Genomic DNA, 54,711 nt, shown 5'->3' on the forward strand with positions numbered 1-54,711 from the left:
TGCATGACCAAGAAGATGCCGGTCACGATCTGGATCACCAGCACCAGCAGGGCCAGCGAACCAAAGAAATACCAGAAGTTGAAGTTCTTGGGGGCGTAGTACTCGGTGAGATGCCCCTTGATGGAAGACGTCAGCGGGAAGCGCTCGTCAACCCAGTCCAATACCGCTTGAGCTTTGCTGGTCATCGTTTATGCCTTTCCGTCTTCGCCGATCAGGATCTTGGTGTCGGCCAGGTACTTGTGCGGCGGAACTTCCAGATTGTCCGGCGCCGGCTTGTTCTTGTAGACGCGACCAGCCAGATCAAAGGTCGAACCGTGGCAGGGGCACAGGAAGCCACCCACCCAGTCGGCGCTCACGCCGCTCTCGGCACCGGTCTTGAACTTGTCTGAAGGAGAACAGCCCAAGTGGGTACAGATACCGACCGCAACCATGATCTCCGGCTTGATGGAGCGGGTTTCGTTCTTGGCATACTCAGGCTGCTGCGGCTTGTCGGACTTCGGGTCGCTGACAAGCTCATCCGTCTTTTTCAGGGAATCCAGCATGTCCTTGGTGCGGTTGATGATCCACACCGGTTTGCCGCGCCACTCGACGGTCATCATCTGACCCGGCTGCAGCTTGCTGATATCCACCTCAACCGGAGCACCGGCTGCCTTTGCTCGTTCGGACGGAGTCAGGCTACCGACGAACGGAACGGCGACGGCCACCGCGGCCACGCCCCCCGCAGCCGACGTTGCCAGCAACAACTGGCGTCGCCCACCGTCCATTTTTTGATCCACGCTCATGGCCCACTAACCTCAATAAAAGAGACTTCGAAGATCGCAATACGGAAAACTTGCGGAGTATAGCGAAAACCCTTACCCAAAAAAAGTCCCAATACGCTAAACCCGCGCCAGCATTGGAGAATATGGAATTCAAGGGCTCCTTATCCAGGCATGAAAGGCCTTTTTCAAGACCATCAAAAGCGCGCTTTTATTGCGGCGCGGCAGACAATTCGGAGACCGTGACGGCATAATCCCAACGCCCCTCCGACAGCCCCTCACCTTCGCCAACACCTTGAACGAGATTGCATCCCGCCTTGCACGCCGACTGATCTTGCTGTTGCCGCTAGTACTCGCAGGCCATGCCCATGGCGAGGAGTGGCCGGCGGCACTCGATGCCAGCCTCGCCAGTGCCGGCATCCCGCGCAGCGCAGTAGCTATCCTCGTGCAAGATGTTGCGGGCGGCCCCCCGCTGCTGGAGCATCGCAGCACCGAAGCCATGAACCCGGCCTCGGTGATGAAACTGGTCACCACTTTTGCGGCATTGGACCAACTCGGCCCAGCGTTCAGCTGGACAACCCGCGTTTCGAGCGGGACGGACGCAAAGCTGCAGGATGGCGTCCTGCACGGCGACCTGTACGTCACCGGCGGCGGCGACCCCCGCCTGTCGCGGGAGCGGCTATGGCTGCTGCTACGGGAGCTACGCGCGCAGGGCATCCGGCGCATTGCAGGCGACGTGATCACCGACCGCTCGCTATTCCGGCTACCGCCCCACGACCCTGGCGCCTTCGACCGGCGCCCACTCCGTCCCTACAACGTGGGACCGGACGCGCTGACGGTGGATTACGGCGCAGTGACCGTGCAGTTCCGCCCCTCAGGCGAGGGCGTCAGCGCCACCGTCGATCCCCTGCCCACCGGACTGGCGTTGGACATCCGCATCCGCCGGACAGGCAATGGCGGCTGCGGCGACCCGACAGCCCAACTCACCGCCACCACGACAGTGAACCCTGCCGGCGATGCCGTTCTACGCATCGACGGCAATCTCCCCCCCGCCTGCACGGACGCCTTCGACTGGAACTTTGCCCCCCTGCCCCCGGACCGGCTCTTCGCAGGCCTGTTCCGCAGCCTGTGGCGGGAGCTGGGCGGCGAGCTGGGCGGCCGTTTCCGGGACGGGGCAACACCACCCGGCGCACGCCTGCTGGCTGAGAGCCGTTCGCCCAGCCTCGCGGAAGTACTGCGTGACATGAACAAGTGGTCGAACAACGTGATTGCGCGCACCCTCCTCGCCACCCTGGGCGCAACCGCCGAGCCCGGCGAAGACGCCCCCTCGGCCGGCGCCCGCCGGGTCGCGCGCAGCCTCGCCGCCAACGGCATCGACACCGATCAACTGGTCATCGAGAACGGCGCAGGACTGTCACGCATCGAACGCATCAGCGCGCGCAGCCTGGGGCAACTGCTCATTGCTTCCTGGCACAGCAGGACGATGCCGGAATTGGTCGCCTCACTACCGATTGCGGGCGTCGATGGCACTGCCCGCAAGCGCGTCGCAGGCAGCCCCGCGCAAGGGGCTGCCCACGTCAAGACCGGCACCCTCGATGGCGTACGCAGCCTAGCCGGCTACGTTCAGGCCCGCAACGGACACCGTTACGCCGTGATCCTGTTGATCAATCACCCCAACGCCGGCGCCAGCCGCAACAGCCAGGATGCCGTACTGGAATGGGTGGAGAACCGCTGAATGGCCGGGTCTGCGTCAACCGGCCCATGGATCAGCCTTTATGCGCATGCGCGCGCAGCGCATCGAGAGGAATCAATTCAAGGGCCGCGATATGTGTCGCAGCCAGCACCACCGGCGGTGCATAGCCAGCCTCCCAGGCTTCAAGCCAGCGCATCGCACACAGGCACCAGCGGTCACCGGGTTTCAGGCCGGCAAAACGGAATTCCGGGCGTGGCGTGCTCAAGTCATTGCCACGCATCGCACTGAAGCGCAGGAACTCGGCCGTCACCTTCACACATACATGATGGCGGCCGAGGTCGTCCGGGCTGGAGTCGCAACAGCCACTCCGCTCCCAACCGGTCAGAGGATCGTAACTGCAGGCCAGCAACGGGCCGCCCAGCACGTTCAGGGCATTGCTGACAGGAAGGTCTTCGGTGCTCAATCGGGGTACCCTTGGGGATTGAAACTCTGCCAACGCCAGGCATCGGCGCACATCTGTTCAATGCCGCGGGTCGCCCGCCAGCCGAGTTCACGCTCGGCGAGACCGGGCTCCGCATAGCACTGAGCCACGTCGCCGGGGCGCCGCGCAACGATCTCGTAGGCAATCTTTCGACCGCTGGCATCTTCAAAAGCCTTCACGACCTCCAGCACGCTGTAGCCACGCCCCGTACCCAGATTGACCGTCAGCACGCCCGGACGTTCCGTGAGGCGCCGTACCGCCGCCACGTGGCCAACGGCCAGATCCACGACATGGATGTAGTCCCGCACACCGGTTCCGTCCGGGGTCGGATAGTCGCCACCGAAGACCCGCAGTTGCGGCAAACGCCCGACCGCCACCTGGCTGACGTAGGGCATCAGATTATTGGGCAGGCCGTTCGGGTCCTCGCCGATGCGGCCGGAAGGATGGGCGCCGACCGGATTGAAATAGCGCAACAAGGCCACCCGCCACTCCGGATCTGCCGCGGCCAGGTCGGACAGCACGAACTCCATCATCCACTTGGTGCGGCCATAGGGATTGGTCGGCCCAGTGGGGAAGTCCTCGCGGATCGGCACGCTGGCCGGATCGCCATAAACCGTCGCCGATGAACTGAACACGAGGGACTTGACGCCCGCTTCGGCCATCACCTCGGCCAGCGCCACGGTACCGGCGATGTTGTTCTCGTAGTACAGCAGCGGCTTGGCCACCGACTCGCCGACCGCCTTCAGGGCCGCGAAATGGATCACAGCATCGATGGCATGGGCGCGAAAGACCTCACGCATCGCCACCTTGTCACGAATGTCCAGGCGATGCACGGCCGCCAGCGCGCGCCCGGCGATTTCCTCGACACGACGCAGGGCTTCCGGCTTGCTGTTGCAGAAGTTATCCACGACGACCACGTCGTAGCCGGCGGCCAGCAATTCGACGCAGGTATGGGAGCCGATGTAACCGGCTCCGCCGGTGACGAGAATGGTGGACATGCGAGTTTCCGGAGGAAAGATAATGCCAGGATGATACCGCGAGACATCACCCCGTTCGCATCGGCAGGGCTCAGATCGCGCCCTGCTCCCGCAAACCGGCGATGGTCTCGTCCGCGTAGCCCATGCCACGCAGGATCTCGTCGGTGTGCTCGCCGAGGGCGGGCCCCAGCCATTCGGTCGAGCCGGGCGTGCCTGTAAGGCGTGGCACGATGCCCGGGATGCGCATTGGCGTGCCATCCGGGAGGCTTACCGATTCGAACATGCCGCGGGCGATGAACTGCGGGTCACGGAACATGTCCGCTACCGAAAACACTGAACTGGCCGGCACCTCGGCAGCCTCCATCGCCGCCAGCACGGCGTCGCCGTCGCGCTCCCCCACCCAGACATCGATCACCGCATAGATCTCGGCGGCGCGCCGATCGCGGCCGGCGTTGTCGGCGAGGTCCGGTGCCTCGGCCAGATCTGATCGGCCGATGGCATGCATCAGGCGCTTGAAGATCGCATCACCGTTGCCGCCGATGATGATGTGGCGGCCATCACGGGTCGTGTGGGTGTTCGACGGCGTGATACCGGGCATGATGTTTCCGGTCCGCTCACGCACGAAACCAGCCACGTCGAACTCCGGCACCATGCTCTCCATCATCGCGAAGACGGCCTCGTAGAGTGCCACATCGACCACCTGCCCCGCTCCGCCATTCACCTCCCGGTGGCGCAACGCCATCAGCGCACCGATGGCAGCCCACAGGGCCGCGATGGAGTCGCCGATGGAAATGCCAGTACGCACCGGCGGACGATCCGGAAAGCCGCTGATGTAACGCAACCCACCCATGGACTCACCGATCGCCCCGAAGCCCGGACGATCCTTGTACGGCCCTGTCTGGCCAAAACCCGACAGGCGCACCATCACCAGGCCGGGCTTGGCCGCCGACAGCACATCCCAGCCGAGCCCGAGTTTCTCGAGCACGCCAGGGCGGAAATTCTCGACGACGATATCCGCCTCCGCCGCAAGCCGGCGCACCACAGCCAGGCCTTCCGGGTGCTTCAGGTTCGCAGTCAGCGATTTCTTGTTGCGGGCCTGCACCGACCACCACAGGGACGTGCCCTCGTGGAGCTTGCGCCACTTGCGCAGCGGGTCGCCGCCATCCGGCGCCTCAACCTTGATGACCTCGGCGCCGAACTCGGCAAGGATGCGGGTACAGAAGGGCCCGGCGATCAGTGTGCCAAGCTCCAGCACCTTGACCCCGGCAAGGGGTTTCACTTCCTGGCTCATCGGCGGCCTCGCGGCGAAAGACGGGAGAAGGCTAAAGGGAACGGCGCTCGACCAGCGCCTGGGCGATAGTGCCTGTATCCGTATGCTCCAGTTCGCCGCCAACCGGGATGCCGCGGGCGATCCGGCTGACCTTGATGCCACGGCTGCGCAGGAGTTCGGAAATCATGTGGGCGGTCGCCTCGCCCTCATTGGTGAAGTTGGTGGCCAGGATGACCTCCTGCACCACGCCGTCGCAGGCGCGATGCAGGAATTTCTCCAGCCCCAACTCCCGGGGCCCGATGCCGTCCAGGGGTGACAAGCGCCCCATCAGGACGTAATACAGGCCGTGGTAACTGTGGGTCTGCTCCAGCATGGCCAAATCTGCCGGCATCTCGACGACGCACAACTGGGTTGCGTCCCGCTGGGGATTGGCGCAACGGCTGCAGACTTCTTCTTCACAGAAGGTGTTGCAGCGGGAGCAATGGCGCAGCACCTCGAGCGCGTGGCCGAGGGCCGTCGCCAGTCGCGCCGCGCCGCGCTGGTCGCGCTGCAGCAGATGAAAGGCCATCCTCTGGGCCGACTTCGGCCCCACGCCCGGCAGACAGCGCAGGGCTTCGATCAGAACGTCGAGACTGGACGGCGAACTCATCGAAGGCCCTGCATGCTGGAAGCTGTCATGCGATCAATCAGAACGGCAGCTTGAAGCCCGGGGGCAGGTTCAGCCCGGCGGTGAAGCCCGACATCTTCTCCTGGGTCGTCGTCTCGACACGGCGCACGGCGTCATTCACCGCCGCGGCGATCAGATCTTCCAGCATTTCCTTATCGTCAAGCACGGACGGGTCGATGTTAATGCGACGCACATCGTACTTGCAGGTCATCGTGACCTTGACCATGCCGGCGCCGGACTGGCCTTCGACCTCGATACCGCCGAGGCTGTCCTGCATTTTCTTCATGTTGTCCTGCATTTGCTGAGCCTGCTTCATCAGGCCGGCGATGCCGCCTTTCATCATGGTGATGTACTCCAGATAGGTTCAAAGGGGTTTGACCGAGGCCTCTTCCAGCCTCGCATCGAAACGTTGGATAAGTTCGCGAACGAAAGGGTCCTGCTCCAGGGACGCGACCGCCGCAGCATGACGCTCGGCCTTTTCGGCCTGGTTACGCTGGGCCGGCGTTTCGGTGGCAATCGCACCGATCTCGATACCGACGCGGACAGGCCTGCCCAGATGTGCGCTCAACGCCTCCTGCAGGCGCTCGGCGCCGCTGCGGTTGATCTGCAGCAGGTGCTGATGGGAATCGGACAGGCGCAACCTGAAACTGTCGCCCTCGACGCCCAGCAATTCACAGTTCTGGGCCAGCTGCAGATTCAGCGCGCCCAGCCCCAACTGGTTCAGCAATCCATGCCAGTCGTCGCCGGATGCCGGCAGCGCGCCAGACATGCCAGAGGGTTCGCTGGCCCTGACCGACACCGGCGCTGCAGCACGGGCAGGCTCGACCCGCTCAGCCTGGGCCGGAGGCGGCTCGGAATGGCGGACGGGAGCAAGTTCATGGGCCTCGGGCGGCAGATCTTCCCACGGCGGAACGCTGCTGCCGTAATCCGATGACGTCTCCCGCGGCGTCGCGGCTGCTGCACGCGGCGGCTCCATTGGCGGTGGAGTCTCGACGGGTTTCGGCGGGGTACGCACCTCATCGGGGCGGCGCACTGCCGCCTCCGGTTGCGTAACTGGAGGCCGGACGACCTGAGCAGGCGCTGTAGCTGCCGAAGGCGCAACACTGGCCACAGCACGCGGCACGGCAGGACGCGGTGCGGACTCCGGCAACGTGCGCCCCTGCCCTGCTCCGCCGCCTCCTGCCAGCACGCCGCCGAGCGCCGCCGGCTGCTCCGGCCGGAATGCGAACAGGCGCAGCAGGGTCATCGAGAAACCGGTGACCTCGTCCGGCGCCAGCGACAGCTCGTCCCGTCCATGCACGGCGATCTGGTAGGCCAGCTGCAGGAATTCCGCGTCGAAGGCCTCGATGTAGGGCGCCAACCGGCTTGCCTCACTCTCGTCGGCCAGCGCCGTCGGCGCCAGCTGGCCCAGCGCGATGCGGTGGATGAGGCCGGCCAGCGCTTGCAGCGCCGACTCGAAGGACAGGCTGCGCGCCTCCATGGCTTCGACTGTGCCCATCAGCGCCTGCACGTCATTGCTGCGCAGCGCGTCAAGGACGGCATAAAGATGATCGTCCCCCACCGTGCCGAGCATATCCTGCACGGCCAGCTCTTCCACCTTACCGGCACCATGGGCGATGGCCTGGTCGAGCAGCGACAGGGAATCCCGCATCGAGCCGTTGGCCGCCTTGGCGATGTGGCGCAGCGCGCCCGGCTCGAAAGGCACACCCTCGGCCTCCAGCAGGCGGGTCAGGTGGCCGATGATGTGCCCCGGCGGCATCTGCTTGAGGTTGAACTGCAGGCAACGGGACAGCACGGTGACCGGGATCTTCTGCGGATCGGTGGTCGCGATGATGAATTTGACGTGCTCGGGCGGCTCTTCCAGGGTCTTCAGCATCGCGTTGAAGGCATGCCCGGTCAGCATGTGCACTTCGTCGATCATGTACACCTTGTAGCGCCCCTGCACCGGCGCATAGACCGCCTGGTCGAGCAGCGCCGCCATGTCGTCCACCCCGCGGTTGGAGGCGGCATCCATTTCCACGTAGTCAGGGAAGCGATCAGCATCGATGGCGGTGCAGGCCGAACACTGATTGCACGGTGTCGCCGTCACACCCGTCTCGCAGTTGAGCGCCTTGGCCAGGATCCGCGAGATCGTCGTCTTGCCAACGCCCCGCGTGCCGGTAAACAGGTAGGCGTGGTGCAGGCGCCCCGTGGACAGCGCGTGAGTCAGCGCACGCACGACATGCTCCTGCCCGACGAGCGTCTCGAAACTGCGCGGGCGCCACTTGCGGGCAAGTACTTGGTAAGCCATGGCGGAATTCTAGCAGGCCGCCCGCCGGTCAGTCCGGCGGATACGGGCAACGGGATGCAGAAACACAAAACAAAAAGGGCGCCCCGTCGGGACGCCCTTTTTCTGAATTCGGGGTGGCGAGCCTGACCCCCGGCACTTGCAGGGAACGGCTGTGGCTGCTGCCTTCCGGCCCTGACCAGGTTCACCGCGCTGCAATGCGGGGAGACCCGCCACAACACATTCTAACAGCTTGCCCGCGCCGCGCCTAATCCTTTCGGAGATCCAGCGGCAGCGTGATCTCAACGAGCAGACCGCCCCCCTCACGGTTACTGGCAGTGATCTCCCCGCCATGCGCGGTCACCGCCCGCCGGGCAATGGCCAAGCCCAGCCCGAAGCCGCCGGCCGAGCTACCGTTCTGGGCCCGGTAGAATGGCTCGAAAATAGCTTCCAGGTCTCCTTCCGGCACGCCCGGCCCACGATCGGCGACCCGCAGCGCGAACTGCCCCTGCGCCCCCCGGGCCTCGACATCCACCCCGGTACCTTCGGCGGTGTATTTGACCGCATTGCGGATCACGTTTTCAAAAGCACGCTGGATCAGTTCGCCGCGGACTCGCAGTTCGGCCTCGCCTTGCCCGGAAAAATGCAGCTCCCTGCCCTTCGTCTGGGCTTCGAAACGTGCGTCGTCGGCAATCGCCGCAGCGAGATCCACCAGTTCGATGACATCCTCACGGCTGTCACGACTACCGGCATCCAGTCGCGCAATGGTCAACAATTGGCCGACCATTTCATCCAGCCTCACTGCCTCCCGCTCGATCCGGTCCAGGGTCGCCTCGAGTTTGGCAGGATCCTGCCGCGCCAATCCGATGGCGGCCTGCAGACGTGCCAGCGGCGAGCGCAGTTCGTGGGATACATCATGCAACAGCCGGCGTTGGGCGCCGATCAAAGCCTGGAGCTGCTGCGCCATGCGGTCGAAATCCTGGCCGAGATCGGCAATCTCGTCGCGCCGGGCGCCCATCAACGGCCTGACCCGGGTCTCCAGCCGGCCTTCGGCAACCGCACCTAGCGCCCAGCGCAGGTTGCGGATGGGCTTCGACAGGTACCAGGCAAGCAGCGCACTGAACGCAATGCTGGCCAGCAAACCGATCCCTACCGGCAACCACAGGCTCGGCTCGGCTGGTCGACGCTCGAAACCGGGACGGAACTCGCGCGGCGGCTCACCCGGACGCCCCGCCAGGCGGGCCAGAGGCGGCATCGGAGGACGCAACTCCGGCCCGCCCGCCGGCACGAACAACAGCCAGCTGCCACCGCCGGCAGGCAGTTCGACCACGCGCGCAGCCCGATGCCCCTCGCCCAGGGCGGCCTGTTGCCTGGCGGCGGCAACGGACTCGGGGACGGTCGGCCGCCCGAGCAGTTCGTCGCCACGGGCATCCACCACCAGCAGTTGCGGCCAGCGCTCTCGCGACAAGTCAGCAAGCAAGGCCTGCAAGGCCGACGGGCCACCGTGACGCAACACGGACTCCGCCACCGCCACCGCGGTCGTTGCCCGTGGCCCGCCGGCGACAAACGGATCCCGCTCGCGGGCCAGACGCTCGATTTCGCTCTGGTGATGCAACCACACCGCAGTTCCGACACCGGCACCGGCAAGCAGCAACGCCAACCAGAACGCAAAAAAGAACTTCCAGAACAGGCGCCCCAGTTTCATTCACGCACCAGCTGATAGCCCAGGCCGCGCACCGTCTCGATCCACGACCGCCCATCGGGACGCGCACCGAGCTTGTGGCGGATGCTGGAAAGATGAACATCGATGCTGCGGTCGAAGCGGGCCAGCGGCCTGCCCAAGCCCTGCTCCGATAACTCCGCCTTGCTCACCACGCGACCGGCATTGCGGGCGAGCACCTCCAGCAGGTTGTACTCAGTGCTGGTCAGCTCCAACGGGGCGCCTTGCCACTGGGCACGCCGCATCTGCGGCCACATGCAGAGTTCCCCGGCAACCAGCGGCCCGCCAGGGGCCGCCTCGGCAGGCGCTGCCGCCTGGGTCCGTCGGAGGATTGCCCGCAGGCGCGCAACAAGCTCGCGCGGGGTACAAGGCTTGGGCACGTAATCGTCGGCGCCCAGCTCCAACCCGACGATGCGGTCCACATCATCCCCTTTGGCGGTCAGCATCAGCACCGGCACCTTGCTCTGGGCGCGAATACGACGCAAGGCCTCGATCCCACCAACACGCGGCATCATCACATCAAGCACGACGATGTCGTAGCCGCCTGCCAGCGCGGCGGCCACACCAGCCTCCCCGTCATGCACGCACTCGGCAACGAAGCCTTCTTGGGCGATGTACTCGCTCAACATGGAGGACAGCTCCACGTCGTCGTCTACCAGCAACACCCTGCTCATTTCATCCATACCCTCTTGACCTCAGAGGAAATGATACGTGCGAGAGACACCTTCCCCACGCAGGAATCCAGGTGTTTTTACCCGCCTTTACATCCCTTTACATGCTGCGAACCGGGATTAACAGCCCCCTCCGCGAAGATTTCACTCATCGCCCGTTGCCTTTCCATTGTTGTCATGAAAAAGTGCTTTCGCCTGACAAGCCTCGCCATCGCCCTGCTTTTCGGTAGCCACGCAAGCGCCGTGCAGTTGCCGGATCTCGGCGAGGCATCGGCAAGCGTCGTCAGCCCGCAGATGGAACAGGCCCTTGGCGCCCAGAGCATGCAAGAGCTGCGCAACAGCGGCACTTGGCTCGATGACCCGGAAGTCAATGCCTATCTGGAAGGCCTCGGCCGCCGTCTACTGCAGGCCGATCCGGACACCGCCCGGGAGCCCTTCGAGTTCTTCGCAGTCCCCTCCCGGGAGCTCAATGCCTTCGCCCTTCCCGGCGGACATGTCGGCGTCAACACGGGCCTGATACTGGCCACGCAAAGCGAAAGCGAACTGGCCTCGGTGCTGGCCCATGAGATCAGCCACGTTTCCCAGCACCACATTGCCCGCCAGATCGCCGGCCAGGCGGGCAACCAGGCGCTCTCCATCGCCGCCATGCTCGGCGCCCTGATCGCAGCGGGCACCGGCAACGGCCAGGCAGCGATGGCGGCAATGACTGGCGTCGGTGCCGCCCAGATCCAGAGTCAGATCAACTACACTCGCGAGCACGAGCAGGAAGCGGATCGCATCGGCTTCCAGTTGCTGACCCAGGCCGGCTTCGACCCCCACGCCATGGCCAGCTTTTTCGAGCGCCTCCAGCAAGCCACCCGACTGGCCGATTCCGCCAGCATCCCCTCCTACCTGCGAACCCACCCGCTGACTCATGAACGAGTCGCCGAGGCGCAGGACCGGGCGTTCTCCAGCACCTACAAGCAGGTGCCCGACAGCCAGGAGTACAGGCTCGTGCGAGCCCTGCTGCGCAGCTATGAAGGACAGCCCCGGGAAGCCATCGCCAGCTTGACGACGGATCTGCAGGAGGGTCATTACCGGGATCGCAACGCGCTCCGCTACGGCCTGGCGGCTGCCTATTTGCGCGCACAGGACTTTGCCGCCGCCCGGCAGGAACTCGCCGGCCTAGAGCGAGACAAGGTCCAGCATCCGATGATCGAGGCTCTAAACGGCCAGGTTCTGAGCCAGTCCGGCCAGGACACCGCAGCACGGCAGCGCTACGAAGCTGCTCTGAAACGCTATCCCGAGCATCTTCAGCTGGTCTATGACTATCCCCGCCTGCTGATCAAGACACGGGATTTCAGCAGTGCACTTCAGTTTGCCGAGACACACCTCATCCAGCGCCCCCAGGATCCGGAGCTGCGCCAGATCGCCGCAGAAGCCGCCGCGGCCCAGGGCCTCACCCTGCAATCGCACCTGCATCAGGGCGAGTACTACGTCGCGGTCGGAGACACCCGCAGCGCCCTCGAACAGTTCGAACTGGCCCTCAAAAGCCCCGACGGCGACAAACGGGAGCGCCTCATCGTCGAAAGCCGGGTAGACGCGCTCCGCGCCCGCCAGAAGGATGAGCCGTTCGCCAGGAGGGCGTCGACCAAACACGCAGAAAGAATCTCTTTACCGGCATTTACGGGCAGATAACCGCCCTTTACCCCATAGACCCCGAGAATTTCGGTCATCAGGCGACCCCTGATGCAACCAATCCACTTCCGGAGACTGCAATGAAACTGCCAAGAAACCTCTTTTCCGTTCTGCTGCTGAGCATCGGCTTCGTTGGCCTGCCCTTTACCGCCCAGGCTGCCGGTGCTGGCGACCACTGCCATGGCCCTGCTCGGCAGGGCTTCTGGTCGGGGCCGGAATTCGGGATGCACGGTGACGGCACGCCGCCGCTTCCCTTCCTACGCGACCTGAACCTGAGTGAAGGGCAGCGGGACCAGATCTTCAAGATCTTCCATGAGCAGGCCCCCGTGCTACGGGAGAAAGCCAAGGAAATCCGCAAGAGCCACGAGGAGCTGCGCGCCCTCACCTTCTCGGCGCAGTACGACGAGGCCAGGATCAAAGCACTTGCCGAACAGGGCGCAAGAGCCGTCGCGGAAATGGCGGAGATCCGTGCAGCAGGCCTGAACAAGGTCTACCAAACCCTCACGCCGGAGCAGCGCAAGAAAGCGGACGAGCGCAAGGCTGAATTCGAAGCACGCGGCTTTCGGCATCCCCAGCTCCCGCCCACCGGGGAAAGGCGCGGCCCCGCGGCACGAGGCTGACCTGCCTCTCCCGTGGCCTGTCCAGCCAGGGCGTCATCGATGACACAGCCGGCGCGTCCCGCGAGGCGACGCTCCGGTCATCGCCCGTGCGGCGTCAACACACGCCATTCGTCGCTGCCGGCCTTTCCGGCGCCAACCTCATAAACCGCTTTTCAATCATTACAAGGAAACCATCCGATGCGTGAGCTTGACCCCATCGACCGAAATATCCTGGACCACCTGCAACAGGATGGCCGCATCACCATGACGGATCTGGCGGCACGCATCGGCCTGTCGGCCACCCCCTGTACCGAGCGTGTCCGTCGCCTGGAGCGCGAAGGCTTCATCACCGGCTACCACGCCCGCCTTAATCCCCACGCCCTTGGCCTCAAGCTGCTTGTCTTTGTCGAAATCCGCCTCAGCGCCAAGTGCGAGGAGATTTTCGACAAGGTCAAACAGGAACTGCTGAACATCCCGTCGGTGATGGAGTGCCACATGGTTTCAGGGGATTTCGACTATCTCGTGAAGGCCCGCCTCTCCGAGATGCACGACTATCGCAAGCTGCTGAGCAGCATTCTTCACAAGCTCCCACCCCATGCGGACTCCCGCAGCTACGTAGTCATGGAGGAACTGAAGGAGAGCCTGTACGTCACCCCCTGACGGCAGGCCGGCGCCCGAACTACGAATCCCGGGAGGAGCCTTAGCGCCGTGACTCCGGCGGACCGTCAGTCTGCAGCCGACACGGTGGCATCCAGCCCCAGCAACTCTTCCATCCGGCCCAGGACGGCCTCGTCTTTCACCACACTGCGCAACCATTCATGCAGCGGCATCCGCCCCCAGCGGGCAGCCTTGTCAGCCAGATAGGCCACAGGACTGTGCGGCTCTGTCTGTCGGAAGTAGGCGGCGATCAGCTCGAGTTGCCGGATGGCCTGCGTCCGCGAACGAATCCCTTGCACATGGAACTCTCCACCGGGAGGCAACGCATGCGCCTCGACCTCATCAGAAGCGGCCTCCACAGCGGCAGGCGCTTCGACCGCCCCGGCCTCGTCCCTCTGCCCCAGATACGGGCGGAGGCTTCTGGACAGATCATCGAGCACATCAAGGCTGGCACCGAAAGACGGACTTGATTCGCCCATCCGGGTATCGAGAAAAGCACGCAGCCTCTCTATACACACCGCGAGACGTTCCATTTCGCGCAGAGTGCTGAGGAGATGCGCCCTTGGAGAGTCACGCATCGCGGCATCCAGGGTGGCCATCAATTCGCCGTGGCCACTACCATCAGCGCCTTGTGCCGATGGCTCGCCGCCCACCGCGTGACTCCGTGCCTGCTCCCGGGCCAGCAGACTGAAAACCCCTTTGGGCGAATCTGACAGCGGCAGCTCCTTCAGCAGTCGTGCCGTCCGACCCAACCACCAATCCAGCACGCCAGCCCGTGGCTCAAAGCTTCCGTCCTCATCCGGCAGCGGATGCAAGTCGCTCCAGAAACGTTCGCACAGGCCAAGCAGGAGCTCATAGCCGTCGGCCAGACCTGCAAGGCCGTCGCGCTGGCAGCGGGCTTCCGCATACCAGGCGGTGACGCGCAGATCCTTGGTACTACGGGCCAGCAGATCCGAACTCAGACGCACAACGGCGGCCCAATCAGCCTCCTTTAGCTCCACCACCCAGTCGCCCTGGGCCAGCGTCGGGTCATCGAAACGGCGTGCCTCCTGCAAGGCATCGAAGTCCGCAGAAAACGACAGATCCTCACCACACGGACCGCCGGCATGTTCAAGCGGTTGTAGCAACTCCGCAAAATCCATCGAGGGCTCCCAAGAACACGATCTCAAAAGGCCACGATGATGCCCAACAAAAATTCATTTGTCATCACAACAAAGATGCTTCTGACCCCTGCCCGCCTCAAGAAACCAGAGCGCGGCTGCGGCGCATCAATGACAAGGGGCGCCGTAGCGCCCCCTCTTCAGATCATTCCGCTGCGGCCTCTATTCGGCTCTTGGTGACGAAGCGTGCGAGGAAGATGCCCAGTTCGTAGAGCAGGCACATCGGAATAGCGAGCATGAGCTGGGAAACGACATCCGGCGGCGTGACGACGGCCGCCACCACGAAGGCACCGACGATCACATAGGGCCGGGCTTCCTTGAGCTTGGCCACGTCGACCACGCCCATCTTGGTCAGAATGATGACGAAGACCGGCACCTCGAAGGTAATGCCGAAGGCAAGGAACATGGACATCACGAACGACAGGTACTGCTCAATGTCCGGTGCCGGCGTGATGCTCTTAGGTGCAAAAGTGGCAATGAACTTGAACACCGTGCCGAACACGAAGAAGTAGCAGAACGCCATGCCCGCCACAAACAGGACGGTACTGCCAATCACCAGCGGCAACGCCAAGCGCTTTTCATGGGCGTAAAGCCCCGGCGCGATGAAAGCCCACGCTTGGTACAACACGAAGGGCAAGGCGATAACGAATGCCACCATCAGGGTGACCTTCATCGGTACGAAGAAAGGCGTGACGACCCCCGTGGCGATCATGCGCGTGCCTTCGGGCAAGGCCTGCATCATCGGGTGGGCGAGTACATCGTAGATGTCGCCCGCCCAAGGCATCAGGCAAGCAAAAACCGCCACAAGCGCAATTACACAGCGCAGCAGGCGGTCACGCAGCTCAATGAGATGGGAGATGAAACTGTCTTCCTGAACACTCATGTCTTGGAACTCTTGGATTCAGGCGCGGGACGGTTGAAATCGGAGTCCACCTGGTGCTCGTCCTGCACCGGATCAGGCATGATCATGGTATCAGGCATCGCGTTGGCATCCAGCGGCAGGACCTCAGGAGCCGCCTGGGTGAGTTGCGCGGAAACAGACGACGACTCCCGCACGGCATCGGAGCTCGCCTTGAAGCTACTTTCCAGATCAGCAACGGCCGAAGAAGCCGACTGGATGGACGAGGCGACGCCGCCTTCGATGCTTGCGACTTCGCTCCGCACCGTAGACTCGAACTCCATCGCCGACTTGCGGGCCTCCTCCTGCAGGCGCTTCAGCTCGTCGAGCTGCATCTCCCGATTGATGTCCGACTTCACGTCGGACACATAGCGCTGCAACCGGCCGAGCAGGTGCCCGGTCGTGCGCGCCACCTTGGGCAGGCGCTCAGGCCCTAGCACCAGCAGGGCAACGATACCGATGACTACAAGTTCAGAAAAACCGATGTCGAACATTCGATCTGCCTAAGGAATGTGAGCGCTGATCACGGGTACGCCCTCCCAGAAACGGAAAGAGGGGCGTAATGCGCCCCTCCTCCGCGACTGACGCGGGAACGGGATCAGGACTTGTTCTTTTCCCGCGCTTCCGCGTCGATGGTTTGACCGCTACCAGACGCAATCTTCTGGTTCGCGTCGCCGGCGCCCTGGTCAGCATCACGCATGCCTTCCTTGAAGCCCTTTACCGCTCCACCGAGATCCTGCCCGATGTTGCGCAGCTTCTTGGTGCCGAACACGAGCATCACGATCACCAGAACGATCAGCCAGTGCCAAATGCTGAATGAACCCATTCAAAAATCTCCTTGAAACTACCGTTTAAGCATCGGCCCGACCGGCTCTTGCCCACCAACGATGTGCATGTGCACATGCATGACTTCCTGCCCGCCGACGCGACCGGTATTGATGATGGACCGGAAGCCATCCGGACTTCCTTGATCGACGGCAATCTGGTTGGCCACGAGTAGCATCTTGCCGAAGGTCGGGACGTCTTCAGGCGTGGCGTGCGCCAACGACGTGACATGCTTCTTCGGGATAACCAGCACATGGACCGGACGCTGGGGCTGGATGTCCTTGAAGGCCAGCACTTCGTCGTCCTCGTACACCTTCGCCGCCGGAATCTCGCCCCGGACGATACGGCAGAACAGACAGTCTTGCATCGCGAAAATTCCCTTACTTGGCGCTGCGGGACTTCTTCTCGTCGATGCCCGACACGCCTTCGCGGCGACGGAACTCGGCGAGCACGTCGTCCACCGACAGGCCGTAATGGGCCAGCAGGACCATAGTATGGAACCACAGGTCGGTGACTTCCCACACCACGTGCAGCAGATCCTTGTCCTTGGCCGCCATGATGGTCTCTGCGGCTTCCTCGGCAACCTTCTTGCAGATAGCGTCGGTGCCCTTGTGGAACAGACTGGAGACGTAGGAGGAATCAGGGCTGGCATCCTTGCGCTCGGCAAGCGTCTGGGCCACCCGGTGCAACACTTCGATATCGATCATTTGTATATGTCCTTCGGGTCTTTGAGAACCGGCTCCACGGCCTCCCAACGGCCGCCGGCAAAATACTTCTGGAAGAAGCAGCTACGCCGCCCGGTGTGACAGGCAATGCCGCCGACCTGCTCGATCTTCAGGAGCACCACGTCGCTGTCGCAGTCGACGCGGATCTCACGGATCTTCTGCGTATGGCCGGACTCCTCGCCCTTGTGCCACAAGCGTCCCCGCGAGCGCGAGAAATAGACGGCTTCACCGAGCTCGGCGGTCTTGGCCAAGGCCTCGCGGTTCATCCACGCGAACATCAACACGTCACCGGTTTCGGCATCCTGGGCGATGGCCGGGATCAGCCCGTCCTTGTCCCAAGCCAGTTCGTCCAACCAGGCAGCAGTGCTCACAGGCGCACCTCGATACCTCGGGCGCGCATCAGCTCTTTGGCCTCTCGCACGGTATGGTCGCCGAAGTGGAAGATGCTGGCAGCCAGCACTGCATCGGCACGGCCCTTGGTGACGCCGTCGGCCAGGTGATCGAGACTGCCGACGCCACCACTGGCGATGACCGGGATGGACACCGCGTCGGATACAGCGCGGGTCAGCTCCAGGTCAAAGCCGTTCTTGGTGCCGTCTCGGTCCATGCTGGTAAGCAGGATCTCGCCAGCACCGAGGGACTCGATACGACGCGCCCATTCGATGGCATCGAGACCGGTGCGGTTGCGGCCACCGTGGGTAAAAACCTCCCACTTGCCCGGGGAAACCTGCTTGGCATCGATGGCCACCACGATGCACTGACTACCGACCTTGCCGGACGCATCGGCCACCACTTGCGGGTTATTCACCGCAGCCGTGTTGATGCTGACCTTGTCGGCACCTGCATTGAGCAGACGGCGAACGTCATCGACGGTCCGCACGCCGCCACCGACGGTGAGCGGAATGAAGACCTGTTCGGCGACCTGTTCAACCACGTGCAGGATGATGTTGCGATCGTCGGAACTAGCGGTGATGTCGAGAAAGGTGATCTCATCGGCACCCTGCTCGTCGTAGCGACGGGCAACCTCAACCGGATCACCGGCATCGCGCAGTTCGACGAAGTTGACGCCCTTGACAACGCGACCTGCACTAACGTCGAGGCAGGGAATGATACGTTTGGCGAGCATGAATCAGTCCGCCGGGCTCAGCTCGTCGGCACGAGCCTGAGCGGCAGCGAAGTCAAGCGTGCCTTCGTAGATCGCACGGCCGGTGATGGCACCGGTGATGCCCTCCGGCTCAACCGCACACAAGGCCTCCACGTCAGCCAGCGCCGCAATACCGCCGCTGGCGATGACCGGAATGCGCAGGGCCTGGGCCAGCTTGACGGTGGCCTCGATATTCACGCCGGACAGCATGCCGTCACGGCCGATGTCGGTGTAGATGACGCCTTCGACACCGTAGTCCTCGAACTTCTTGGCGAGGTCCACGACGTCGTGGCCGGTCAGCTTGGACCAGCCATCCACCGCCACCTTGCCGTCCTTGGCATCCAGGCCGACGATGATGTGGCCGGGGAAAGCGCTGCATGCATCGTGCAGAAAACCGGGGTTCTTCACGGCAGCGGTGCCAATGATCACATAGGTGAGGCCGGCATCGAGGTAACGCTCGATGGTGTCCAGGTCGCGGATGCCACCACCCAGTTGAACCGGAATCTCGTCACCGACTTCCTGCAGGATGGACTTGATCGCCGCTTCATTCTTCGGCTTGCCGGCGAAGGCGCCGTTGAGGTCCACCAGATGCAGGCGCCGGGCGCCTTGGTCGACCCAGTGGCGGGCCATCGACCGGGGATCTTCGGAGAAGACCGTGGCAGCGTCCATTTCGCCTTGTTTCAGGCGCACGCAGTGACCGTCCTTGAGGTCAATAGCGGGAATCAGCAGCATAAGAGGAAAGACGGTAAGGAGTTGAAACGGGATGCGGGATGACGAAAAGCCGCGCCTAAGGGATCTCAGGGATTCCAGGTAACAAAGTTGGACAGCAGTTGCAGGCCCGCGTGCGCGCTCTTTTCCGGATGGAATTGAATGGCGAAGATATTAGCCTGCGCTACCGCCCCGGTAAAGGGGATGCCGTACTCCGTGGTGGCCGCCACGATGGCAGGATCCGCCGGATCCACGTAATAGCTGTGCACATAGTAAAAACGGGCACCATCCTCGATGCCGGTCCAAAGGGGGTGAGGCTGCTTCTGCCACACTTCATTCCAGCCCATGTGCGGCACTTTCAGGCGGGAACCATCAGCCGCCACCATCCTGTCGGCGGGAAAACGACGCACTTCGCCACGGAAAATGCCGAGCCCCGGCACGTTGCCTTCCTCACTGTGCTCGAAAAGCATCTGCTGGCCGATGCAGATACCCAGGAAAGGCTTGCTGCGGGCCGCCTCCAGCACCGCCGGACGCAGGCCGCGGGCATCCAGTTCACGCATGCAGTCGGGCATCGCGCCCTGCCCGGGGAAAACCACCCGCTCCGCCGACAGCACTTCGGCTGGATCGGCAGTGACGACGACTTCAATTCGATTGGAGACGTGCTCGATGGCCTTGGCCACCGAACGCAGGTTACCCATGCCGTAATCAATGATTGCGATCTTGCTCACAGGGCCCCCTTCGTAGAGGGCACCACACCAGCCTGACGGGGATCCGGCGTGACCGCCATGCGCAGCGCACGGCCGAAGGCCTTGAACACCGTTTCGCACTGGTGATGAGCATTGCGCCCCTTCAGATTGTCGATGTGCAGGCTGACACCGGCGTGGTTCACGAAGCCCTGGAAGAATTCATAAACCAGCTGGGTATCCAGGGCCCCGATCGCACCGGCGGTGAAGGGCACGTCGAACTCCAGGCCCGGACGGCCGGACAGGTCGACAACAACCCGCGACAGGGCTTCGTCGAGGGGCACATAGGCATGGCCGTAGCGGGTCAGCCCCTTCTTGTCACCCAGCGCCTTGGCAAAGGCCTGGCCGACGGTGATGCCAACGTCCTCAACGGTATGGTGGCCATCGATGTGCAGGTCGCCGGTGGCTTCGATATCCAGATCGAAGCAGCCATGACGGGCGATCTGATCGAGCATGTGGTCGAAGAAACCGATACCGGTATTGAGCTGGCTCTTGCCCGAGCCGTCCAGGTCGACCCTGACCCGGATCTGCGTCTCAAGGGTATTGCGGGATATTTCGGCTTGCCGCATTGCGCTTATTTCCAGAAAAACGGTGATGGACTGGGAACGAATGGGGCCATGATAGCATCTAGCGTTTTTACAGTCCCTTGCGGCACTTTAGGGTGCCACGCCGACCTGCCATGAGCCGTTTCTGGAGCCCCGTCGTCCACGACCTGACCCCCTACGTTCCCGGCGAGCAGCCCAAGCTTGCCAATCTGGTCAAGCTCAACACGAACGAGAACCCCTACCCGCCGAGCCCACGCGTACTCGAAGCCATCCGCTCCGAACTCGGCGCGGATGCGGACCGCCTGAAGCTCTACCCGGATCCGACCGGCACCCAGCTAAAGGCCGCTGTCGCCCGCCATTTCGACGTAGCGCCGGAATGGGTCTTCGTCGGCAATAGCTCGGACGAAGTCCTCGCCCACACCTTCCAGGCCCTGCTCAAGCACGACGCGCCGCTGCTGTTCCCGGACATCACCTACAGCTTCTATCCGGTGTATTGCGGGCTGTACGGCATCGATTTCGAAGCCGTCCCCCTCGACGAGCACTTCGCGATCCGTGTGGACGACTACCTGTCGCGCGGCGCCGACAAGGTCGGTGGTGTGATCTTCCCGAACCCGAACGCCCCCACCGGCCGCCTGCTGGCACTCGACGAGATCGCTCGCCTCGCGGAAGGCCTGCCGGACAGCCCGATCGTCATCGACGAGGCCTATGTGGATTTCGGCGGCCTCGACACCATCCCCACCGCCGTAGCGCTGGTGAAGCGCCACCCCAACGTGCTGGTCACCCAGACCCTGTCCAAGTCTCGCTCCCTAGCCGGCCTGCGCGTCGGCTTCGCGATTGGTCAACCGGAGCTTATCGAAGCCCTCACCCGCGTAAAGGACAGCTTCAACTCCTACCCGCTCGACCGCCTGGCCCTCGTAGGTGCCAGCGCTGCGCTGGACGACGAAGCCTACTTTGAGCAAACCCGCCGGCAGGTCATCGCCAGCCGTGAAACCCTGACCAGTGATCTCGCTGCACTGGGCTTCGAAGTGCTGCCATCAGCCGCCAATTTCGTATTCGCTCGCCATCCGGCCCACGACGCCGCAGCTTTGGCCGCAGCCCTGCGGGAGCGCAGCATCATCGTGCGTCACTTCAAGGCGGCGCGCATCGACCAGTTCCTGCGCATTACGGTAGGCACCGATGCGCAGTGCAGCCTGCTCATTCGGGCACTAAAAGAAATCCTGGCCTGATCTTCCAGATATCTGTGTCCACGAAAAAGCCGCACTCGAGAGTGCGGCTTTTTCACATTCACCCAGAGGCGCAAATCACCCCTTCAGACGCATTTCCGCCGAACGGGCGTGGGCCTGAAGGCCTTCACCGTGGGCCAGCACGGAGGCGATCCTGCCGAGGGTCTGGGCGCCCTGCTCCGAAATATCGATGAGGCTGGTGCGCTTCTGGAAGTCGTACACCCCCAGCGGACTGGAGAAGCGCGCGCTGCGCATCGTCGGCAGCACGTGGTTGGGGCCGGCGCAGTAGTCGCCGAGGGCCTCGACCGAGTAATGACCGATGAAGATCGCGCCGGCGTGGCGGATCTGGTCGATCCACTGGTACGGATCCGCCAGCGACAACTCCAGGTGTTCCGGCGCGATACGGTTGGCAACTTGGCAGGCTTCCGCCAGGTCACGCACCAATACCAAGGCACCGCGATTGGCCAGCGACGTGGCAATGGTGTCGCGGCGCGGCATTTCCGGCAGCAGCCGGGCAATGCTCGCCTCCACCTGGGCGATGAAGTCCTCGTCGGTACACAGCAGGATCGACTGGGCCAGTTCATCGTGCTCGGCCTGTGCAAAAAGATCCATCGCCACCCAGTCCGGATGGCCGGTACCGTCGGAGATGATCAGTACTTCGGACGGCCCTGCCACCATATCGATGCCGACGGTGCCGAAGACGCGGCGCTTGGCACTCGCCACGTACGCGTTGCCCGGACCGACGATCTTGTCCACCTGCGGGATCGTCTGCGTGCCATAGGCCAACGCCGCCACGGCCTGGGCTCCGCCGATCGTGAACACACGGTCCACACCGGTAATCGCCGCGGCAGCCAGCACCAGCTGGCTACGCTCGCCACGGGGCGTAGGCACCACCATGATCAATTCGCCGACACCCGCCACTTTGGCGGGAATCGCGTTCATCAGCACCGAGCTGGGATAGGACGCGCGACCACCCGGCACGTACAGGCCGACACGATCCAGCGGCGTGACCTTCTGCCCCAGACGGGTGCCGGCCATGCCTGCGGACTCGTCGTTGTAACGCCAGGATTCGAGCACCTGACGTTCGTGATAGGTGCGCACGCGCGCCGCGGCGGCTTCCAGCGCCTGGCGCTGCTCGTCGCGCAGCCCCGCCAACGCGGCCTCGAGTTCAGCCTTCGGCAGTTCCAGCGCGGCCATGTCGCTCACATCCAGATGATCGAAGCGGCGGGTGTACTCGACAACCGCTGCGTCACCATTCTTGCGCACGTTCGTCAGGATGTCGCCGACCGCCTGCTCGATGGCCGCATCGGTGCTGCCCTCGAAGGCCAGCAGCGCATCCAGCGTGGCGATGAAGTCGGGTTCGGCGGAAGACAGGCGACGGATCTGGGCGCTCATTTCTTGACTGCTCCTGCAAAGGCCTCCAGCACTGGCTGGATCAACTCGCGCTTGAGCTTGAGGGAGGCCTGATTGACGACGAGACGTGAGCTGATCGGCATGATGTCTTCCACCTCCACCAGGTTGTTGGCCTTCAGGGTGCTGCCGGTGGACACCAGATCGACGATCGCATCGGCCAGGCCGACCAGCGGCGCGAGCTCCATGGAGCCGTAAAGCTTGATCAGGTCCACGTGCATGCCCTTGGCCGCGAAGTGCTCCTTGGCCGCCTTCACGTACTTGGTCGCCACCCGGATGCGCGCACCGCGCTTGACCGCAGCGGCGTAATCGAAATCCTTCGGCACCGCCACGCACAGGCGGCACTTGGCGATGTTGAGGTCCAGCGGCTGGTACAAGCCGGCGCCGCCATGCTCCAGCAACACGTCCTTGCCGGCGATGCCCATATCCGCCGCGCCGTACTGCACATAGGTCGGCGTATCGGTGGCGCGCACGATGACCAACCGTACATCCGGCCGATTGGTGCCGATGATGAGCTTGCGCGAGGTCTCCGGGTTATCGGTCGGCGTGATCCCCGCGGCGGCGAGCAGCGGCAGGGTTTCCTCGAAGATTCGGCCCTTCGAGAGGGCAAGCGTAATGCCGTTCAAGATGATGCTCTGTGTGCGTAAAGCGCGATTCTATCCGATTCGGGGAGCCCATCGCGCCCGATGCGGCGGGACGTTTGCGCAGCGTCCCCTTTCTGCTAGCCTTGGGTGCGTGGCTGAACCGCTATCCGGCGGGATCGGCCATTTTCTTTTTTGATCGAAACGAAGGAGTTTCCAGTGAAACCTGAAATCATCGTGTCCACGCGCGACCTCGAACGCCTTGAAGCCCTGCTCTCCAAGCCGCCAACCCGCAACCGCAGTGACCTCGACGGCCTACGCGCCGAGCTCGAACGCGCCACGGTACTCGACGACGAAGAGATGCCGAATGACGTCATCAGCATGAACAGCCGCGCCCGCTTCCGCGAGGAAATGTCTGGACGCGAATACGATCTGACCCTCGCCTGGCCCCACGACGCTGGCAGCGGCGACGGTACGGTATCCATCTTTTCCCCAGCTGGCAGCGCCCTGCTGGGATTGTCAGTCGGCCAGATCATCGACTGGCACACCCCTGACGGCCACGCCATCCAGTTGAAGGTGCTGGCAGTCCAGCCCGGCGCCTGACGCAGGCTTTCAGCCATGGGCCGCCGCGGCGGCCCACCCCGATACGCAGCTCAGCGAATCCGCCGGACGCGGGCACCAAGCGCGGACAGTTTCTCCTCCAGACGCTCGTAACCACGATCCAGGTGGTAGATGCGATCCACCGTGGTTTCGCCTTCCGCCACCAGGCCAGCAATGATCAAGCTCGCGGAAGCCCGCAAGTCGGTGGCCATCACCGTCGCGCCCTGCAGGCGCTCGACGCCCTTCACGAAGGCCGTATTGCCATCGATGCGGACATCAGCGCCAAGACGCTGCAGTTCGACCGCATGCATGAAACGGTTTTCGAAGATCGTCTCGCGAATCACCGCCGTACCGTTGGCCACCGCATTGATCGCCATGAACTGGGCCTGCATGTCGGTCGGGAACGCTGGATAAGGCGCCGTACGCAGGCTGACGGACGTCAGCCGCTCGGGCGCCTTTAGACGGATCGCATCGCGCTCGCCGATCACTTCGCAGCCCGCATCCATCAGCTTGTCGACGACCGCGTCCAGGTAGCTGGTGGACGTGCCGGTCACGCGGACATCGCCGCCGGTGATGGCTGCCGCACACAGGTAGGTACCGGTCTCGATACGGTCCGGCATGATGCGGTGGGTTGCACCGTGCAGAGCCGGTACGCCCTTGATGCGGATCACGTCGCCGCCAGCGCCGGAGATCTGTGCGCCCATCGCCACCAGGCAGTTGGCCAGGTCGACGACTTCCGGTTCGCGGGCCGCGTTCTCGATGACGGTCTCGCCGTCGGCCAGACAGGCCGCCATCATCAGGTTCTCGGTGCCGGTCACGGTGACCATGTCAGTAAATAGGCGGGCGCCCTTTAGCTTGGGCACCTTGGCGTGAACATAACCATGCTCGACCTTGACCGCGGCACCCATCGCCTGCAGGCCCTTGATGTGCTGGTCCACCGGGCGCGCGCCAATCGCACAGCCGCCCGGCAGGCTCACCTGGGCCTCACCGAAGCGGGCGACGAGCGGGCCGAGTACCAGGATGGAGGCACGCATGGTCTTGACCATCTCGTAGGACGCGACCGGGTTGTTCACCCCGCTGGCATCCAACGTGACGGTGTCACCATCGCGGCTCACCTTGACACCCATCTGCTCAAGCAGGCGCAGCAGCGTGCCAATGTCGTTGAGACGCGGCACATTGGTGAAGGTCACCGGTTCGCTGGTCAGCAAGGCCGCACACAGGATCGGCAGCGCTGCGTTCTTGGCACCGGAAATGGCGATCTCGCCGGACAGGCGGACGCCGCCTTCAATCAGCAGTTTATCCATGCATCAATGGGCGATCAGCCCAGTTCCTTCTGCAATTCGGCCCACTGGGTGGGCGTAAAGGTCGACAACTGGAGGGCGTGGATCTCGTTGCCCATCAGCTTGCCCAGGGTGGCATATACCGCCTGGTGCTGGCGCACCCGCGGCTTGCCTTCAAATGCCGGGCTGACGACGATGCCCGTGAAATGGGTGCCGTCATCCCCTTCGATCTGGAGGAAATCACACTCGAGACCTGCAGCAATCAACCGCTCGATTTCGCTAGCCGGAAACATAATCACTCCTCAGGCCCGCAGCTTATAGCCCCTGGCAAGCATTTGCAGGGTAAGCGCCGCGAGCACGACAAAACAGACAGTCACGACCCCGAGGCTCGCCCACGGCGACACGTCGGAGACTCCAAAAAAGCCATACCTGAACCCGTCAATCATGAAGAAAAACGGGTTGAAATGCGACACCCCCTGCCAGAAGGCCGGTAGGGAATGGATCGAGTAGAACACGCCGGAGAGCATCGTAAGCGGCATGATCAGGAAGTTCTGGAACGCCGCCAGTTGGTCGAACTTGTCGGCCCAGATCCCCGCGATCACGCCAAGACTCGCAAGAAACGCGCCGCCGACCAGCGTAAAGGCAACGATCCACAGCGGTTCTGCGAAAGGCAGGTGCGCAAAGGGCAAGGCGGCCAGCAGCACGCCAATGCCACAAAGACTGCCACGCAAGACCGCCGCCAGCACATAGGCGGAATAGAACTCCCGATAGGAAATTGGCGGCAACAGCACAAACACGATGTTGCCGGTGATCTTGCTCTGGATCAGCGATGACGAGCTGTTCGCGAAGGCATTCTGCAACACCGTCATCATCACCAGGCCTGGCACCAGAAAAGCTGTGTAGTTGACGCCGGGAAAAGGCTGCACGTGATCCTCAAGCACATGACCGAAGATCAATAGATAGAGCACCGCATTGAGCACCGGCGACAACACCGTCTGGAAACCCACCTTCCAGAAGCGCAGGCACTCCTTGTACAACAGGGTCTTGAAACCTTCCATGCTGCCTCAGTTCTGATTCATCACGCCGACGAAGACCTGTTCCAGGTCAGGCTTGCCGAGGGCCATGTCGACGATCTCGGCACCGGCGGACTTGAGGCCGGCAAGCAAATGCCCGACCTCGTCAAAATTATCGAAACCCAACGTCCATTGCAGACCATCCCGGGACAGCACACAGGCTTCCAGGTCAGGCGAAACTGCAACGGCTTGCGCCAGACGTACTTGCAACGTGTGGCTGGCGAAACGCTGCAGCAGATTGGCCGTAGTGTCCAGCGCGACGATGCGCCCCGCCTTCAGCATGGCGATTCGCCCGCACAGGGACTCCGCCTCTTCCAGGTAATGGGTGGTCAGCACGATGGTGTGGCCATCCTGGTTCAGCTTGCGGATGAACTGCCACAGACCATGGCGCAGCTCCACGTCCACCCCGGCAGTTGGCTCGTCGAGGACGATGACCGGCGGCCGATGGACCAGCGCCTGGGCCACCAAGGCCCGCCGCTTCATACCACCCGACAACATGCGCATGTTGGAGTTGGCCTTCTCGGTGAGGTCCAGGTGATGCAGGATCTCGTCGATCCAGTCGTCGTTGTTGCGGATACCGAAGTAACCAGACTGGATGCGCAGCATCTCGCGCACATTGAAGAACGGATCGAAAACCAGTTCCTGGGGCACCACACCAAGGGCCATTCGCGCAGCGCGGTAGTCGCGAACCACGTCGTGGCCCATGACCTCCAGCGTGCCCGAGTCTGGTCGCGCCAGCCCCGCCAAGGAGGAAATCAAAGTGGTCTTGCCGGCCCCGTTGGGGCCAAGCAAGCCAAAGAACTCGCCCTGGGCCACCTCCAGGTCGACGCCGGCCAGGGCCTGCAGGGAACGGAAACGCTTGGTGACGCCGGCAATGCGGATCGCTGGACTCATAAAAACCGACAGGCTCAGCGAGCCAGAGAGAGAATGGAATCGACGTCGTAGAGCGACGCAAGACTGACCAACGCCGTCGGCGCATGGTCGATGGAAAGCTGCCGCCCGGCAGCGCGGGAAGCACGCAGCCAGCTAAGCAGCAGCGCCAAAGCCGCGGAATCCACCTGAGTGACGCCGGACAGATCGACAACCCGGTCGCCACCCGTAACCTGCTCGCGACCGGCCGCCGCCAGCGCCGCGACGGTGGCGATGGTCAGGGGGCCACTGAGGCTCAGGCGTGCGCCGTCGGCCTGGATCATTTTTTGGCTGCCGTCGTGGGGTCGAGCCGCGTGTTCTTGTCCTTGAGGGACTTGATCAACCCGTCGATACCACCAGCACGCACTTCCTGGCCGAACTCGTCGCGGTAGTTGGTAACGAGGCTCACGCCCGCCACCAGCACATCGTAGACCTTCCAGTTGTCGCCCTGCTTCTCAAGGTTGTAATCGATCTGCACCGGCTTGGCGCCCGCCTGGCGCACCTTGGTACGCACAATCACATCGCTATCTTCAGGCTTGGCCTTCAGCGGCTCGAAATCGATCTGCTGGTCACGGTACTTGGTCAACGCGTTGGAATAGGTGCGCACCAGCAGCGTCTTGAACTCGTGGGTCAGCACCGATTTCTGGTCAGCGGAGGCCTGCTTCCAGTCCTTGCCGACGGCCAGGCGGGTCATGTGGGCAAAGTCGAAGTAAGGCAACACCTTGGTCTCGACCAAGGTCACGGCCTTGCGGGTATCACCGGACTGGATCGCCTTGTCCTGACGGACGATGGAAATCACGTCGTCGCTGACGCTCTTGACCAACACGTCGGGCGCCACGGTATTGGCCGCGGCGCTGAACTGGATGCCGAGGCCCAGGACCAGCGCCGCAAACAGGGAAGTGAAGCGTTTCATTCGAGACTTTCCTTCTTGTTGGGGGAGGAGGATTTATCAGCAGCAGAACCGGCCGCATTGCCGTCGGTCGCCGCCTTATCGTTGTCATTTTCGGAGGAGTCGTCGTCGTCCGGATCCTTTTCGCGCGGCGGCTGGCCGTCGAAGATCTGGTTGCGGCGATACTGGATGTAGAAACTGCGCATATAGCCGTACTTGTCCAGCGCAGCCTCCTCGGCTGCCGTATCGGCACCCAGCAGCGCGGCCCGCTTGCTGACGAGGCGCAGGCCGCCCAGGCTGTTGCGGGCACCCACGTCCTCCAGTTGCATGAGCGGATCAACACGGAAATCGCCGATCAACGACACGCCATCCCGGACATTGCTGGACCCCAGCAAGGGCAGCACCAGATAGGGGCCATCACCGACGCCCCAGCGACCGAGGGTCTGCCCCAGATCTTCATCATGCTTTTCGAGACCGATCTCGGTAGCGACATCAAAGACCCCCAGCAGGCCTACCGTGGAGTTAAGCAGGAAGCGCCCGCCATCGGACAAGCCATCGACAAACTTGCCCTGCAGCAGGTTATTGACGCCAATCCAAACGTCAGCGATGTTGCCAAAGAAATTGGCAACGCCGGTCTTCACCGGCAGCGGCGCCAGGTCATAGACCTCGGCCGCAGGACGCATCACGTACTTGTCCGCCTTCTCGTTGAACTGGAAGGTCGCCCGGTTCATCGGCTCGAGCGGATCCTTGGGGTGCCCCCCCGGCCCGGCACAGGCGGCCAGCGTACAGGCCAATCCCAGCGCCATCAGGACACCACGCCCTGCCACCATCGATTCAGTCTTGCTGTTCGTCATTGTCTTTTTCGCTCGCAGCCACAACTGCGCTCTCTGTGCCAAACGCCCCGTCCGCACTTACTTCGCAGGGGCCTGATCTCCTTCTGCCGCCTTGTTGAACATGAACTGGCTGATCAGTTTCTCGAGAACAACGGCGGACTGGGTCTTTTTGATGACGTCGCCCGGCGCGAGGGTCTTTTCCTCACCGCCGGGATCGAGGCCGAGATACTGCTCGCCGAGCAGACCCGACGTCAGGATGTTGGCGAAGGTATCGGTCGGGAACTTGTAGCGGCCGTCCACGGAGAAGACAACTTCGGCCTGAAAGTGTTCATTGTCGTAGCGGATTTCGGTGACCCGCCCGACCAGGACGCCGGCACTCTTGACCGGTGCGCGCACCTTGAGCCCGCCGATATTGTCGAAACGGGCGCTGAGAGTATAGGGCGACTGGACGTCCGACCCGGAAATGCTGCCAACCTTGAGGGCCAGGAACAACAACGCGGCGATACCCATTGCCACGAAAACACCGACCCACAGGTCGAGCGTCGTGCGACTCATCATAGACCTCGGAACATGAAAGACGTCATTACAAAATCGAGCGCCAGGATGGCCAGCGCAGAACTCACCACGGTACGCGTGATCGCGCGGGACACCCCTTCGGCAGTCGGCACGCAGTCGTAGCCTTCGAACACGGCAATCAACGCCACGGCAACGCCAAACACAGTGCTCTTGAACACACCGTTGAGCACGTCATAGCGGAAATCGACGGCAGCCTGCATCTGGGACCAGAAGGCCCCGTCATCGACGCCTATGAAGACCACCCCGATCAACCAACCGCCGAAGATACCCATTGTCGAGAACAGCGCGGCCAGCAGCGGCATGGACACCACGCCCCCCCAGAAGCGGGGGGCAACCACCCGGGCGATCGGGTTGACTGCCATCATGTCCATCGCCTTTAGCTGCTCGGTGACCTTCATCAGGCCGATTTCCGCCGTCACCGCCGAGCCAGCCCGGCTGGCGAACAGCAGACCGGCCACGACCGGGCCGAGTTCCCGCAGCAAGGACAAAGCCACCATCGTGCCCATCGCCTCACTGGAACCATAGCGCTGCAGGATCTCGTAGCCTTGCAGGCCCAGCACCAGGCCGACGAACAGACCCGACACGAGGATGATCAGCAGCGACATCACGCCGCTGAAATACAGCTCGCGGATTGTCAGGTGCAGGCGCAGGAAGGACTGCCCCGAGTAGCGCAGGATCAGCACGAAAAAGCGGGCAATGAACCCGAGCTGCCACACCCCGCTTACCGCCAGGGATCCCAGTTTGCGCAACACGTCGCCCATCAGCCGGCCCCTCCAACCAGCGCCGTCGCGTAATCGCCGGCGGGGTAGTGGAAAGGCACGGGGCCGTCGGCCTCGGCGTGCACGAACTGATGCACGAAGGGATCGGAGGTATTGCGGATCTCGTCCGGCGTACCTTGAGCCACAACCCGCCCTTCGGAAATGAAATAGATGTAATCCACGATCTGCAGGGACTCCTGGATGTCGTGGGTGACGATCAGCGAGCTGGCGCCGAGCGCGTTGTTCAGACGGCGAATCAACTGCCCGATCACGCCGAGGGAAATCGGATCGAGGCCGGTAAAGGGCTCGTCGTACATCAGCAGCATTGGATCGAGGGCGATCGTCCGGGCCAGCGCGACGCGCCGCGCCATGCCACCTGAAAGCTCCCCCGGCCGCAGCTGAGCCGCACCGCGCAAGCCAACCGCATGCAGCTTCATCAGCACCAGATCATTGATCAGCTCGGGCGGCAGATCGGTGTGCTCACGCAGCGGGAAAGCCACATTGTCGAACACCGTCATGTCGGTGAACAGCGCACCGAATTGGAACAGCATGCCCATGCGCCGGCGCAAGGCGTACAGATCCTCGCGATCAAGCGTCCCTACATCCTGGCCGGCAACCAGCACGCGACCACCGACGGCACGCTCCTGCCCGCCGATCAGCCGCAGCAGCGTGGTCTTGCCGCAACCGCTGCCCCCCATGATGGCAACCACCTGCCCACGCGGAATGGATAGGGAAATGTCGCGCAGGATCATCCGCTCGCCATAGGCGAAGCGCACATTCTCAAGACGGACAAGGGGCTCGGACATAGGAAAATGCTGCGTTGCGGGAGCGCGATTGTAACAGACGCATTTGGCCATGACATGCACCGAGCCCGAACATGAAGGGGAAATATCTCGTGACATCAATGTCTTGAGCGCGCTCCAGCGGGCTTCACCGGACCGGTTTATAATGCGAGGTTTCGTTCCATCCGCGACTTTTCCGCCCATGCAGGACAAATACCTTCCCGCCGATATCGAACGCGCCGCCCAGCAGCACTGGGACAGCACCGAAGCCTTCCGCGTCGCGGCCGACGCGTCGAAGCCCAAGTATTACTGCCTGTCCATGTTCCCGTATCCGTCGGGCAAGCTGCACATGGGCCACGTGCGCAACTACACGATCGGCGACGTGCTGTCCCGCTTCCACAAGATGAAGGGCTACAACGTCCTGCAGCCGATGGGCTGGGACGCCTTCGGCCTGCCCGCCGAGAATGCCGCGATCAAGAACCAGGTGCCGCCAGCCAAGTGGACCTACGACAACATCGCTTACATGAAGCAGCAGCTCAAGTCGCTGGGTTTTGCCATCGACTGGAGCCGCGAGCTGGCCACCTGCACCCCTGAGTACTACAAGTGGAACCAGTGGCTGTTCCTGCGCATGCTCGAAAAGGGCATCGCTGAACGCAAGACCCAGGTCGTCAACTGGGATCCGGTTGACCAGACCGTGCTCGCTAACGAACAGGTCATCGACGGCCGCGGCTGGCGCACTGGCGCCCTCGTCGAAAGGCGCGAGATCCCCGGCTACTACCTGAAGATCACCGACTACGCCGACGAGCTGCTGTCCGATCTGGACACCCTCGAGGGCTGGCCCGAGCGCGTCAAGCTGATGCAGGCCAACTGGATCGGCAAGAGCACCGGCGTGCGCTTTGCCTTCAGCCACGACATCGCCGATGAAAACGGCCTGATCAACGATGGCAAGCTGTGGGTGTTCACCACCCGCGCCGACACCATCATGGGCGTCACTTTCTGCGCTGTGGCCGCCGAGCATCCGCTGGCCCTGCATGCCGCCCAGGACAACCCTGCACTGGCCGCCTTCATCGAAAAGTGCAAGCACGGCTCGGTAATGGAAGCCGACATGGCCACGATGGAGAAGGAAGGCCTGCCCACCGGCCTGTTCGTCACCCACCCGCTGACCGGCAAGCAGGTCGAGGTGTGGGTCGGCAACTACGTACTGATGAGCTACGGCGACGGTGCCGTGATGGGCGTCCCCGCCCACGACGAACGCGACTTCGCCTTTGCCAAGAAATACGACCTGCCCATCGAGCAGGTCGTGGCCGTCGGCGACAAGCCCTACTCCACCGACGCCTGGCAAGAGTGGTACGGCAGCAAGGACGGCGCCTGTGTCAATTCCGGCAAGTACGACGGCCTCGGCTATGAAGCCGCCGTCGACGCCATTGCCGCCGACCTGGCCGCCAAGAACGTCGGCGAAAAGAAAGTCCAGTGGCGCCTGCGCGACTGGGGCATCTCCCGCCAGCGCTACTGGGGTTGCCCGATCCCCATCATCCACTGTGACGACTGTGGCTCGGTGCCGGTGCCCGACGATCAGCTGCCGGTGGTGCTACCCGAGGACTGCGTGCCGGATGGCTCCGGCAATCCGCTGCACAAGCGCGCCGACTTCCTCGAGACCACCTGCCCGTGCTGCGGCAAACCGGCCCGTCGCGAGACCGACACCATGGACACCTTCGTGGACTCGTCCTGGTATTACGCCCGCTACGCGACCAAGTTCGGCGCCGACAAGATGGTGGACGACGAAACCAATTACTGGATGACCGTCGACCAGTACATCGGTGGCATCGAACATGCCATCTTGCACCTGCTCTACTCCCGCTTTTGGACCAAGGTGATGGGCGACCTGGGCCTTGTGACTTACCGCGAGCCCTTCGCCCACCTGCTGACCCAGGGCATGGTTCTCAACAACGCCTTCTTCCACAAGCCCGAAGGCGGCGGCAAGAACTACTTCTGGGAAAGCGAGATCGACGTCCAGAAGGACGCCAAGGGCCAGATCACCGGCGCGACGCTGAAGAAGGACGGCACCGTGCTCGAGCACGAGCTGACCACCATGTCCAAGTCGAAGAACAACGGCGTGGACCCACAGGCGCTCATCGAACAATACGGCGCAGACACCGCGCGCTTCTTCATGATGTTCGCCGCCCCGCCCGAGCAGACCCTTGAGTGGTCCGACGCCGGTGTCGAAGGCGCCTACCGCTTCCTGCGCCGGGTGTGGAGCTTCGGCCACCTGCTCGCTAGCGAGATCCGCCCGCAGATCGGCGCCGAGCGCAGCCTGAACGGCGCCAAGCTGCCCGAGGCGCTGGCCAGCTTCCGCCGCGAGATCCACCTGCTCCTCAAGCAGGCCAACTACGACCTCGGCAAGCAGCAGTTCAACACCGTGGCCTCCGCCACGATGAAGATGCTCAATGCCCTTGAAAAGGCCCCGCGTGAAGGCGCGCTGGCGGCCGAGGTGATCGAGGAGTGCTTTGGCATCCTGCTGCGCGTGCTGTCGCCGCTCACCCCGCATATCAGCCACGCCCTGTGGGCCGAACTCGGCTACGGCGAGGACATCCTCAAGGCCGCCTGGCCGGAGCCCCTCGACGCCGCGCTGGTGCAGGACGAGATCGAACTGATGCTGCAGGTCAATGGCAAGCTGCGCGGCGCGCTGCGCGTCCCGGCCGATGCGGCCAAGGACTCGATCGAAGCCGCGGCACTGACCCACGAGGCTGCCGTCAAGTTCATGGAAGGCAAGCCGGCGAAGAAGGTCGTGGTCGTCCCCGGCCGTCTCGTCAACATCGTCTGCTGACCCACGGAGGGACCCGCATCATGCGCACCGTCGCCAGTCTCCTGCTCGTTACCGTTCTCGCCGGCTGCACCACCGCCAACGAAAGACTGGTCTACGAAGGGATCCGACAGGAGAACGCCCGGCAGCAAGGCCAGCCGGGCCGCGACACCGCGCCCGATCCCGCGGGTCCCGACTTCGACGCTTACTCCAAGGAACGCCAGCGCCTGCAAAAGGAACCGCGCCCATGAGCCAGACCCCGTCACCTGCCCGCCGCCGGGCCCTTGCCGCGATCGGCGCCGTGCCGCTGCTGCTGGCCGGCTGCGGCTTCCAGTTGCGCGGGCCGCGACCGCTGCCCTTCGAGTCGATCTACCTCGGCATGTACCAGTATTCCGACCTAGCCGCAGCCATCCGCCGCCAGATCCGCGCCAGCAGCACCACGCGCATCGCCGACACCCCGGAAGAAGCCCAGGTCCGCCTGGAGGTGCTCGCCGACGCCAAGGAAAAGGCGATCCTGGCCCTTAATGCCCAGGGCCGTGTGCGCGAATACCAGTTGCGCCAGCGCTTCTATTTCCGCGTCGTGGACAAGGCGGGCCGGCAAGTGCTCGCACCCAACGAGATCTACCTGAAGCGCGACCTCGCCTTTGACGACTCCCAACTGCTCGCCAAAGAGCAGGAAGAGATCCTGCTCTACCGGGACATGCAGGGCGATCTGGTGCAGCAGCTGATGCGCCGCCTGGCTGCGGCGAAGATGCCGGAAGCCGAGCCCAAGCCGTGAACCTGCGCCCGGAACAGCTCGCAGCCCAACTCGACAAGCCCCTTTCCCCGCTCTACCTGCTGCACGGCAACGAGCCCCTGCTGGTGCTCGAAGCCGGCGACGCGATCCGAGCCGCCGCCCGCAAGCAGGGGTACGAGGAACGTGAAGTGCTGGTGGCAGGCCAGGGCTTCCGCTGGGAGTCCCTGCAAGCAGCCGCCGGCAACCTGTCCCTGTTCGGCGCCAGCAAGCTGGTGGACCTGCGCATCCCCAACGGCAAGCCCGGCCGCGACGGCGGCGAGGCGCTGCAGCGCTACGCACGCAATCTCGACGACGGCGTCGTCACCCTCATCACGCTGCCCGAGATGGACTGGGCAACCCGCAAATCCGCCTGGTTCGTCGCCCTAGCCGAGGCCGGCGTAGCGGTCGAGCTCAATGCACCCGAGCGGGAACGCCTTCCGGAATGGATCGCGCTGCGCCTCAACCGCCAGCAGCAGAAAGCAGATCCAGACGCGCTGAACTTCATTGCCGAACACGTGGAGGGCAACCTGCTCGCCGCCCACCAGGAAATCCTAAAACTGGGCCTGCTCCACCCTCCCGGGCAACTGAACCTGGAAACAGTGCGCGACGCGGTACTCAACGTGGCTCGCTACGACGTGGACAAACTGCGCCAGGCCCTTCTGGAGGGTGACGCCGGCCGGTGTGCTCGCCTGCTGGAAGGTCTCAAGGGCGAAGGCGAAGCACCGCCGCTGGTGCTATGGACGCTGGCCAACGAGATTCGCACCCTCGCCAACCTCCGCCTCGGCCTGGATGAAGGCCAGCCCCTACCGAACCTCCTGAAGGCCGAGCGCGTCTACGAAGAACGCCGCAAGCAGGCCATCCAGCGTGCCCTGCCGCGCTTGAACTCCGCCATTCTGCGCACGTCGATCTTGCACGCCGCCAAAATTGACAGGATGATCAAGGGTCTAGCCAGCGGCGACGTATGGGATGAATTCCTCCAGTTGTGCCTGCGCCTCACCCGCGCCACAGCCGCCCAACAAGCCCCGGCCCGGCGCTGAGCCCCGCGCCACCAACCGAGACGAGACGACGAAGATGGACATCAAGACCTACATGCAGACCGTCGGTCGCCAAGCCCGCGCTGCATCGCGCGGCGTGGCCGCCGCCTCCACCGATGCCAAGAACAAGGCCCTCCTCGCGATGGCCGCCGAGATCCGCGCACGCAAGGCAGAACTCGCTGCAGCCAACCGCCAGGACCTCGAAGAAGCCCGTGCCAACGGCCTCGAGCCGGCAATGATCGACCGCCTGACCTTGTCCGACAAAGGCATCGAAGCGATGGCCGTCGGCCTGGAGCAAGTTGCTGCGCTGCCTGACCCGGTCGGCGAGATGACAGATCTCAAGCGCCGCCCGTCCGGCATCACCGTCGGCAAGATGCGCGTGCCGCTGGGCGTCATCGGCATCATCTACGAAGCCCGCCCCAACGTCACCGCCGACGCTGCCGCCCTGTGCCTGAAGTCCGGCAACGCGGCAATCCTGCGCGGGGGCAAGGAAGCCCTGCACTCCAACCAGGCGATCGCCGCCTGCGTACGTGCCGGCCTCGCTGCCGCCGGCCTGCCGGAAGCAGCCATCCAGGTCGTCGAAACAACCGACCGCGCCGCGGTCGGTGAGCTCATCACGATGCCCGAGTTCGTGGACGTCATCGTGCCCCGCGGCGGCAAGGGCCTCATCGAACGCATCTCCAACGAAGCCCGCGTGCCGGTGATCAAGCACCTGGACGGCAACTGCCACGTATATGTGGACGAATTCGCCGATCCGGCCAAGGCCCTCGCCATCGTCGAAAATGCCAAGACCCAGCGCTACGGTACCTGCAACACCACCGAATCTCTGCTGGTGGACGCCAGCGTGGCCCGCGCCCAACTCCCCGCCATTGGCACCATGCTGGCCAGCAAGGGGGTCGAGTTGCGCGCCTGTCCGACCTCCCTCGCCATCCTGCGCGAAGCCGGCATTGCCGACACCCAGCTCAAGACTGCTTCGGAATCGGACTGGAGCGAGGAATTCCTCGCACCGATCATCGCCATCAAGGTCGTTGACGGACTAGACGAGGCTATTGCCCACATCAACACCCATTCGTCCCAGCACACCGAAGCCATCGTCACCGAGAACTACACCCGTGCAATGCGCTTCTTGCGAGAAGTGGACTCATCCTCGGTAATGATCAACGCCTCGACCCGCTTTGCCGACGGCTTCGAATATGGTCTCGGCGCGGAAATCGGCATTTCCACGGACAAGATCCACGCCCGCGGCCCAGTCGGCCTCGAAGGGCTGACCAGCCAGAAGTGGATCGTTTTCGGTGAGGGGCAAGTCCGCGCCTGATCCAGATAATACCCACCGGCGGCCCCCTCGGCCGGAAAGCAGAGCGCCCGTTCCAATCGCCCCGTGCATTGAACGGGCGTTTTCACATACAGGCAAAATTGCTCCACCCGCGCCCTTCTCAATCCCGCCCACCTGTCCCGCCGCCATTCCCTTCCAGCACCCAGAAATACACCGCTACACGCGGGAAATGGGCGTACTGACAGGTCTTTCCATAAAGCCCCTCCCTCGTCCGCAACGACAGTGATCCACTCCCGAATCGGCAAAGCCGGCCGGCAGATTCGCGCCCCCGTTTCCGGGAAACGGACTTGGCTAATCTACCCATACAAATGAACTATCGGAGCTGGACAAACTAGCCCCAGCCTGACATTCCCGCCCCACTTGCCGCAGCACAAAAGCCGGGCGCACAATCCGGGCATGCCTTTCCCTCTTTCACACAGCAGCGGGGCGCCAGTCCCGCAGCTTGCCGCCGTCATGCCAACACCATTCTCCAGGATCGGTGTCAGCACACTCGACGGATATATCAGCCATATCGCCTTCCTGCCAACCGATCATCCACTGCAATCCCCTCGCAATGCGCTGGCCGAAAAGTGCTGCACGCAAATCGAGCGCTATGCACAAGACCCCGACACCCGATTTGACCTGCCACTGCTCATTCAGGGGAGCCTGTATCGCCGCCGGATCTGGGCTGCCATCGTAGCCATTCCTCGCGGGCAGACACGCACCTATGGGGACATCGCAAAAGACATTCGGAGTATTCCACGCGCCGTCGGCCAAGCCTGCGGCGACAATCCCTTTCCCCTCGTCATTCCGTGCCACCGGGTTGTCACAACTGTCAGCATCGGTGGCTTTGCCCACAATCGGAATGGCTTCCTGATCGACATCAAACGCTGGCTATTGATCCACGAAGGAAATGCCGACCCTCTCGGAGAAATTCAGCGCAATCTCTTCGAAACTCCACCGAATTTGCCCGGTCAACCCACCGCGTGATCCACGATTCCTTTCTCTCGAAAAGCCATGTCCCGCCAAGAGCATAATGCACCGGAAACACCGGCCACCCGTTTCCTGCGCCAGCACAAGATGGCCTTCTCCACCCACCTATACACCTATGAAGAACACGGTGGCACCCGCGTTTCCGCGCGCGAACTGAATGTCCCAGAGCACGCCGTGGTCAAGACTCTGGTGATGGAAAACGAAGCGCACCAACCCCTGATCATATTGATGCATGGCGACCGCAAGGTTTCAACGAAAGAACTGGCAAGGCAGGCCGGCCACAAACAGATAAGCCCTTGCGACCCTGCTGTCGCACAGCGCCATACCGGCTATCTCGTGGGCGGCACATCTCCATTCGGTACAAAGAAGACGCTGCCGGTCTTTATGGAAAACAGCATCCTCGATCTGCCCCTGATTTATATCAATGGAGGCCGCCGTGGTTTTCTCGTAGGGGTTCACCCCCATGATCTGCTGCAAATACTCCGCCCCAAGCTCGTCAGCGTGGCCCTGGAATAAATGGAAATAAAACACTTGCCAAATCACGGGAAAATGGTGGCAAAATAAGACAGATAATAAATATCCTACAAGACGGCACCGCATAACAGCCGCGCCACATCAACTGCAGCCCAGCTCCAAGCTGAAGGAAAGAAAACGCCATGGACATCTCCTCGCTCTCCCTTGCCGAATTGCGTCGCCTTCAAGGCAAAGTCGAAACCGAAATCCGGCGCCGCTCCGACTCCGCCAAGAAAGATCTGCTGAAGCGCATGCAGAAGCTGGCCGCCGAGCACGGCATGAGTCTGACTGAAGTCATCGGTCAGGAAAATCAGGAAAAGGCCGCCCCGGCCCCCAAGAAAGCCGCCGCAAAGCCAGCCAAGAAGGCTGCCGCAAAGCCGGCTTCTGTAATCAAGTTCCGCCACCCGGAAAATGCCGCTATCGGCTGGACCGGCCATGGCCGCAAGCCTCAGTGGGTCATCGATTGGCTCGCTCAAGGCAAGCCTCTCGACGAATTGCGCGCCGAAGCGCCCGTCACCTCTGCGTGATTGTCGGCCGGGTTTGCCGCAGCCTCAATGTGGCAAACCCGCTGTCGGAGCCCGCGCCGGCGGCTCCAGTCCATTGCGGCCGCGTTCGATGAAGACGCCTACGCGCTTCACGTCTTTCATTACCCCGATCTTCGCAATGGCGAGCTTGACCCACGGCGCGCCGAATTCATCGAACAGCAAACTCACGATGAATTCACCGAGCGTTTCGATCAGATTGAATTGGCGAACAGCCAGTTCATTGCGAATTCGCTCGATCACCTTCGCATAATCGATGGTATCGGCAATATCATCATGTTCGGCTGCCGCATCGGGCACCCCGAACGTAAGATTCAGCTCCAGGGTCTGGTCGGCCACCCTTTCACGAGGATAAATGCCGACACGGGATTTCACCCGCAATGCCTCGATAAAAATAAAATCCATCGTTCGTCCCAGCTAGAATGGCGCCAACCTTAGTCAGCGCCTGAAATCACATGCAACTCGCGCTTCTGCTCATCGCCGCCTATCTTCTCGGCTCCGTCCCCTTTGCCGTCGTCGTGTCCCGCCTTTTCGGAATGGCCGACCCACGCACTTACGGCTCCGGCAATCCCGGCGCAACCAATGTCCTGCGCAGCGGCAACAAACTTGCCGCTGCCCTGACACTGCTCGGCGACGCCTTCAAGGGCTGGCTGGCCGTTTCACTGGCGACCGCCCTCGCCGGCACCTGGGGGCTGGGTACGACGGCGATCGCCGCAGCCGGCCTGGCTGCCTTCCTCGGTCACGTCTTCCCGATCTTCCTCGGCTTCAAGGGTGGCAAAGGTGTCGCCACCGCCGCCGGCGTCCTCCTCGGCGCGAGCGGCTGGCTGGGGCTCGCGACTACCGGCGTATGGCTGCTCGTCGCCTTCACCTTCCGCTACTCATCCCTGGCTGCCCTCAGTGCCGCACTGGCCGCACCGCTGCTGAGCATCCTGCTGGACCTCGGCGACACCTGGGCCATCGCCATCGGCGGCATGTCTGCCCTGCTGATCTGGCGCCACAAGGACAATATCAAGCGCCTGCTTGCAGGCCAGGAAGGGCGCATCGGCAGCAAGAAGAAGTCGGCCTGAGGCCACGACGGCTCAAGCAGCGACCGGCGGCACGATTTCCTGCAGGCTCCAGCGGGGCCTGACCGCAAAACGGCCGCTCCCGTCGCCCCCCTGCTCGCCAGCGGCAAAACGCAAGGCACCGGCAAACGCGATCATTGCCCCGTTGTCGGTGCACAGCTCAAACTCTGGGTAATACACGCACGCCTTGCGCTTGGCTGCCGCAGCATCCAGCTGGGCCCGCAAGACTTGGTTGGCGCCAACCCCACCAGCCACCACCAACTGCTTCAAACCCGTGTGGCGCAAGGCGGCCATCGACTTTGCAACGAGGACATCCACCGCCGCGGCCTGGAACTCGGCGGCCAGGTCAGCCTTGTCCTCTTCGCGGAAATCCTGGGCTGTCGCTGCCGTCAGCACCGCCGTCTTCAACCCGCTGAAGCTGAAATCGAAATCCTTGCTGTGCAGCATCGGGCGCGGCAGTTTGAAACGACCGGGCGTCCCCTGCAAGGCGAGCTTCGCGAGCGCCGGCCCGCCGGGATAGCCCAAGCCAATGAGCTTGGCCGTCTTGTCGAAAGCCTCGCCGGCCGCATCATCAACGGTCTCACCAAGCAATACGTAATCGCCGACGCCGGCCACCCGCATCAGCTGGGTATGCCCACCGGAAACCAACAGCGCAACGAATGGGAAGGTCGGAGGATTAGCTGACAGCAGCGGCGACAGCAAATGCCCTTCCAGGTGATGCACCGGCAGCACCGGCACCTCCAACGCAACACCGAGGGCTTCGGCCACACTCGCACCAACCAGCAGCGCCCCGGCCAGCCCCGGCCCCGCCGTATAGGCGATCGCATCGAGATCACCGAGCGTCAGCCCTGCGGCCTCCAGGGTCTCCCGCAACAGCAGCGGCAGGCGCCGGATATGGTCACGGGAGGCCAGTTCCGGCACCACGCCGCCGTAAGCCGCATGGAGATCGATTTGGGAGTGCAGGCGATGAGCCAGCAGCACGCCCTTGGCGGTGTCGTAGATCGCGACGCCGGTCTCGTCACAGGAAGATTCGATACCCAGAACAAGCATTGCGAGACCCGCAGAAAAACCCGGATTTTAACCCGTGGCGCACAACAAAGCGAAAAGTGGACTTGGTAGACCCTGACGACTTGGTTATACTCTTATTCTTTCCGTCCAAAGAATTTTCAAGGAAGCACGCAATGCCGGGTATCCGCGTCAAAGAAAACGAGCCGTTTGAAGTTGCCATCCGCCGCTTCAAGCGCACCATCGAAAAAGTGGGCCTGCTGCCCGAACTCCGCTCCCGCGAGTTCTACGAGAAGCCGACCGCCGAGCGCAAGCGCAAGCTGGCTGCTGCGGTCAAGCGCCATCACAAGCGCCTCCGCAGCCAGACCCTGCCCCCGAAGATGTACTAAGCAACACCCGCGAGTACACGCTTCCCGATCGCCACGCGATACGCGCTTCTGCGCGAGCGCGTGGCGTTTGTGCTTTTCCGTTACGCCGAACATTCACGGCGCGACCGGCCTCCGGGCCGTCTCCAGCAAGGAACCCCCATGTCTCTCAAGGTCCGCATCAGCGACGACATGAAGGCCGCCATGCGCGCGAAGGAAACCGCCCGCCTGTCCGCCCTTCGCCTACTTCTAGCCGCCATCAAGCAAAAGGAAGTGGATGAGCGCATCGAGCTGGACGACGCTGCGGTGATTGCCGTCGTGGACAAGATGCTCAAGCAGCGCCGTGACTCCGTGGCCCAGTACGAGGGCGCCCAGCGCTTCGATCTGGCCAGCGCAGAGCGCTTCGAGATCGAGGTGCTGACCGCCTACAAGCCTGCCGGCATGAGCACCGAACAGATCGTCGCGATCATCGACGAGGCGGTCGCAAGCACCGGCGCCAGCAGCCCGGCCGACATGGGCAAGCTGATGGCAGTCCTCAAGCCGCAACTGGCCGGCAAGGCCGACATGGCCGAGGTCTCCAAACTGGTGAAATCCCGCCTCGGCAACTAGGATTCATGGGGACGGCGCCCCTGCGCGCCAGCCCTAGATCATGATTCCGCAATCCTTCATCCAGGATCTTCTCGCCCGCGTCGATATCGTCGAGGTCATCGAACGCTACCTGCCGCTCAAAAAGGGAGGCGCGAACTACTTCGCCTGCTGCCCTTTCCACGGCGAGAAGTCGGCATCGTTCTCCGTCAGCCCGACCAAGCAGTTCTACCACTGCTTTGGCTGCGGCGTGCATGGCAGCGCGATCAGCTTCCTGATGGAATACAGCGGCCTCGGCTTCGTCGATGCCGTGAAGGAGCTCGCCTCGGGCGTGGGCATGGAAGTCCCGCAGGACGACTTCACGCCCAAGCATGACCGCAGCCGCGAGCAATCCCTCACCGAGCAGATGGCCCAGGCCGCCCGCTTCTACAAGGAACAGCTCAAGCGCAGCCCGATCGCCATCGACTACCTGAAGGGCCGCGGCCTGACCGGCGAGATCGCCGCCCGCTACGGCCTCGGCTACGCCCCAGAAGGATGGCAATCCCTGCAGGCAGCGTTTGCGGACTACAGCGCCGCCAGCCTGCTTGAATGCGGCCTGGTCCTCGAAAACGAACAAGGCCGGCGCTACGACCGCTTCCGCGATCGCATCATCTTCCCGATCCAGGATCAACGCGGCAACGTGATCGGCTTCGGCGGACGCGTCCTCGGCAAGGGCGAACCCAAGTACCTCAACTCGCCGGAAACCCCGATCTTCGAAAAGGGACGCGAGCTCTACGGCCTCGTTCAGGCTCGACAAAGCATCCGCGAACAGGGGGCCGTACTGGTCGTCGAGGGCTACATGGACGTGGTCGGGCTAGCCCAATTCGGCGTCGCCAACGCGGTGGCCACCCTTGGCACAGCCGCCACGCCGCACCACATCCAGAAGCTGCTGCGCCTCACCGACCGGGTCGTGTTCTGCTTCGACGGCGACGCCGCCGGCCGTCGCGCCGCCGGGCGGGCTCTCGAAGTCAGCCTGGAACACCTGGCCGACAACAAGACCATCAACTTCCTATTCCTCCCCGAGGAGCACGATCCGGACAGCTTCGTACGCGCCGAAGGTCCAGACGCCTTCCGCACCGCGATGAACGGCGCCCTGCCGCTGGCCGAGTTCCTCCTCGCCGAACTCCGGAAGGACATCGACCTGTCCACCGCCGAAGGCTGCGCCAAGCTGGTTCATGAGGCCAAGCCGCTGGTTACCCGCATCGGCGCCCCGCTGCTGCGCCTGCAAGTCATCAAGATGCTTGCCGAAGCAGCCGGCTTTACCCAGTCGGAAGTCGAGCAGGCCTTCGGCATCAAGGCCGCCGCAGCGCCCCGCCAGTTCGACGACAAGCCACCCTTCGAGCGCGGCTTCCGCGGCAAAGGGCGCTCCGGCGACGACTGGAACGGCGAGCGCAGCTTCCGGAGCGGACGCCGCAACGGCTCCGGCTTTCCGCGCCTGGCACCGCGCCAGTCGCCCCAAAGCCCGGTCGAAGCCCTGCTCAAGATCGTCGTTCAGCACCCGCTGTGGGCCGCCCGCCTGCCCATCGACCTGCTGCCCGACGATACGCCCGAAGGCCGCGCCCTGATCGCCATCACCGATGCAATGAGCGTCGGTGACCTGCCGACCCACGGCATCGGCGCGCTGCTCGAACATTACCGTGACACCCCGCATGCGGAATTGCTGGCCAAGATCGCCGGCCAGTTGGCTGATACGTCCTTCGACGACACGACGATTGAACCCTTGTTCAACGACACGATCCAGAAGCTTGAAGCCGACGCCGTCAGCCACCAGATTGAATCATTGACCGCCCGCGACCGGGAAAGCGGCCTCAATCCAGCCGAAAGAAGACAACTCGCAGAGTTACTACTGCACAAACAGAAACTCCGTGTACGCACAAAAGTATCGGATTCGTAATATAATTTTCGGTTTCGCGAAATTCGCCGCGAGCCAATCGACGACACATCGAGGACAGCCATGACCACGGAAAAGCCCAAACAACCGCGCAAAGCACCAGCCAAGCCGCGAGCCGCAAAGGTCAAGGACAAACTCGCCCCGATGATCGCCGAGGCCCCCTCGGCGGAAGAGGCCGAGGTTCGCCGCACCCGGCTGAAGAGCCTGATCGCCCTCGGCAAGGAACGGGGCTACCTGACCTACGCCGAGATCAACGACCACCTGCCCGACGATCTGGTGGACGCGGAGCAGATCGAATCGATCATCACCACCTTCAACGACATGGGCATCCAGGTCTTCGACGTGGCTCCTGCCGCCGAAGACCTCCTGATGTCCGAAGTCGCCCCGACCGTGGTGGACGACGAGCAGGCCGAAGCCGAAGCCGAGCAGACCCTGTCCGCCGTCGATTCCGAATTCGGCCGCACGACCGATCCTGTCCGCATGTACATGCGTGAAATGGGTACCGTCGAACTCCTCACCCGCGAAGGCGAAATCGAGATCGCCAAGCGTATCGAGGAAGGCCTGAAGCACATGATCCAGGCGATTTCCGCCTGTCCGACGACGATCGCCGACATCCTTGAAGCCGCCGACAAGATCTCCAAGGACGAGATGCGCATCGACGAGTTGATCGATGGCCTGATTGACCCCAACGCGGTCGAAGAGATCGAGGAACTCGCCGACAGCGAAGATCTGGACGACGTGGACGACGCCGAGGAAGAGGAAGACGAGGAAGACGGCGGCGGCGGTGGCGCCCAGTCGGCCTCCCTCATCAAGCTGAAAGCCGAGGCGCTGGAGCGCTTCGCGACCCTGCGCGACCTCTACGAGAAGATGTCCGCCACCCTGCAGAAGAAGGGTTTCCAGGACAAGGTTTACCTCAAGTACCAGGAACAGGTCTCCTCGGAGCTGATGAACATCCGCTTCACCGCCCGCACCACCGAAAGGCTTTGCGATGCGGTGCGCCACATGGTGGACCAGGCCCGCGCCCACGAACGCAAGATCCTGCACCTCTGCGTCGACAAGGCCGGCATGCCGCGCCCCCACTTCATCAAGAGCTTCCCGGGCAACGAGACCGATCTCGACTGGCTGAAGAAGGAAATCGCCAGCGGCCCCAAGAACGCACCGGTGCTGATGCGCATGCAGCCCGCCGTGCTCGAAGAGCAGCAGAAGCTGATCGACCTGGAAGCACGCATCGGCATTCCGCTGAAGGAACTCAAGGACATCAACAAGCAGATGTCCACCGGTGAAGCCAAGGCCCGTCGCGCCAAGCGCGAGATGACCGAGGCCAACCTGCGTCTGGTGATCTCGATCGCGAAGAAGTACACCAACCGCGGCCTGCAGTTCCTCGACCTGATCCAGGAAGGCAACATCGGCCTGATGAAGGCCGTGGACAAGTTCGAATACCGTCGCGGCTACAAGTTCTCGACCTACGCCACCTGGTGGATCCGTCAGGCCATCACCCGCTCGATCGCCGACCAGGCCCGCACCATCCGCATCCCGGTGCACATGATCGAGACGATCAACAAGATGAACCGGATCTCCCGCCAGATCCTGCAGGAGACCGGCAACGAGCCCGATCCTCAGACCCTGGCCGAGAAGATGGAAATGCCCGAGGAGAAGATCCGCAAGATCCTCAAGATCTCTAAGGAACCCATTTCCATGGAGACCCCGATCGGCGACGACGACGACTCCCATCTGGGCGACTTCATCGAGGACAACGCAACCCTGGCGCCGTCGGAAGCAGCCCTGTACTCCAGCCTGCGCGACGCCACCAAGGAAGTGCTGGACTCCCTCACCCCGAGGGAAGCCAAGGTGCTACGCATGCGTTTCGGTATCGAGATGAACACGGACCACACGCTGGAAGAAGTCGGTAAGCAGTTCGATGTCACCCGCGAGCGCATCCGCCAGATCGAAGCCAAGGCCCTGCGCAAGCTGCGTCACCCGAGCCGCTCCGAGCGCCTGCGCAGCTTCCTCGACAACGAGGCGTAATACGGCAGTACCCCGTCGTCCGGTCGGCCCGCCGACGCCGGACGACGGGTAGCAGCCTCGCCTCACCAGGGCACAGCTGCTAGAATCGCGGTTTCGGGCCTGTAGCTCAGTCGGTTAGAGCAGAGGACTCATCAATGGTGACTTTCGCCGGAAACGGCGATTGAAAAATCGGGTGAATTCAGGGAACCCTGCCCGCATGAAAATGCGAATGGCAACCCTGAGCCAAGCCGGAACTACAGTTCCGGAAGGTGCAGAGACTAGCGGAGGGATCGAGTTCCCTTAATGACCGCCACGAGCGCCCGACGCCTGAACACGTCAATGCAGCAATCGACGTGAAGGCGATGAGATAGTCCAGCGCACGCAAGACGCCCTGCCCCACGGCAGGCGCATCGGCGACGAAAGTCGCAGTGTGACGAATCCTTTGGTCCAGGGTTCGAGCCCCTGCGGGCCCACCAGATCAAGCCCCAGCCGTTCGCGGCTGGGGCTTTTTCATGGCCTCGGCATCACGGCATGGGTGCGTCTTTTGTATGTCCGGCGTACATTCCCGGCAATGAAAGGACAAACTCTCTTCCGCCGCTTCGGCTACGCCTTCAACGGCATCATCACGGCCTTCCGCCGGGAACGCAGCATGCGTGTGCATGGCATCGCTACGCTCGGCGTCTTCGCCTTCCTCGCGGCCACCGGTGCGCCGCTGCTGTGGTGGGTGCTGGTCACCCTCGCGGTGGGACTGGTTCTGGTTGCGGAAATGGCCAATACGGCCATCGAAACCCTCGCCGACCTGCTCCATCCGGGGCAGCACCCGGAGATCGGTATTGCCAAGGACGTCGCCGCCGGCGCTGTGCTGATCGCTACCTTGGTTGCGATCGTCGTCGGCCTTGCCTACCTGCTGCGCTGAGGCGCCCGGCTCAGGCGCCTCAATCGGTCAGCGTAAACATTCCGGCCTTGAAGCTGGCGGCCATCATGTCGGCTTTCTCGATGGCAGTCTGCGCAGCAGCCGCCGGCAAGAACTCCACCGCCGCCTCACGGAACAGCGCCAGCCATCGGTCGAAGTGCTCGGCCTTGACCGGCAGGCGCACATGCACCGGGTAGGGCGAGCCGCCATAACGGTCCGTGCCCAGCAGCACGCGGGACCAGAACGCGCGAATCACCAGGTGGTGGTGATCCCAGTCGTCCACCTCGGCAGCGAAGACGGGGCCGAGCAGCGCATCAGCTCGCGCCCGGGCATAGAAGCCGTGCACCAGCGCGGTGATGTGTTCCTCGGTCAGTTGAGCGTCGGTCCCCGTCATCGTTCCCTCTTCCTTCTGTCTATCAGCCCAGCGCAGCCAGTGCAGCGTCGTAGTTGGGCTCGTTCTTGATTTCCGGCACCAGCTCGCTGTGCAGGACCTTGTCGTTCTCGTCGAGAACCACCACCGCGCGGGCGGTCAGGCCAGCCAGCGGGCCGGCAGCCAGGGCCACGCCGTAGTTTTTGATGAACTCGCTGCCACGCAGGGTGGACAGGGTCACCACGTTCTCCAGGCCTTCGGCGCCGCAGAAGCGGGACTGGGCAAACGGCAGGTCGGCGGAAATGCACAGCACGACCGTGTTGGGCAGCGTGCTGGCGGACTGGTTGAACTTGCGCACGGAGGTGGCGCAGGTCGGCGTGTCGATGCTCGGGAAAATGTTCAGCACCTTGCGCTTGCCGGCGAAGCTGGCGAGCGGGGTATCGGCCAGGTCCTTGGCGACGAGGCTAAAGGCCGGTGCGGTCTGGCCCTTCTGCGGCAGATCGCCTTCAACAGGAACGGGGTTTCCGCCGAGGGTAACGGTAGAAGACATGGAGGCACTCCTGGGGTAGTGAGATGAATTGATGTTGTTGTGATCGGCCCGCTAGCGCTCATGCAGCCACCGGGCCGCGCCATCTTAGGCGCTGGCGGACTTTCCTGCCAGTACCCGCAGTCAGTAATGATCACAGGGTCTTCAGGTACTCCAGCAGCGCCTCCTTGTCGCCCGCTGACAGGCTGCTGCCGAACTCGTGGCCCTGGTTGCCACCGCCTTTCGCGGCAGTGTCGAAATGCGTGCCGACGCGCCGGGCCTCGTCCCCGTCAGTGATGAAGCCAACCCGCTGCGGGTCATACACGTCGTAGCCGCTCCAGAAGATCTTCGGCCGGGCCGCTGCCGGCTCCAGCAGATCCCGCAAGGTCGGCACGGAGCCGTTGTGCAGATAGGGGGCCCGCAGCCAGATGCCGTCCAGGAAGGGGATCTTGTAGCCGTTGAGATCCTCTTCCACCAGCCCCTTGCGCGGTATGCCCATCGCGGTGACGACCTGGTTGGCCTTGATCGCTGCGCCCTTGTTCCAGGTATCCAGGCGGGCCCGGTCGGTGCCCACCTCATCGAGCGGAATGCGCGTGCCGGTACGCTCACTGGCATGGCAGCGGGCGCACTGGGCGTCGAACACCGCCTTGCCAGCGGCCGCCCGCCCGGCATCGACCGGAAACGGATAGACCGGCGGCGGCAGGCTGGACAGATAGTCCTGCAACCACTGCACCTGCTTGAGGAAATCCGCCTTGTCGGCCGGCGGCGCGCCCAGCACACCGAGGGCCGAATCGATGATCACCGAGCGCACGTCGTGGCTGTCACCCGCGTAGTTGGGCAGCTGGCCACGCTCGGCGTGGTACTTGGCCAGGTTCCAGATCGCCGGGATGTCGCCGGGGCCGAAGGTGTCATCCATCGGCGCGCGGATCATGAAGTACTTGGTGAGGTTCATACTGTCGTCGCGCCCGCGCCCCCACTCGGGAAAGTCCGTGCGGTAGATCCACGCGAACTGCGCCTCCCGCTCCAGCAGGCGCTTCTTGGTGATCGGGATGATCAGGAAGCGGTACAGCAGCTTGTCGATCAGATCCAGCTTGGTGACCCGGTTGATCTCCGCCATCAGGATGTCCGGCTCGAAGCGCGGATCGGCGGCGCAGTCGATCAACAGGCGGAAGAAGTTCTCGATGTTGAGGGTATGCCCCGGCCCGCCGACGACGAACACCGGGTTGGAGTCCGCGCTCTTCCTGTAGCTGGTGGTGTGGCAGGCGGCGCAGTTGTTGGCGACCCGCGGAAAGCCGATGGTCTTCTTGGTGAAGCCGGCCGGCAGCTCCTGGCCCTGCTCCCAGGACACGCCGAGGGCCGCGTACCCCCCCGGCACGGTCTGCCCGTCCTGGCGGAACTTCTCGGGGAAGACCCGCGGCAGCACGTAGAAGATCCAGTACGGAATCCCCGCATCGTGCTCGGCGCCGATGGAGCCGTACTTGAAGCGCATCTCCGGCGACTCGAAGACCCAGGCCGGCGGTGGCTCCTCACGGAAGCCCCGGTCCCAGGCGACGTAGGCGCCGGCAACGATCAGCAGCAGCAACACGGTCAAACCTGCGCGCAGCCAGGCGCGGCGGGTTTCACGACGGTCGGCAAGCATGGCAGGCTCCCGTTCAGAAGGTTTTGAGGAATTCCACCAGCGCGGCCTTGTCGGCCTCCGGCAACTCGGTGCCGTAGGCCCGCCCCTCGTGGCCGCCATTGCCGTTGCCAGGCTGTCTGGTGTCATAGCGGAAGAACTTGCGGCCATCCATTTCCGGCTGGTCGGACACGAAACCGACCTTCAGCGGATCGAACACGTCGTTGCCCCGGTAGAACACCGCCGGCCGCCGGGAAGCCGGCTGCAGCAGGTCGAACAGGCTCGGCACCGAGCCGTTGTGCAGGTAGGGCGCGCGCAGCCAGATGCCATCCAGCGGCATGTTGGCGTAGCCGTAGGTCTTGTGGAAGGTGGTGAAGCGCCACGGGTAGCCGGCGTAGAGCGTCGCCTGGTTGACCGCCAGCGTGTAGGTGTAGGAATCCAGCCGCCGCCGGTCGGTGCCAATCTGTGCGATGGGCGTCACCTGCCCCACCCGTTCGCCGCTGAAATCCCGCCCCGTCGCGCCGTGACAGCTCGCACAGTATTCCTTGTAGATCGGCGCACCACGGGCTGCCAGGGCTTGATCGATGGGAAACAGCTTGCCGAAGGCCGGCGGCTCGGCACCGAGGATCCAGTCCTCCACCCGCTTGATGCGCGGCAGGTCGATGGTCGGCGGCGTGGTACCGGTGCCGAAGGCGGCGCTCTTGTTGCGCTCCGTCATATCGGTGTTGTTGCCGTCCCAGTGCAGCTCCATCATTCGCGGCTCGCGGCGCGGACGCTGCAGCCAGATCGACGGAAAGTCCGCCGGCGCATCGAACTCCTTCGGGTCGAGCAGGTGCATCGGGAAGTTGAAGATCACCTTGGCCGAGTTGAAGGTATCCACCCGCCCTGGCCCCCACGGCTGCTGCTGGAACACCCATTCGAAGCGCCCCTTCAGCGCCAGCACCCGGTCACGCATGATGGCGATGGCCACCGGATAGACCACTTCCCGATCGAGCAGGTCGAGCCCGGCGCCGAGGCGCTGGATCTCGGGAACCAGATACTCCGTGGAGAACTTCGGGTCCGCCGCACACTTGAAGAAGAAGGTCTCGAAGGCCTGCATGTCGAACAGCGCCGCCGGCATGCCCACCACAAGCTGGGCTGGCGCATCCGGCGCCTTGCGCACGGTGCTGGTGTGGCACACCGCGCAATTCACGAAGACCCGGTCAATGCCCTGGTAGCGCCGCTTCGACGTGCCCACCGGCAGATCGCGGGGGCGCCCATCCCGCCCCTTCTCGTAGATCATGCCGAGGGATTCATAGCCTTTGCCCGGCAGGTACTGCCCGCACACCTGGGGCAACGCGCGCCAGATCCAATAGGGGAAGCCCATCTCGTGCTCGCCGCCGGTGGAGCCGTACTTGAAGTGCTCGACCGGATCGGCGTAATCCACAGGCGAGTCGACGCTGAAGCGGCCGAGCAGCCACAGGCCCACTGTTGCCGGCAGCAGCACGGTCAGGGTGAACAGGATCATGAAGCGCTGCCGCCAACGGCTGGCGGGTGCGGCTGGGCTCGTCATCTTCTTCTCCTCGTCGTCTATCGCACCTCGGCCACCGGCGCCAGGCAGGGGCGCAGCGCTTCGTAGCCCCCCGCCAACAGGCTATCCACGTCCGGTTCCTGCCCGGATTCGCTACGCAACTGGGTCGCTACCACCGCCTCCAGTGCGGCCCGGTCGCTACTCTTGGCCCACGCCACCGGATCGCTGTGGAAGGCCGGCAACATGCTCGCCGGCGGCATTGGTGTTTTACCCCGCTCGGACGGCGCGCGGCGCGCCATCGCCAGGCGCACGTAGATCCGCGGCGCACACTGGCGGATGCGGGCCTCCAGCTGGGCCGCCGGCCCCTGCAGGAAATTCGGCGGAAATGACTCCGCGCTCAGATGGCACGCGGCGCACCAGGCGTAGAAACCGGCCAGGTCCGGACGCACCGGCCCGCCCAGCGCCGCCCCCGGCGGACTGGCCGGGCGTTCCAGGCGCGGCACGGCCGGCACCGGCAGCCGGGCCGCCGCGACGGGTTCCCCCAGTTGCGCGAGCACTGCGCGGATCAAGCCACGGCCGGCAATCGCCGGCGCATCCAGCAGGCTTTGCCCCTGTGCGCTTGCAGCGATCCCCAACAAGGCCGCCTCGGCCACCTCTCCATCGGGACGCAGGCGCAGCCGCAAGGGGCCCGCGCCATCGCGCAGGCCACGCACGTCCACCGCCTCGAGCACGTTTCCACCGGCCACGCGAACACCCTGCGCCCCCCGCAAGGGGAAGCCCGGCAGCGGCGGTTCGCCAGCCAGACTGAGGCGTTCGACGCGGCCCGCTTGCCGGTCGAATCGCAAAGAAGCGCCGCCCTCACCCTTGCAGTCAGCCACGTATCCACCGGGCGCGGCTGTACAAGTCAGCGTCACTTCCCGCCGTGGCAGACGCGCGGCCCGCCTTGCCAGTGCGGCCTGCAGCCGCGGCCAATCGCCGTCCTCGACGAACTCCGCCACGCCCGCCACCGCGTCGGCGACGGCCTCCGGCGCGTCGCCCCGCCACCAGGCCTCCGCCGACCTCGGCAGCAGCGGCTCGAAGCGCGCCGGCACATGGGAGAAGGCGACGCGTGCCGACGGCGACGCCGGCCAGTCGGCGGCACCTTGCAAGGGGTTGCGATTTGGCAGGTCCGAACGTCCAAGGGCCAGCCCCGCCCGCCAGCGGCGTGCCGCCGTAGCCCTCAGCGGGCGACCGACTGTGTCCTCGAAAGCAGCATCCGGCACCGCCATTCGCCCGTCCGCCAGACGCAGGCGCAACGCCGCCGCGAAAAGTCCTGCCCGGCAACGCCGTCCCGCTTCGCCATCGCCGCAGCCTTCGCGCCACAGGCGCTGGGCCAGCGCGAAACGGTTGGCCCGCCGCACCGCGTTGTCGATGGCATAGGGCACGTCCACCCCCCGCTCCGGCGGAATGCCGTAGAAGGTGCGCCCGCTTGCCGTCAACAGCGCAGCGATTGCCGGGTTCGCATTGGTCTCGTCCCACAGCGCGCGGGAGAAGATCGGCGCGCCGTTCTGGTGGCAGGCGAAGCAGATATTGCGGTTGGCGTAGAAGACCTGCGCCCGCACGCCGGTGCGATAGTCCTTGACGAGCTGGAACTCGAAACGTCCGGCCGCCTCGTTGTAGCTAATCACCTCCAGCACCGCCGACTTCTCCTGGTAGCCGATGTAGAGACGGTCCTTCAGCAGGAAGGGCGAGCCTGCGGCGGGCGGAGAATCCACGCCGACGACCACCCGCGGATAGTCGAAGTAATCGGGCGCCGCGGCGGTGCGCTGCAATGAGCGCCCGAGCGGGATGAGCACGCGCTTTACCGGCGGCAGCGCGCTGGCCGGGTCCCGTGCCAGTTCGCGGTCGATACGCGCCAGCAGTTTTTCAAAGGGGAAAGGCAGCTCGTGCGCCCCACCCTCCCCCGCGAACAAGCGGTCGAACAGGGACTGGCCGAGCAGCGGCAGATGCGCACCGGGTTCGGCCGGATTCACGACCCAGACCGCCGCCCCGCCAGTCTGCGGAACATCAGGCGGCCCCGCTGCAACCATGTTTAGCGTAGCAGCAAGCAGCAAGCCGACCAGGCGGGCACAGCTGCGCACGGGGCTGTTCATCGCGGCGCTCCACGTCGCCGCCCCTCAGCGCCCCGCCGACGCGAGGACCTTGCGCTGCTGGGTGCCCGGCCAGCAATCCTCCTGCACCGCGCCGGTCTTGACGAAGGCTTCCCGCCCCTTGTCGTCCATATCCTTGTTGTAGAGCGTGAAGTTGAGGGCAAAGCCCTTGTCCAGGTAGGCGCGGCCCAGGTAGAAGCCCGGCCGGATCATGCGGATCTCGTCGCGCACCCGCAGCCCTCGGCGACCGGCGAGGAAGTCCGGGTTTTCCTGGTAGCCGGGGATCTCGTCAGTGAAAAAGTAATCGATGATGATCGACTCCCGCCGCGCGTCCAGCAGGCTCTGCCCACAGTACAACTTGGCGGGGAACAGCAGCCAGGTCTGCTTGCCATTGAAGTCCATCTTCTTCGGCTCGCCCTGCACCAAGCCGATTTTCTTCAGCACGGCCAGATCCTCAATGCGATTGCGCAGCACGCGCTCCTGGCGGTAGAAAACCTTGCCGCGCCACAGGGCCTCGCCGACGTCCTCCAGCACCAGCCCCTTCAGGTTGAGCGCGGTGCCGGCAAAACCACCGACGATCTCCGACAGGCGGAACTTCCCGCTGCTACCCTTGGGCAACAGGATGCGGCCGTCAAAGGCGCCGTCGGGAATCGGCCCGGCGGTCAGGCGGGCGTAGATCTGGTCGAGCTGTTCCTGGTCGAGCGTGGCCAGATAGTCCGGCGTGACCTTGGCGATCTCCGCGGTGGGGATCGGATAGTGGTAATCCACCTGGGCCATGTCCAGCTTGGAGGAATAGCTCTTGTCGTAAGGTGCGAAGGGTATGTTCGGCGCCTCCGCCTTTTGGCCGCAGGCACTCAGCCCCAACGCGGCGGCGATGGACAGGGCGACGGCAGAAGCGGTTTTCATGGCGTCACTCCTCTCACAGGGTGGCCAGGAAGGCGGTGATGGCCTTCTTGTCCGCCTCGCTCAGATCCTCTCCGAAGCGATGGCCCTCGTTTTCGACGAGCTGGTCGCAGCTCACGTAGTTGGCGGCGAGGAAGTCCCGCTTCTCGCGCAGGATCTCCACGAAGCGTGCCGGGTTCTTCAACACGTCGTCGGCGATCGCCTGCAGGGTCGGGACCAGGTCCTTCTTGCCGGCCGCCTCCAGCCTGGCCGGATCGCGCTTGGCGAGGAAGAGGTCACCAATCAGCTGCTTGTGCATCAGGCCGTTGAGGAAGCCGGCGCTCGCCCCCATCGGAATGCGCGCCTGGCCAAAGCCGCCCAGCGGCTTTTCGGTCTTGCCCTCCAGCGGGCGGATACCCACATCGACGATCAGATCGGCGTTGGTCAGCGTCACCTTGCGGCCCCGCTCCTTCGGGTGCAGCAGCTCGAACATGGAGCGCTTGTATAGATCGAAGCGTCCTTCCACGCTGGGGTCGTAGCGCACGCAGGCGGGCTGCGCGGCCAGCAGCTTGTTGTCGGGCCCGGCGTAGCGGGCTCGGTGAAAATCGTTGTCCTTGTTGGCCGGGTTGCCACACACCTCGGGCCCGATGGCGTTGTTGTGCATGAACGGGGCGGTAGCCCATACATTCACCAGCGAGATGTTGCGCATGTAGCCACGCCCGCCGTTCTTCAGGTCTTCCCGCTCA

61 protein-coding genes, 1 other RNA gene and 1 pseudogene (1 of these 63 only partly in view) are annotated in these 54,711 nt (G+C 63.7%); 20 read left to right on the forward strand and 43 right to left on the reverse strand.

All coding sequences use genetic code 11. The annotated features are described in order from the left end of the window. Positions 1-185, reverse strand: a pseudogene (locus ACE3RX_RS17620) (cytochrome b); the annotation flags it as partial. Between the two features lie 3 nt (positions 186-188). Then, the gene (gene petA, locus ACE3RX_RS17625; protein WP_374486277.1) at positions 189-782 is read right to left on the reverse strand and encodes a ubiquinol-cytochrome c reductase iron-sulfur subunit; all 594 of its coding nucleotides are present in this window, start codon (positions 780-782) and stop codon (positions 189-191) included. Positions 783-1,098: 316 nt separating this feature from the next. Here petA and dacB point away from each other — a divergent pair, with 316 nt between their 5' ends. Then, the gene (gene dacB / locus ACE3RX_RS17630) at positions 1,099-2,493 is read left to right on the forward strand and encodes a D-alanyl-D-alanine carboxypeptidase/D-alanyl-D-alanine-endopeptidase (protein ID WP_374486278.1); all 1,395 of its coding nucleotides are present in this window, start codon (positions 1,099-1,101) and stop codon (positions 2,491-2,493) included. A 31-nt stretch (positions 2,494-2,524) separates the two neighbouring features. Here dacB and ACE3RX_RS17635 read toward each other — a convergent pair whose 3' ends face one another. From ACE3RX_RS17635 to ACE3RX_RS17675, 9 genes are all read right to left on the reverse strand, one after another. Continuing rightward, positions 2,525-2,914, reverse strand: a complete 390-nt coding sequence (locus ACE3RX_RS17635) for a DUF2237 family protein (protein WP_374486279.1) — start codon at positions 2,912-2,914, stop codon at positions 2,525-2,527. Next, positions 2,911-3,930, reverse strand: coding sequence for a UDP-glucose 4-epimerase GalE (gene galE, locus ACE3RX_RS17640; protein ID WP_374486280.1), 1,020 nt, complete (start codon positions 3,928-3,930; stop codon positions 2,911-2,913). The genes ACE3RX_RS17635 and galE overlap by 4 nt, the downstream gene beginning before the upstream one ends. Before the next feature lie 70 nt (positions 3,931-4,000). Then, on the reverse strand, positions 4,001-5,200 hold the full coding sequence (locus ACE3RX_RS17645; protein ID WP_374486281.1) for a CaiB/BaiF CoA transferase family protein: 1,200 nt from the start codon (positions 5,198-5,200) through the stop codon (positions 4,001-4,003). Between the two features lie 31 nt (positions 5,201-5,231). Further along, positions 5,232-5,828: a recombination mediator RecR gene (gene recR / locus ACE3RX_RS17650; RefSeq protein WP_374486282.1), complete on the reverse strand. Its 597-nt coding sequence runs from the start codon at positions 5,826-5,828 to the stop codon at positions 5,232-5,234. A 37-nt stretch (positions 5,829-5,865) separates the two neighbouring features. Continuing rightward, the gene (locus ACE3RX_RS17655) at positions 5,866-6,189 is read right to left on the reverse strand and encodes a YbaB/EbfC family nucleoid-associated protein (RefSeq protein ID WP_374486283.1); all 324 of its coding nucleotides are present in this window, start codon (positions 6,187-6,189) and stop codon (positions 5,866-5,868) included. Positions 6,190-6,210: 21 nt separating this feature from the next. Continuing rightward, positions 6,211-8,136: a DNA polymerase III subunit gamma/tau gene (gene dnaX / locus ACE3RX_RS17660; RefSeq protein ID WP_374486284.1), complete on the reverse strand. Its 1,926-nt coding sequence runs from the start codon at positions 8,134-8,136 to the stop codon at positions 6,211-6,213. 112 nt (positions 8,137-8,248) lie between these two features. After that, positions 8,249-8,347: signal recognition particle sRNA small type (ffs, locus tag ACE3RX_RS17665), an RNA gene on the reverse strand. A 33-nt stretch (positions 8,348-8,380) separates the two neighbouring features. Further along, the gene (locus ACE3RX_RS17670) at positions 8,381-9,817 is read right to left on the reverse strand and encodes an ATP-binding protein (RefSeq protein WP_374486285.1); all 1,437 of its coding nucleotides are present in this window, start codon (positions 9,815-9,817) and stop codon (positions 8,381-8,383) included. Further along, positions 9,814-10,515 carry a response regulator gene (locus ACE3RX_RS17675; protein WP_374486286.1) on the reverse strand — a complete coding sequence of 234 codons (702 nt, stop codon included), beginning with the start codon at positions 10,513-10,515 and terminating at the stop codon, positions 9,814-9,816. The genes ACE3RX_RS17670 and ACE3RX_RS17675 overlap by 4 nt, the downstream gene beginning before the upstream one ends. A 165-nt stretch (positions 10,516-10,680) precedes the next feature. Between ACE3RX_RS17675 and ACE3RX_RS17680 the strand changes: the two genes are divergently transcribed. The 3 genes from ACE3RX_RS17680 (at position 10,681) to ACE3RX_RS17690 (ending at position 13,439) form a co-directional block, all read left to right on the forward strand. Next, a complete protein-coding gene (locus tag ACE3RX_RS17680) occupies positions 10,681-12,180 on the forward strand; it encodes a M48 family metalloprotease (protein ID WP_374486287.1) in 1,500 nt (499 codons plus the stop codon). Positions 12,181-12,260: 80 nt separating this feature from the next. Beyond that, positions 12,261-12,800 carry a Spy/CpxP family protein refolding chaperone gene (locus ACE3RX_RS17685; protein ID WP_374486288.1) on the forward strand — a complete coding sequence of 180 codons (540 nt, stop codon included), beginning with the start codon at positions 12,261-12,263 and terminating at the stop codon, positions 12,798-12,800. Positions 12,801-12,977: 177 nt separating this feature from the next. Then, positions 12,978-13,439 carry a winged helix-turn-helix transcriptional regulator gene (locus tag ACE3RX_RS17690; RefSeq protein ID WP_374486289.1) on the forward strand — a complete coding sequence of 154 codons (462 nt, stop codon included), beginning with the start codon at positions 12,978-12,980 and terminating at the stop codon, positions 13,437-13,439. A 65-nt stretch (positions 13,440-13,504) separates the two neighbouring features. Here ACE3RX_RS17690 and tssA read toward each other — a convergent pair whose 3' ends face one another. From tssA to hisB, 11 genes are all read right to left on the reverse strand, one after another. After that, positions 13,505-14,578, reverse strand: a complete 1,074-nt coding sequence (tssA, locus tag ACE3RX_RS17695) for a type VI secretion system protein TssA (protein ID WP_374486290.1) — start codon at positions 14,576-14,578, stop codon at positions 13,505-13,507. A gap of 163 nt (positions 14,579-14,741) precedes the next feature. Further along, the gene (tatC, locus tag ACE3RX_RS17700) at positions 14,742-15,479 is read right to left on the reverse strand and encodes a twin-arginine translocase subunit TatC (protein WP_374486291.1); all 738 of its coding nucleotides are present in this window, start codon (positions 15,477-15,479) and stop codon (positions 14,742-14,744) included. Then, positions 15,476-15,988, reverse strand: a complete 513-nt coding sequence (gene tatB, locus ACE3RX_RS17705) for a Sec-independent protein translocase protein TatB (RefSeq protein WP_374486292.1) — start codon at positions 15,986-15,988, stop codon at positions 15,476-15,478. The genes tatC and tatB overlap by 4 nt, the downstream gene beginning before the upstream one ends. Before the next feature lie 104 nt (positions 15,989-16,092). Beyond that, the gene (tatA, locus tag ACE3RX_RS17710; protein ID WP_374486293.1) at positions 16,093-16,320 is read right to left on the reverse strand and encodes a Sec-independent protein translocase subunit TatA; all 228 of its coding nucleotides are present in this window, start codon (positions 16,318-16,320) and stop codon (positions 16,093-16,095) included. 18 nt (positions 16,321-16,338) lie between these two features. After that, a complete protein-coding gene (locus ACE3RX_RS17715) occupies positions 16,339-16,686 on the reverse strand; it encodes a histidine triad nucleotide-binding protein (RefSeq protein WP_374486294.1) in 348 nt (115 codons plus the stop codon). Between the two features lie 13 nt (positions 16,687-16,699). Then, on the reverse strand, positions 16,700-17,026 hold the full coding sequence (locus ACE3RX_RS17720) for a phosphoribosyl-ATP diphosphatase (protein ID WP_374486295.1): 327 nt from the start codon (positions 17,024-17,026) through the stop codon (positions 16,700-16,702). Continuing rightward, a complete protein-coding gene (gene hisI, locus ACE3RX_RS17725) occupies positions 17,023-17,415 on the reverse strand; it encodes a phosphoribosyl-AMP cyclohydrolase (RefSeq protein ID WP_374486296.1) in 393 nt (130 codons plus the stop codon). The genes ACE3RX_RS17720 and hisI overlap by 4 nt, the downstream gene beginning before the upstream one ends. Then, the gene (hisF, locus tag ACE3RX_RS17730; RefSeq protein WP_374486297.1) at positions 17,412-18,170 is read right to left on the reverse strand and encodes an imidazole glycerol phosphate synthase subunit HisF; all 759 of its coding nucleotides are present in this window, start codon (positions 18,168-18,170) and stop codon (positions 17,412-17,414) included. Before hisF ends, hisI begins: the two co-directional genes overlap by 4 nt. Positions 18,171-18,173: 3 nt before the next feature. After that, positions 18,174-18,920, reverse strand: coding sequence for a 1-(5-phosphoribosyl)-5-[(5-phosphoribosylamino)methylideneamino]imidazole-4-carboxamide isomerase (gene hisA, locus ACE3RX_RS17735; RefSeq protein ID WP_374486298.1), 747 nt, complete (start codon positions 18,918-18,920; stop codon positions 18,174-18,176). A gap of 65 nt (positions 18,921-18,985) precedes the next feature. Next, positions 18,986-19,624 carry an imidazole glycerol phosphate synthase subunit HisH gene (hisH, locus tag ACE3RX_RS17740; RefSeq protein WP_374486299.1) on the reverse strand — a complete coding sequence of 213 codons (639 nt, stop codon included), beginning with the start codon at positions 19,622-19,624 and terminating at the stop codon, positions 18,986-18,988. Then, positions 19,621-20,208, reverse strand: a complete 588-nt coding sequence (gene hisB / locus ACE3RX_RS17745) for an imidazoleglycerol-phosphate dehydratase HisB (RefSeq protein WP_374486300.1) — start codon at positions 20,206-20,208, stop codon at positions 19,621-19,623. The genes hisH and hisB overlap by 4 nt, the downstream gene beginning before the upstream one ends. A 110-nt stretch (positions 20,209-20,318) precedes the next feature. Here hisB and hisC point away from each other — a divergent pair, with 110 nt between their 5' ends. Further along, complete coding sequence (hisC, locus tag ACE3RX_RS17750) at positions 20,319-21,410, forward strand: histidinol-phosphate transaminase (RefSeq protein WP_374486301.1); 1,092 nt, start codon at positions 20,319-20,321, stop codon at positions 21,408-21,410. Positions 21,411-21,485: 75 nt separating this feature from the next. On the opposite strand, the gene hisD is transcribed toward hisC, so the two are convergent. Together hisD and hisG are read right to left on the reverse strand one after the other, a co-directional pair. Beyond that, positions 21,486-22,802, reverse strand: coding sequence for a histidinol dehydrogenase (hisD, locus tag ACE3RX_RS17755; protein WP_374486302.1), 1,317 nt, complete (start codon positions 22,800-22,802; stop codon positions 21,486-21,488). Next, complete coding sequence (gene hisG / locus ACE3RX_RS17760; RefSeq protein ID WP_374486303.1) at positions 22,799-23,443, reverse strand: ATP phosphoribosyltransferase; 645 nt, start codon at positions 23,441-23,443, stop codon at positions 22,799-22,801. The genes hisD and hisG overlap by 4 nt, the downstream gene beginning before the upstream one ends. A gap of 174 nt (positions 23,444-23,617) precedes the next feature. Between hisG and rnk the strand changes: the two genes are divergently transcribed. Next, positions 23,618-24,001, forward strand: coding sequence for a nucleoside diphosphate kinase regulator (gene rnk / locus ACE3RX_RS17765; protein WP_374486304.1), 384 nt, complete (start codon positions 23,618-23,620; stop codon positions 23,999-24,001). Between the two features lie 50 nt (positions 24,002-24,051). Here rnk and murA read toward each other — a convergent pair whose 3' ends face one another. The 10 genes from murA to ACE3RX_RS17815 are packed head-to-tail and all read right to left on the reverse strand — an operon-like array spanning position 24,052 to position 31,122. Then, entirely contained in the window at positions 24,052-25,302 is a 1,251-nt protein-coding gene (murA, locus tag ACE3RX_RS17770) for a UDP-N-acetylglucosamine 1-carboxyvinyltransferase (RefSeq protein ID WP_374486305.1), read from the reverse strand. A 14-nt stretch (positions 25,303-25,316) separates the two neighbouring features. After that, on the reverse strand, positions 25,317-25,571 hold the full coding sequence (locus tag ACE3RX_RS17775; RefSeq protein ID WP_079432829.1) for a BolA family protein: 255 nt from the start codon (positions 25,569-25,571) through the stop codon (positions 25,317-25,319). Between the two features lie 9 nt (positions 25,572-25,580). After that, entirely contained in the window at positions 25,581-26,336 is a 756-nt protein-coding gene (locus ACE3RX_RS17780) for an ABC transporter permease (RefSeq protein WP_374486306.1), read from the reverse strand. A gap of 6 nt (positions 26,337-26,342) precedes the next feature. Then, positions 26,343-27,245, reverse strand: coding sequence for an ABC transporter ATP-binding protein (locus ACE3RX_RS17785; RefSeq protein ID WP_374486307.1), 903 nt, complete (start codon positions 27,243-27,245; stop codon positions 26,343-26,345). Positions 27,246-27,259: 14 nt separating this feature from the next. Continuing rightward, a complete protein-coding gene (locus ACE3RX_RS17790) occupies positions 27,260-27,544 on the reverse strand; it encodes a lipid asymmetry maintenance protein MlaB (protein WP_374486308.1) in 285 nt (94 codons plus the stop codon). Next, on the reverse strand, positions 27,541-28,173 hold the full coding sequence (locus ACE3RX_RS17795) for a phospholipid-binding protein MlaC (RefSeq protein WP_374486309.1): 633 nt from the start codon (positions 28,171-28,173) through the stop codon (positions 27,541-27,543). Before ACE3RX_RS17795 ends, ACE3RX_RS17790 begins: the two co-directional genes overlap by 4 nt. Beyond that, positions 28,170-29,003 (reverse strand): VacJ family lipoprotein, encoded by an 834-nt coding sequence (locus ACE3RX_RS17800; RefSeq protein WP_374486310.1) that lies wholly within the window; start codon positions 29,001-29,003, stop codon positions 28,170-28,172. Before ACE3RX_RS17800 ends, ACE3RX_RS17795 begins: the two co-directional genes overlap by 4 nt. Positions 29,004-29,060: 57 nt before the next feature. Next, on the reverse strand, positions 29,061-29,537 hold the full coding sequence (gene mlaD / locus ACE3RX_RS17805) for an outer membrane lipid asymmetry maintenance protein MlaD (protein ID WP_374486311.1): 477 nt from the start codon (positions 29,535-29,537) through the stop codon (positions 29,061-29,063). Continuing rightward, positions 29,537-30,319 carry a lipid asymmetry maintenance ABC transporter permease subunit MlaE gene (mlaE, locus tag ACE3RX_RS17810; RefSeq protein WP_374486312.1) on the reverse strand — a complete coding sequence of 261 codons (783 nt, stop codon included), beginning with the start codon at positions 30,317-30,319 and terminating at the stop codon, positions 29,537-29,539. Before mlaE ends, mlaD begins: the two co-directional genes overlap by 1 nt. Next, a complete protein-coding gene (locus ACE3RX_RS17815; protein ID WP_374486313.1) occupies positions 30,319-31,122 on the reverse strand; it encodes an ABC transporter ATP-binding protein in 804 nt (267 codons plus the stop codon). Before ACE3RX_RS17815 ends, mlaE begins: the two co-directional genes overlap by 1 nt. Positions 31,123-31,300: 178 nt before the next feature. On the opposite strand from ACE3RX_RS17815, the gene leuS reads away from it, so the two are divergent. The 8 genes from leuS to ACE3RX_RS17855 all read left to right on the forward strand — a co-directional run bounded on the left by leuS (position 31,301) and on the right by ACE3RX_RS17855 (position 39,052). Further along, a complete protein-coding gene (gene leuS, locus ACE3RX_RS17820) occupies positions 31,301-33,922 on the forward strand; it encodes a leucine--tRNA ligase (RefSeq protein ID WP_374486314.1) in 2,622 nt (873 codons plus the stop codon). A 20-nt stretch (positions 33,923-33,942) separates the two neighbouring features. After that, a complete protein-coding gene (locus ACE3RX_RS17825; protein ID WP_374486315.1) occupies positions 33,943-34,149 on the forward strand; it encodes a hypothetical protein in 207 nt (68 codons plus the stop codon). Further along, positions 34,146-34,676 carry an LPS assembly lipoprotein LptE gene (gene lptE / locus ACE3RX_RS17830; RefSeq protein WP_374486316.1) on the forward strand — a complete coding sequence of 177 codons (531 nt, stop codon included), beginning with the start codon at positions 34,146-34,148 and terminating at the stop codon, positions 34,674-34,676. Before ACE3RX_RS17825 ends, lptE begins: the two co-directional genes overlap by 4 nt. Beyond that, on the forward strand, positions 34,673-35,710 hold the full coding sequence (gene holA / locus ACE3RX_RS17835) for a DNA polymerase III subunit delta (RefSeq protein WP_374486317.1): 1,038 nt from the start codon (positions 34,673-34,675) through the stop codon (positions 35,708-35,710). Before lptE ends, holA begins: the two co-directional genes overlap by 4 nt. 34 nt (positions 35,711-35,744) lie before the next feature. Continuing rightward, positions 35,745-37,022, forward strand: coding sequence for a glutamate-5-semialdehyde dehydrogenase (locus ACE3RX_RS17840; protein ID WP_374486318.1), 1,278 nt, complete (start codon positions 35,745-35,747; stop codon positions 37,020-37,022). A gap of 414 nt (positions 37,023-37,436) precedes the next feature. Further along, entirely contained in the window at positions 37,437-38,009 is a 573-nt protein-coding gene (locus ACE3RX_RS17845; RefSeq protein ID WP_374486319.1) for a methylated-DNA--[protein]-cysteine S-methyltransferase, read from the forward strand. A 27-nt stretch (positions 38,010-38,036) separates the two neighbouring features. Then, the gene (gene ybaK / locus ACE3RX_RS17850; RefSeq protein ID WP_374486320.1) at positions 38,037-38,528 is read left to right on the forward strand and encodes a Cys-tRNA(Pro) deacylase; all 492 of its coding nucleotides are present in this window, start codon (positions 38,037-38,039) and stop codon (positions 38,526-38,528) included. A gap of 140 nt (positions 38,529-38,668) precedes the next feature. Next, complete coding sequence (locus ACE3RX_RS17855) at positions 38,669-39,052, forward strand: H-NS family nucleoid-associated regulatory protein (RefSeq protein WP_374486321.1); 384 nt, start codon at positions 38,669-38,671, stop codon at positions 39,050-39,052. Positions 39,053-39,076: 24 nt separating this feature from the next. Here ACE3RX_RS17855 and ACE3RX_RS17860 read toward each other — a convergent pair whose 3' ends face one another. Further along, positions 39,077-39,472: a dihydroneopterin aldolase gene (locus tag ACE3RX_RS17860; protein ID WP_374486322.1), complete on the reverse strand. Its 396-nt coding sequence runs from the start codon at positions 39,470-39,472 to the stop codon at positions 39,077-39,079. Between the two features lie 50 nt (positions 39,473-39,522). On the opposite strand from ACE3RX_RS17860, the gene plsY reads away from it, so the two are divergent. Continuing rightward, a complete protein-coding gene (gene plsY / locus ACE3RX_RS17865; RefSeq protein WP_374486323.1) occupies positions 39,523-40,134 on the forward strand; it encodes a glycerol-3-phosphate 1-O-acyltransferase PlsY in 612 nt (203 codons plus the stop codon). A gap of 12 nt (positions 40,135-40,146) precedes the next feature. Here the strand turns inward: plsY and tsaD are convergent, their stop codons facing one another. Beyond that, positions 40,147-41,181 carry a tRNA (adenosine(37)-N6)-threonylcarbamoyltransferase complex transferase subunit TsaD gene (gene tsaD / locus ACE3RX_RS17870; protein WP_374486324.1) on the reverse strand — a complete coding sequence of 345 codons (1,035 nt, stop codon included), beginning with the start codon at positions 41,179-41,181 and terminating at the stop codon, positions 40,147-40,149. A 131-nt stretch (positions 41,182-41,312) separates the two neighbouring features. Between tsaD and rpsU the strand changes: the two genes are divergently transcribed. The 5 genes from rpsU to ACE3RX_RS17895 all read left to right on the forward strand — a co-directional run bounded on the left by rpsU (position 41,313) and on the right by ACE3RX_RS17895 (position 46,936). Beyond that, positions 41,313-41,525 carry a 30S ribosomal protein S21 gene (rpsU, locus tag ACE3RX_RS17875; protein WP_079432811.1) on the forward strand — a complete coding sequence of 71 codons (213 nt, stop codon included), beginning with the start codon at positions 41,313-41,315 and terminating at the stop codon, positions 41,523-41,525. A gap of 138 nt (positions 41,526-41,663) precedes the next feature. Continuing rightward, positions 41,664-42,110 (forward strand): GatB/YqeY domain-containing protein, encoded by a 447-nt coding sequence (locus ACE3RX_RS17880; RefSeq protein WP_374486325.1) that lies wholly within the window; start codon positions 41,664-41,666, stop codon positions 42,108-42,110. Between the two features lie 40 nt (positions 42,111-42,150). After that, on the forward strand, positions 42,151-44,019 hold the full coding sequence (gene dnaG, locus ACE3RX_RS17885; protein WP_374486326.1) for a DNA primase: 1,869 nt from the start codon (positions 42,151-42,153) through the stop codon (positions 44,017-44,019). Between the two features lie 60 nt (positions 44,020-44,079). Then, positions 44,080-46,041, forward strand: a complete 1,962-nt coding sequence (rpoD, locus tag ACE3RX_RS17890) for an RNA polymerase sigma factor RpoD (protein ID WP_374486327.1) — start codon at positions 44,080-44,082, stop codon at positions 46,039-46,041. A 550-nt stretch (positions 46,042-46,591) separates the two neighbouring features. Further along, on the forward strand, positions 46,592-46,936 hold the full coding sequence (locus ACE3RX_RS17895; RefSeq protein WP_374486328.1) for a diacylglycerol kinase: 345 nt from the start codon (positions 46,592-46,594) through the stop codon (positions 46,934-46,936). A gap of 19 nt (positions 46,937-46,955) precedes the next feature. Here the strand turns inward: ACE3RX_RS17895 and ACE3RX_RS17900 are convergent, their stop codons facing one another. The 7 genes from ACE3RX_RS17900 to ACE3RX_RS17930 form a co-directional block, all read right to left on the reverse strand. After that, positions 46,956-47,327, reverse strand: coding sequence for a group III truncated hemoglobin (locus ACE3RX_RS17900; protein ID WP_374486329.1), 372 nt, complete (start codon positions 47,325-47,327; stop codon positions 46,956-46,958). 22 nt (positions 47,328-47,349) lie between these two features. Continuing rightward, positions 47,350-47,853: a thiol peroxidase gene (gene tpx / locus ACE3RX_RS17905; RefSeq protein WP_374486330.1), complete on the reverse strand. Its 504-nt coding sequence runs from the start codon at positions 47,851-47,853 to the stop codon at positions 47,350-47,352. A gap of 130 nt (positions 47,854-47,983) precedes the next feature. Further along, entirely contained in the window at positions 47,984-49,468 is a 1,485-nt protein-coding gene (locus ACE3RX_RS17910) for a hypothetical protein (protein ID WP_374486331.1), read from the reverse strand. Between the two features lie 13 nt (positions 49,469-49,481). After that, complete coding sequence (locus tag ACE3RX_RS17915) at positions 49,482-50,996, reverse strand: cytochrome c (protein WP_374486332.1); 1,515 nt, start codon at positions 50,994-50,996, stop codon at positions 49,482-49,484. 17 nt (positions 50,997-51,013) lie between these two features. Next, positions 51,014-53,086 carry a hypothetical protein gene (locus ACE3RX_RS17920; RefSeq protein WP_374486333.1) on the reverse strand — a complete coding sequence of 691 codons (2,073 nt, stop codon included), beginning with the start codon at positions 53,084-53,086 and terminating at the stop codon, positions 51,014-51,016. A gap of 24 nt (positions 53,087-53,110) precedes the next feature. After that, the gene (locus tag ACE3RX_RS17925; protein WP_374486334.1) at positions 53,111-53,989 is read right to left on the reverse strand and encodes a hypothetical protein; all 879 of its coding nucleotides are present in this window, start codon (positions 53,987-53,989) and stop codon (positions 53,111-53,113) included. Between the two features lie 13 nt (positions 53,990-54,002). Continuing rightward, positions 54,003-54,711 carry the final stretch of a cytochrome c gene (locus ACE3RX_RS17930; RefSeq protein WP_374486335.1) on the reverse strand. Its footprint extends 1,916 nt past the window's final position, so 709 of the gene's 2,625 nt are visible here — the last part of the coding sequence; its start codon lies beyond the right edge, outside the window; it ends in the stop codon at positions 54,003-54,005.

Source organism: Zoogloea sp., assembly GCF_041914405.1.
GTDB lineage: Bacteria > Pseudomonadota > Gammaproteobacteria > Burkholderiales > Rhodocyclaceae > Zoogloea.

Excerpts from the sequence above, each read along its gene's own strand:
- ACE3RX_RS17860 (WP_374486322.1), bottom strand. The coding sequence starts at position 39,472 with ATGGATTTTATTTTTATCGAGGCATTGCGGGTGAAATCCCGTGTCGGC.
- hisF (WP_374486297.1), bottom strand. The coding sequence starts at position 18,170 with ATGCTCGCCAAACGTATCATTCCCTGCCTCGACGTTAGTGCAGGTCGC.
- ACE3RX_RS17855 (WP_374486321.1), top strand. The coding sequence starts at position 38,669 with ATGGACATCTCCTCGCTCTCCCTTGCCGAATTGCGTCGCCTTCAAGGC.
- tatB (WP_374486292.1), bottom strand. The coding sequence starts at position 15,988 with ATGTTCGACATCGGTTTTTCTGAACTTGTAGTCATCGGTATCGTTGCC.
- tpx (WP_374486330.1), bottom strand. The coding sequence starts at position 47,853 with ATGTCTTCTACCGTTACCCTCGGCGGAAACCCCGTTCCTGTTGAAGGC.
- hisD (WP_374486302.1), bottom strand. The coding sequence starts at position 22,802 with ATGAGCGCCCAGATCCGTCGCCTGTCTTCCGCCGAACCCGACTTCATC.
- dnaX (WP_374486284.1), bottom strand. The coding sequence starts at position 8,136 with ATGGCTTACCAAGTACTTGCCCGCAAGTGGCGCCCGCGCAGTTTCGAG.
- ACE3RX_RS17780 (WP_374486306.1), bottom strand. The coding sequence starts at position 26,336 with ATGGAAGGTTTCAAGACCCTGTTGTACAAGGAGTGCCTGCGCTTCTGG.
- ACE3RX_RS17895 (WP_374486328.1), top strand. The coding sequence starts at position 46,592 with ATGAAAGGACAAACTCTCTTCCGCCGCTTCGGCTACGCCTTCAACGGC.
- ACE3RX_RS17790 (WP_374486308.1), bottom strand. The coding sequence starts at position 27,544 with ATGATCCAGGCCGACGGCGCACGCCTGAGCCTCAGTGGCCCCCTGACC.
- ACE3RX_RS17925 (WP_374486334.1), bottom strand. The coding sequence starts at position 53,989 with ATGAAAACCGCTTCTGCCGTCGCCCTGTCCATCGCCGCCGCGTTGGGG.
- ACE3RX_RS17690 (WP_374486289.1), top strand. The coding sequence starts at position 12,978 with ATGCGTGAGCTTGACCCCATCGACCGAAATATCCTGGACCACCTGCAA.
- mlaE (WP_374486312.1), bottom strand. The coding sequence starts at position 30,319 with ATGGGCGACGTGTTGCGCAAACTGGGATCCCTGGCGGTAAGCGGGGTG.
- recR (WP_374486282.1), bottom strand. The coding sequence starts at position 5,828 with ATGAGTTCGCCGTCCAGTCTCGACGTTCTGATCGAAGCCCTGCGCTGT.
- ACE3RX_RS17685 (WP_374486288.1), top strand. The coding sequence starts at position 12,261 with ATGAAACTGCCAAGAAACCTCTTTTCCGTTCTGCTGCTGAGCATCGGC.
- ybaK (WP_374486320.1), top strand. The coding sequence starts at position 38,037 with ATGTCCCGCCAAGAGCATAATGCACCGGAAACACCGGCCACCCGTTTC.
- mlaD (WP_374486311.1), bottom strand. The coding sequence starts at position 29,537 with ATGAGTCGCACGACGCTCGACCTGTGGGTCGGTGTTTTCGTGGCAATG.
- ACE3RX_RS17815 (WP_374486313.1), bottom strand. The coding sequence starts at position 31,122 with ATGTCCGAGCCCCTTGTCCGTCTTGAGAATGTGCGCTTCGCCTATGGC.
- tsaD (WP_374486324.1), bottom strand. The coding sequence starts at position 41,181 with ATGCTTGTTCTGGGTATCGAATCTTCCTGTGACGAGACCGGCGTCGCG.
- ACE3RX_RS17840 (WP_374486318.1), top strand. The coding sequence starts at position 35,745 with ATGGACATCAAGACCTACATGCAGACCGTCGGTCGCCAAGCCCGCGCT.
- ACE3RX_RS17915 (WP_374486332.1), bottom strand. The coding sequence starts at position 50,996 with ATGACGAGCCCAGCCGCACCCGCCAGCCGTTGGCGGCAGCGCTTCATG.
- hisA (WP_374486298.1), bottom strand. The coding sequence starts at position 18,920 with ATGCTGCTGATTCCCGCTATTGACCTCAAGGACGGTCACTGCGTGCGC.
- galE (WP_374486280.1), bottom strand. The coding sequence starts at position 3,930 with ATGTCCACCATTCTCGTCACCGGCGGAGCCGGTTACATCGGCTCCCAT.
- ACE3RX_RS17680 (WP_374486287.1), top strand. The coding sequence starts at position 10,681 with ATGAAAAAGTGCTTTCGCCTGACAAGCCTCGCCATCGCCCTGCTTTTC.
- hisC (WP_374486301.1), top strand. The coding sequence starts at position 20,319 with ATGAGCCGTTTCTGGAGCCCCGTCGTCCACGACCTGACCCCCTACGTT.
- tssA (WP_374486290.1), bottom strand. The coding sequence starts at position 14,578 with ATGGATTTTGCGGAGTTGCTACAACCGCTTGAACATGCCGGCGGTCCG.
- dnaG (WP_374486326.1), top strand. The coding sequence starts at position 42,151 with ATGATTCCGCAATCCTTCATCCAGGATCTTCTCGCCCGCGTCGATATC.
- ACE3RX_RS17800 (WP_374486310.1), bottom strand. The coding sequence starts at position 29,003 with ATGACGAACAGCAAGACTGAATCGATGGTGGCAGGGCGTGGTGTCCTG.
- lptE (WP_374486316.1), top strand. The coding sequence starts at position 34,146 with ATGAGCCAGACCCCGTCACCTGCCCGCCGCCGGGCCCTTGCCGCGATC.
- ACE3RX_RS17920 (WP_374486333.1), bottom strand. The coding sequence starts at position 53,086 with ATGAACAGCCCCGTGCGCAGCTGTGCCCGCCTGGTCGGCTTGCTGCTT.
- ACE3RX_RS17715 (WP_374486294.1), bottom strand. The coding sequence starts at position 16,686 with ATGCAAGACTGTCTGTTCTGCCGTATCGTCCGGGGCGAGATTCCGGCG.
- tatA (WP_374486293.1), bottom strand. The coding sequence starts at position 16,320 with ATGGGTTCATTCAGCATTTGGCACTGGCTGATCGTTCTGGTGATCGTG.
- hisB (WP_374486300.1), bottom strand. The coding sequence starts at position 20,208 with ATGCGGCAAGCCGAAATATCCCGCAATACCCTTGAGACGCAGATCCGG.
- leuS (WP_374486314.1), top strand. The coding sequence starts at position 31,301 with ATGCAGGACAAATACCTTCCCGCCGATATCGAACGCGCCGCCCAGCAG.
- ACE3RX_RS17825 (WP_374486315.1), top strand. The coding sequence starts at position 33,943 with ATGCGCACCGTCGCCAGTCTCCTGCTCGTTACCGTTCTCGCCGGCTGC.
- tatC (WP_374486291.1), bottom strand. The coding sequence starts at position 15,479 with ATGAGTGTTCAGGAAGACAGTTTCATCTCCCATCTCATTGAGCTGCGT.
- petA (WP_374486277.1), bottom strand. The coding sequence starts at position 782 with ATGAGCGTGGATCAAAAAATGGACGGTGGGCGACGCCAGTTGTTGCTG.
- murA (WP_374486305.1), bottom strand. The coding sequence starts at position 25,302 with ATGGATAAACTGCTGATTGAAGGCGGCGTCCGCCTGTCCGGCGAGATC.
- ACE3RX_RS17880 (WP_374486325.1), top strand. The coding sequence starts at position 41,664 with ATGTCTCTCAAGGTCCGCATCAGCGACGACATGAAGGCCGCCATGCGC.
- ACE3RX_RS17795 (WP_374486309.1), bottom strand. The coding sequence starts at position 28,173 with ATGAAACGCTTCACTTCCCTGTTTGCGGCGCTGGTCCTGGGCCTCGGC.
- ACE3RX_RS17720 (WP_374486295.1), bottom strand. The coding sequence starts at position 17,026 with ATGATCGATATCGAAGTGTTGCACCGGGTGGCCCAGACGCTTGCCGAG.
- ACE3RX_RS17785 (WP_374486307.1), bottom strand. The coding sequence starts at position 27,245 with ATGAGTCCAGCGATCCGCATTGCCGGCGTCACCAAGCGTTTCCGTTCC.
- plsY (WP_374486323.1), top strand. The coding sequence starts at position 39,523 with ATGCAACTCGCGCTTCTGCTCATCGCCGCCTATCTTCTCGGCTCCGTC.
- rpsU (WP_079432811.1), top strand. The coding sequence starts at position 41,313 with ATGCCGGGTATCCGCGTCAAAGAAAACGAGCCGTTTGAAGTTGCCATC.
- rpoD (WP_374486327.1), top strand. The coding sequence starts at position 44,080 with ATGACCACGGAAAAGCCCAAACAACCGCGCAAAGCACCAGCCAAGCCG.
- ACE3RX_RS17675 (WP_374486286.1), bottom strand. The coding sequence starts at position 10,515 with ATGGATGAAATGAGCAGGGTGTTGCTGGTAGACGACGACGTGGAGCTG.
- ACE3RX_RS17775 (WP_079432829.1), bottom strand. The coding sequence starts at position 25,571 with ATGTTTCCGGCTAGCGAAATCGAGCGGTTGATTGCTGCAGGTCTCGAG.
- ACE3RX_RS17900 (WP_374486329.1), bottom strand. The coding sequence starts at position 47,327 with ATGACGGGGACCGACGCTCAACTGACCGAGGAACACATCACCGCGCTG.
- ACE3RX_RS17655 (WP_374486283.1), bottom strand. The coding sequence starts at position 6,189 with ATGATGAAAGGCGGCATCGCCGGCCTGATGAAGCAGGCTCAGCAAATG.
- ACE3RX_RS17645 (WP_374486281.1), bottom strand. The coding sequence starts at position 5,200 with ATGAGCCAGGAAGTGAAACCCCTTGCCGGGGTCAAGGTGCTGGAGCTT.
- ACE3RX_RS17670 (WP_374486285.1), bottom strand. The coding sequence starts at position 9,817 with ATGAAACTGGGGCGCCTGTTCTGGAAGTTCTTTTTTGCGTTCTGGTTG.
- ACE3RX_RS17845 (WP_374486319.1), top strand. The coding sequence starts at position 37,437 with ATGCCTTTCCCTCTTTCACACAGCAGCGGGGCGCCAGTCCCGCAGCTT.
- ACE3RX_RS17910 (WP_374486331.1), bottom strand. The coding sequence starts at position 49,468 with ATGCTTGCCGACCGTCGTGAAACCCGCCGCGCCTGGCTGCGCGCAGGT.